At 72.2% G+C, this 55410-nt stretch carries 59 protein-coding genes (2 of these 59 only partly in view); 40 read left to right on the top strand and 19 right to left on the bottom strand.

The features are described from left to right. Positions 1–292, top strand: the 3' end of a protein-coding gene (locus BA062_RS19580) for a DNA translocase FtsK (RefSeq protein WP_110338765.1). It extends 2213 nt beyond the left edge of the window; 292 of the gene's 2505 nt are visible here — the last part of the coding sequence; its start codon lies off the left edge, out of view; its stop codon occupies positions 290–292. A 158-nt stretch (positions 293–450) separates the two neighbouring features. On the opposite strand, the gene BA062_RS19575 is transcribed toward BA062_RS19580, so the two are convergent. Together BA062_RS19575 and BA062_RS19570 are read right to left on the bottom strand one after the other, a co-directional pair. Beyond that, a complete protein-coding gene (locus tag BA062_RS19575) occupies positions 451–876 on the bottom strand; it encodes a phospholipase (RefSeq protein WP_110339074.1) in 426 nt (141 codons plus the stop codon). 121 nt (positions 877–997) lie between these two features. After that, positions 998–1513, bottom strand: a complete 516-nt coding sequence (locus BA062_RS19570) for an amino-acid N-acetyltransferase (RefSeq protein WP_110338763.1) — start codon at positions 1511–1513, stop codon at positions 998–1000. Positions 1514–1576: 63 nt separating this feature from the next. Between BA062_RS19570 and rimO the strand changes: the two genes are divergently transcribed. The 7 genes from rimO to BA062_RS19535 all read left to right on the top strand — a co-directional run bounded on the left by rimO (position 1577) and on the right by BA062_RS19535 (position 8252). Then, complete coding sequence (gene rimO, locus BA062_RS19565) at positions 1577–3010, top strand: 30S ribosomal protein S12 methylthiotransferase RimO (protein ID WP_110338761.1); 1434 nt, start codon at positions 1577–1579, stop codon at positions 3008–3010. Beyond that, entirely contained in the window at positions 3007–3642 is a 636-nt protein-coding gene (gene pgsA, locus BA062_RS19560; RefSeq protein WP_168214025.1) for a CDP-diacylglycerol--glycerol-3-phosphate 3-phosphatidyltransferase, read from the top strand. The genes rimO and pgsA overlap by 4 nt, the downstream gene beginning before the upstream one ends. After that, positions 3642–4103, top strand: a complete 462-nt coding sequence (locus tag BA062_RS19555; RefSeq protein ID WP_110338759.1) for a CinA family protein — start codon at positions 3642–3644, stop codon at positions 4101–4103. The genes pgsA and BA062_RS19555 overlap by 1 nt, the downstream gene beginning before the upstream one ends. Before the next feature lie 94 nt (positions 4104–4197). Continuing rightward, entirely contained in the window at positions 4198–4644 is a 447-nt protein-coding gene (locus BA062_RS19550) for a helix-turn-helix domain-containing protein (protein WP_110338757.1), read from the top strand. A 200-nt stretch (positions 4645–4844) separates the two neighbouring features. Then, a complete protein-coding gene (locus BA062_RS19545; RefSeq protein ID WP_110338755.1) occupies positions 4845–5693 on the top strand; it encodes a PspA/IM30 family protein in 849 nt (282 codons plus the stop codon). 22 nt (positions 5694–5715) lie between these two features. After that, the gene (pspM, locus tag BA062_RS19540; protein WP_110338753.1) at positions 5716–6705 is read left to right on the top strand and encodes a phage shock envelope stress response protein PspM; all 990 of its coding nucleotides are present in this window, start codon (positions 5716–5718) and stop codon (positions 6703–6705) included. Between the two features lie 203 nt (positions 6706–6908). After that, entirely contained in the window at positions 6909–8252 is a 1344-nt protein-coding gene (locus BA062_RS19535) for an allophanate hydrolase-related protein (protein ID WP_110338751.1), read from the top strand. Here the strand turns inward: BA062_RS19535 and BA062_RS19530 are convergent. From BA062_RS19530 to BA062_RS19515, 4 genes are all read right to left on the bottom strand, one after another. Continuing rightward, positions 8218–9276 (bottom strand): quinone-dependent dihydroorotate dehydrogenase, encoded by a 1059-nt coding sequence (locus tag BA062_RS19530; RefSeq protein WP_110338749.1) that lies wholly within the window; start codon positions 9274–9276, stop codon positions 8218–8220. The genes BA062_RS19535 and BA062_RS19530 overlap by 35 nt on opposite strands. A 332-nt stretch (positions 9277–9608) precedes the next feature. Continuing rightward, a complete protein-coding gene (gene add, locus BA062_RS19525; RefSeq protein WP_110338747.1) occupies positions 9609–10628 on the bottom strand; it encodes an adenosine deaminase in 1020 nt (339 codons plus the stop codon). A 131-nt stretch (positions 10629–10759) separates the two neighbouring features. Further along, positions 10760–11563: a DNA-formamidopyrimidine glycosylase family protein gene (locus tag BA062_RS19520; RefSeq protein WP_110338745.1), complete on the bottom strand. Its 804-nt coding sequence runs from the start codon at positions 11561–11563 to the stop codon at positions 10760–10762. 1 nt (position 11564) lies between these two features. Beyond that, entirely contained in the window at positions 11565–12464 is a 900-nt protein-coding gene (locus tag BA062_RS19515) for a ParA family protein (protein WP_110338743.1), read from the bottom strand. An 83-nt stretch (positions 12465–12547) separates the two neighbouring features. Here BA062_RS19515 and BA062_RS19510 point away from each other — a divergent pair, with 83 nt between their 5' ends. The 3 genes from BA062_RS19510 to BA062_RS19500 all read left to right on the top strand — a co-directional run bounded on the left by BA062_RS19510 (position 12548) and on the right by BA062_RS19500 (position 15194). Then, positions 12548–13309, top strand: coding sequence for a class I SAM-dependent methyltransferase (locus BA062_RS19510; RefSeq protein ID WP_110338741.1), 762 nt, complete (start codon positions 12548–12550; stop codon positions 13307–13309). Positions 13310–13338: 29 nt separating this feature from the next. Next, positions 13339–14580 carry a DNA polymerase IV gene (locus tag BA062_RS19505; protein WP_110338739.1) on the top strand — a complete coding sequence of 414 codons (1242 nt, stop codon included), beginning with the start codon at positions 13339–13341 and terminating at the stop codon, positions 14578–14580. Positions 14581–14789: 209 nt separating this feature from the next. After that, positions 14790–15194 carry a DUF3040 domain-containing protein gene (locus tag BA062_RS19500; protein ID WP_110338737.1) on the top strand — a complete coding sequence of 135 codons (405 nt, stop codon included), beginning with the start codon at positions 14790–14792 and terminating at the stop codon, positions 15192–15194. A gap of 157 nt (positions 15195–15351) precedes the next feature. On the opposite strand, the gene BA062_RS19495 is transcribed toward BA062_RS19500, so the two are convergent. The 3 genes from BA062_RS19495 to BA062_RS19485 form a co-directional block, all read right to left on the bottom strand. Continuing rightward, positions 15352–17838: a transglutaminase TgpA family protein gene (locus BA062_RS19495; RefSeq protein ID WP_110338735.1), complete on the bottom strand. Its 2487-nt coding sequence runs from the start codon at positions 17836–17838 to the stop codon at positions 15352–15354. Further along, complete coding sequence (locus BA062_RS19490) at positions 17835–19067, bottom strand: DUF58 domain-containing protein (RefSeq protein WP_245959918.1); 1233 nt, start codon at positions 19065–19067, stop codon at positions 17835–17837. The genes BA062_RS19495 and BA062_RS19490 overlap by 4 nt, the downstream gene beginning before the upstream one ends. A 114-nt stretch (positions 19068–19181) precedes the next feature. Then, positions 19182–20255, bottom strand: coding sequence for an AAA family ATPase (locus BA062_RS19485; RefSeq protein ID WP_168214024.1), 1074 nt, complete (start codon positions 20253–20255; stop codon positions 19182–19184). Positions 20256–20517: 262 nt separating this feature from the next. Between BA062_RS19485 and BA062_RS19480 the strand changes: the two genes are divergently transcribed. From BA062_RS19480 to BA062_RS19465, 4 genes are read left to right on the top strand one after another with little or no spacing between them, the layout of a single operon-like run. Beyond that, positions 20518–20883, top strand: coding sequence for a hypothetical protein (locus tag BA062_RS19480; RefSeq protein ID WP_110338731.1), 366 nt, complete (start codon positions 20518–20520; stop codon positions 20881–20883). After that, positions 20873–21436 (top strand): DUF3558 family protein, encoded by a 564-nt coding sequence (locus tag BA062_RS19475; protein ID WP_245959905.1) that lies wholly within the window; start codon positions 20873–20875, stop codon positions 21434–21436. The genes BA062_RS19480 and BA062_RS19475 overlap by 11 nt, the downstream gene beginning before the upstream one ends. Next, complete coding sequence (locus BA062_RS19470) at positions 21433–22035, top strand: PE-PGRS family protein (protein ID WP_110338729.1); 603 nt, start codon at positions 21433–21435, stop codon at positions 22033–22035. Before BA062_RS19475 ends, BA062_RS19470 begins: the two co-directional genes overlap by 4 nt. Next, the gene (locus BA062_RS19465) at positions 22032–22772 is read left to right on the top strand and encodes an ESX secretion-associated protein EspG (RefSeq protein ID WP_110338727.1); all 741 of its coding nucleotides are present in this window, start codon (positions 22032–22034) and stop codon (positions 22770–22772) included. The genes BA062_RS19470 and BA062_RS19465 overlap by 4 nt, the downstream gene beginning before the upstream one ends. A 31-nt stretch (positions 22773–22803) precedes the next feature. Here BA062_RS19465 and BA062_RS39890 read toward each other — a convergent pair whose 3' ends face one another. Next, positions 22804–22947, bottom strand: coding sequence for a hypothetical protein (locus BA062_RS39890; protein ID WP_168214023.1), 144 nt, complete (start codon positions 22945–22947; stop codon positions 22804–22806). A 306-nt stretch (positions 22948–23253) separates the two neighbouring features. On the opposite strand from BA062_RS39890, the gene mraZ reads away from it, so the two are divergent. From mraZ to BA062_RS19445, 4 genes are all read left to right on the top strand, one after another. Beyond that, complete coding sequence (gene mraZ, locus BA062_RS19460) at positions 23254–23685, top strand: division/cell wall cluster transcriptional repressor MraZ (RefSeq protein ID WP_110338725.1); 432 nt, start codon at positions 23254–23256, stop codon at positions 23683–23685. Positions 23686–23857: 172 nt separating this feature from the next. Beyond that, on the top strand, positions 23858–24814 hold the full coding sequence (gene rsmH / locus BA062_RS19455) for a 16S rRNA (cytosine(1402)-N(4))-methyltransferase RsmH (protein WP_110338724.1): 957 nt from the start codon (positions 23858–23860) through the stop codon (positions 24812–24814). Continuing rightward, entirely contained in the window at positions 24814–25563 is a 750-nt protein-coding gene (gene ftsL, locus BA062_RS19450) for a cell division protein FtsL (RefSeq protein ID WP_110338722.1), read from the top strand. Before rsmH ends, ftsL begins: the two co-directional genes overlap by 1 nt. Before the next feature lie 21 nt (positions 25564–25584). Continuing rightward, complete coding sequence (locus BA062_RS19445; protein WP_110338720.1) at positions 25585–27507, top strand: peptidoglycan D,D-transpeptidase FtsI family protein; 1923 nt, start codon at positions 25585–25587, stop codon at positions 27505–27507. Positions 27508–27563: 56 nt separating this feature from the next. Here BA062_RS19445 and BA062_RS19440 read toward each other — a convergent pair whose 3' ends face one another. Together BA062_RS19440 and BA062_RS19435 are read right to left on the bottom strand one after the other, a co-directional pair. Beyond that, a complete protein-coding gene (locus BA062_RS19440) occupies positions 27564–28379 on the bottom strand; it encodes an ABC transporter permease (protein ID WP_110338718.1) in 816 nt (271 codons plus the stop codon). Next, on the bottom strand, positions 28376–29359 hold the full coding sequence (locus tag BA062_RS19435; protein WP_110338716.1) for an ATP-binding cassette domain-containing protein: 984 nt from the start codon (positions 29357–29359) through the stop codon (positions 28376–28378). The genes BA062_RS19440 and BA062_RS19435 overlap by 4 nt, the downstream gene beginning before the upstream one ends. 90 nt (positions 29360–29449) lie before the next feature. Between BA062_RS19435 and BA062_RS19430 the strand changes: the two genes are divergently transcribed. After that, positions 29450–30178 carry a TetR/AcrR family transcriptional regulator gene (locus BA062_RS19430; protein WP_110338714.1) on the top strand — a complete coding sequence of 243 codons (729 nt, stop codon included), beginning with the start codon at positions 29450–29452 and terminating at the stop codon, positions 30176–30178. 76 nt (positions 30179–30254) lie between these two features. Here the strand turns inward: BA062_RS19430 and BA062_RS19425 are convergent, their stop codons facing one another. Next, entirely contained in the window at positions 30255–32051 is a 1797-nt protein-coding gene (locus tag BA062_RS19425; RefSeq protein WP_110338712.1) for an AMP-dependent synthetase/ligase, read from the bottom strand. Positions 32052–32159: 108 nt separating this feature from the next. Here BA062_RS19425 and BA062_RS19420 point away from each other — a divergent pair, with 108 nt between their 5' ends. The 7 genes from BA062_RS19420 to BA062_RS19390 are packed head-to-tail and all read left to right on the top strand — an operon-like array spanning position 32160 to position 37249. Then, positions 32160–32573 carry a polyketide cyclase / dehydrase and lipid transport gene (locus tag BA062_RS19420; protein ID WP_110338710.1) on the top strand — a complete coding sequence of 138 codons (414 nt, stop codon included), beginning with the start codon at positions 32160–32162 and terminating at the stop codon, positions 32571–32573. Between the two features lie 9 nt (positions 32574–32582). Beyond that, entirely contained in the window at positions 32583–33371 is a 789-nt protein-coding gene (locus BA062_RS19415; protein ID WP_110338708.1) for a metallophosphoesterase family protein, read from the top strand. A gap of 26 nt (positions 33372–33397) precedes the next feature. Continuing rightward, positions 33398–33838 carry an SRPBCC family protein gene (locus BA062_RS19410; RefSeq protein WP_110338706.1) on the top strand — a complete coding sequence of 147 codons (441 nt, stop codon included), beginning with the start codon at positions 33398–33400 and terminating at the stop codon, positions 33836–33838. Position 33839: 1 nt separating this feature from the next. Then, positions 33840–34982 carry an ArsA family ATPase gene (locus tag BA062_RS19405; protein ID WP_110338704.1) on the top strand — a complete coding sequence of 381 codons (1143 nt, stop codon included), beginning with the start codon at positions 33840–33842 and terminating at the stop codon, positions 34980–34982. Continuing rightward, positions 34979–35392, top strand: a complete 414-nt coding sequence (locus BA062_RS19400) for a hypothetical protein (protein ID WP_110338702.1) — start codon at positions 34979–34981, stop codon at positions 35390–35392. Before BA062_RS19405 ends, BA062_RS19400 begins: the two co-directional genes overlap by 4 nt. Before the next feature lie 9 nt (positions 35393–35401). Further along, positions 35402–36358 (top strand): ROK family glucokinase, encoded by a 957-nt coding sequence (locus tag BA062_RS19395; RefSeq protein WP_110338700.1) that lies wholly within the window; start codon positions 35402–35404, stop codon positions 36356–36358. Between the two features lie 9 nt (positions 36359–36367). Further along, positions 36368–37249, top strand: coding sequence for an NUDIX hydrolase (locus BA062_RS19390; RefSeq protein WP_110338698.1), 882 nt, complete (start codon positions 36368–36370; stop codon positions 37247–37249). Between the two features lie 50 nt (positions 37250–37299). Here the strand turns inward: BA062_RS19390 and BA062_RS19385 are convergent, their stop codons facing one another. Together BA062_RS19385 and BA062_RS19380 are read right to left on the bottom strand one after the other, a co-directional pair. Next, a complete protein-coding gene (locus tag BA062_RS19385) occupies positions 37300–37827 on the bottom strand; it encodes a hypothetical protein (RefSeq protein ID WP_110338696.1) in 528 nt (175 codons plus the stop codon). Continuing rightward, positions 37824–38585 carry an alpha/beta hydrolase gene (locus tag BA062_RS19380; protein WP_110338694.1) on the bottom strand — a complete coding sequence of 254 codons (762 nt, stop codon included), beginning with the start codon at positions 38583–38585 and terminating at the stop codon, positions 37824–37826. The genes BA062_RS19385 and BA062_RS19380 overlap by 4 nt, the downstream gene beginning before the upstream one ends. A 187-nt stretch (positions 38586–38772) precedes the next feature. Here BA062_RS19380 and BA062_RS19375 point away from each other — a divergent pair, with 187 nt between their 5' ends. Continuing rightward, the gene (locus BA062_RS19375; protein WP_110338692.1) at positions 38773–39534 is read left to right on the top strand and encodes a lysophospholipid acyltransferase family protein; all 762 of its coding nucleotides are present in this window, start codon (positions 38773–38775) and stop codon (positions 39532–39534) included. A 21-nt stretch (positions 39535–39555) separates the two neighbouring features. After that, positions 39556–40059 carry a polyadenylate-specific 3'-exoribonuclease AS gene (locus BA062_RS19370; RefSeq protein WP_110338690.1) on the top strand — a complete coding sequence of 168 codons (504 nt, stop codon included), beginning with the start codon at positions 39556–39558 and terminating at the stop codon, positions 40057–40059. A 61-nt stretch (positions 40060–40120) separates the two neighbouring features. Here BA062_RS19370 and BA062_RS19365 read toward each other — a convergent pair whose 3' ends face one another. Then, positions 40121–41212, bottom strand: a complete 1092-nt coding sequence (locus tag BA062_RS19365; protein ID WP_110338688.1) for a 3-deoxy-7-phosphoheptulonate synthase — start codon at positions 41210–41212, stop codon at positions 40121–40123. A gap of 255 nt (positions 41213–41467) precedes the next feature. On the opposite strand from BA062_RS19365, the gene BA062_RS19360 reads away from it, so the two are divergent. The 5 genes from BA062_RS19360 to tesB all read left to right on the top strand — a co-directional run bounded on the left by BA062_RS19360 (position 41468) and on the right by tesB (position 46279). Next, complete coding sequence (locus BA062_RS19360) at positions 41468–42493, top strand: 6-phosphofructokinase (RefSeq protein ID WP_110338686.1); 1026 nt, start codon at positions 41468–41470, stop codon at positions 42491–42493. A gap of 105 nt (positions 42494–42598) precedes the next feature. Next, positions 42599–43162 (top strand): TetR/AcrR family transcriptional regulator, encoded by a 564-nt coding sequence (locus BA062_RS19355; protein WP_110338684.1) that lies wholly within the window; start codon positions 42599–42601, stop codon positions 43160–43162. Positions 43163–43179: 17 nt separating this feature from the next. Beyond that, complete coding sequence (locus BA062_RS19350) at positions 43180–43845, top strand: DUF2461 domain-containing protein (protein WP_110338682.1); 666 nt, start codon at positions 43180–43182, stop codon at positions 43843–43845. Between the two features lie 66 nt (positions 43846–43911). Further along, positions 43912–45336, top strand: coding sequence for a pyruvate kinase (gene pyk, locus BA062_RS19345; protein ID WP_110338680.1), 1425 nt, complete (start codon positions 43912–43914; stop codon positions 45334–45336). A 37-nt stretch (positions 45337–45373) separates the two neighbouring features. Next, positions 45374–46279 (top strand): acyl-CoA thioesterase II, encoded by a 906-nt coding sequence (gene tesB, locus BA062_RS19340; RefSeq protein ID WP_110338678.1) that lies wholly within the window; start codon positions 45374–45376, stop codon positions 46277–46279. 6 nt (positions 46280–46285) lie between these two features. Here the strand turns inward: tesB and BA062_RS19335 are convergent, their stop codons facing one another. Continuing rightward, positions 46286–46642: a hypothetical protein gene (locus tag BA062_RS19335; RefSeq protein ID WP_245959904.1), complete on the bottom strand. Its 357-nt coding sequence runs from the start codon at positions 46640–46642 to the stop codon at positions 46286–46288. 189 nt (positions 46643–46831) lie between these two features. On the opposite strand from BA062_RS19335, the gene BA062_RS19330 reads away from it, so the two are divergent. The 4 genes from BA062_RS19330 to BA062_RS19315 all read left to right on the top strand — a co-directional run bounded on the left by BA062_RS19330 (position 46832) and on the right by BA062_RS19315 (position 51370). Then, on the top strand, positions 46832–47683 hold the full coding sequence (locus BA062_RS19330; RefSeq protein ID WP_110338674.1) for a helix-turn-helix domain-containing protein: 852 nt from the start codon (positions 46832–46834) through the stop codon (positions 47681–47683). A 31-nt stretch (positions 47684–47714) separates the two neighbouring features. After that, positions 47715–47924 carry a DUF397 domain-containing protein gene (locus BA062_RS19325; RefSeq protein ID WP_110338673.1) on the top strand — a complete coding sequence of 70 codons (210 nt, stop codon included), beginning with the start codon at positions 47715–47717 and terminating at the stop codon, positions 47922–47924. Between the two features lie 172 nt (positions 47925–48096). Then, positions 48097–48303, top strand: a complete 207-nt coding sequence (locus BA062_RS19320; RefSeq protein ID WP_245959903.1) for a hypothetical protein — start codon at positions 48097–48099, stop codon at positions 48301–48303. 61 nt (positions 48304–48364) lie between these two features. Further along, the gene (locus BA062_RS19315; RefSeq protein ID WP_110338672.1) at positions 48365–51370 is read left to right on the top strand and encodes a helix-turn-helix transcriptional regulator; all 3006 of its coding nucleotides are present in this window, start codon (positions 48365–48367) and stop codon (positions 51368–51370) included. A gap of 122 nt (positions 51371–51492) precedes the next feature. On the opposite strand, the gene BA062_RS19310 is transcribed toward BA062_RS19315, so the two are convergent. Together BA062_RS19310 and BA062_RS19305 are read right to left on the bottom strand one after the other, a co-directional pair. Then, positions 51493–53094: a succinic semialdehyde dehydrogenase gene (locus BA062_RS19310; protein WP_110338671.1), complete on the bottom strand. Its 1602-nt coding sequence runs from the start codon at positions 53092–53094 to the stop codon at positions 51493–51495. Positions 53095–53173: 79 nt separating this feature from the next. Beyond that, positions 53174–53776, bottom strand: a complete 603-nt coding sequence (locus BA062_RS19305; protein ID WP_110338670.1) for a TetR/AcrR family transcriptional regulator — start codon at positions 53774–53776, stop codon at positions 53174–53176. 132 nt (positions 53777–53908) lie between these two features. On the opposite strand from BA062_RS19305, the gene BA062_RS19300 reads away from it, so the two are divergent. Together BA062_RS19300 and BA062_RS19295 are read left to right on the top strand one after the other, a co-directional pair. After that, complete coding sequence (locus BA062_RS19300) at positions 53909–55030, top strand: acyl-CoA dehydrogenase family protein (protein WP_425452932.1); 1122 nt, start codon at positions 53909–53911, stop codon at positions 55028–55030. A gap of 12 nt (positions 55031–55042) precedes the next feature. Beyond that, positions 55043–55410, top strand: partial view of a CaiB/BaiF CoA transferase family protein gene (locus tag BA062_RS19295; RefSeq protein WP_110338668.1) — the start only. The gene runs 775 nt beyond the window's last position; the window shows 368 of its 1143 coding nt (coding positions 1–368); its start codon is at positions 55043–55045; its stop codon lies beyond the right edge, outside the window.

The raw sequence follows: 55410 nt of genomic DNA, 5'->3' as shown, positions 1-55410 counted from the left end.
GAAGAAGGAGATCGACGCCGACATCGGTGACGACCTCGACGTACTCCTGCAGGCCGCCGAGCTGGTGGTCACCTCGCAGTTCGGGTCCACCTCGATGCTGCAGCGCAAGCTGCGCGTCGGTTTCGCCAAGGCGGGCAGGCTCATGGACCTGCTGGAGACCAGGGGAGTGGTGGGCCCCTCGGAGGGCTCGAAGGCGCGTGACGTGCTCGTCAAGCCCGAGGACCTGCCCGGCACGCTCGCCCTCATCCGCGGCGGCGACCCCGGCGCGGGCGACGACGAGGACCTGGACTAGCCGGAGCACCCTGCTGCGAGGAGCAGCACCCCGCTGCGGTGAGGAGCCCTGGCCGCGGGGTTGGGCGACGCGGAGAATGCAAGGCCACCTGACTGCAGTGAAGGCCACCTTCACTGCGTTGAACGCAGGCATGGTGGCCTTCACTGCGGACGGGGTGCTCAGCTGGCGCCGAACTGGCGGACCGCCTGGTAGTACGTCCAGGCGGCGCCGTCGCACTGCCAGCGGCCCGCGCAGACCGTCTTCATGTCGCTGTAGAAGTTGTCGTCGATCGCCTTGCGGTTGGCCTCGGTGAAGCGGCTCTGCTTCTTGTAGTTGCGGTAGCCGAAGTCGTGCCGGTGGCAGGCGGGGGTGAAGTCGTAGCCCAGCGGCCGGTCCGGCGACCACGAGCACGCGTCCGAGGACCAGTCGAGCACGTCGGCGTACGGCGCCGTGGCGCGTGTGGTGCCGAACTGCGACAGGGACAGCTCGAACAGGTACTCGTCGGTCACCTCCTGGACGTCGACGGCGGGAGCCGTCCCCGCGCCGACGAACAGGGCGGCGGCGACGGCGGTGGATCCGACGGCGCCACGGAGTGTGCGGCGCAGGACTGACGTGGCCAAGGCGGGGCTCCCTCGCTGATCAGGCACGAAACGGGCTTGATCAGCTTCGGGCGCCGTGGGTAACCGCCACCACCTCCGAAGGTGGGAACAGTGGGTGAATTACCGACTACGCACCGGTGGGCGCGGTCAGGTCCAGGAGCATGCGGGTGTTGCCGAGGGTGTTGGGCTTGACGAACGGCAGGTCGAGGAACTCCGCGACGCCGGTGTCGAGCGAGCGGCGCATCTCCTCGTACACCTCGCGCGGGACGGGCGTGCCGTGGATCTCCCTGAACCCGTGCCTGGCGAAGAACTCCGTCTCGAACGTCAGTACGAAGATCCGGGGAACGCCCAGGTCGCGGGCCAGCTCCACGAGCCTGCCGACGAGCAGGTGACCGATGCCCCTGCCCCGCATCGAGCGCTCCACGGCGACGGTGCGGATCTCGGCGAGGTCCTCCCACAGCACGTGCAGGGCACCGCAGCCGACGATCTCGCCCGCCAGCTCGGCGACCCAGAACTCCTGCATGTCCTCGTAGAGGGTCACGAGCTCCTTCTCGAGGAGCACCTTGCCCGCGTCGGAGTCGACCAGCGCCTTGATCTTGCGAACGTCCGCGACGCGCGCGCGGCGAATGAGCGGTGACTCCACCCTCCAGACGCTAGCGGGCGGGCTCCGCACCACCGACCAGGGTCTCCTCGTTACCCTGGTCGGGTGTCTTCCGCTGATTCCTCGCCTGGCCGCCGCGTCTCTCTGCTGACCCTCGGCTGCGCTCGCAACGAGGTCGATTCCGAGGAGCTCGCGGGCAGGCTCGCCGCGGGCGGCTGGGAGCTTTCCGCCGAGCCCGAGGCCAGCGACGTGGTCGTGGTCAACACGTGCGGCTTCGTGGAGGCGGCGAAGAAGGACTCGGTGGACACCCTGCTCGCGGCGGCGGACACGGGCGCCAAGGTGGTGGCGGTCGGCTGCATGGCCGAACGCTACGGCCGCGAGCTGGCGGACAACCTGCCCGAGGCGGACGCGGTGCTCGGCTTCGACCACTACCCGCATCTGGCGGAGCGCCTCGCCGACATCGCCGAGGGCCGCTCGATCGCCTCGCACACGCCCGCCGACCGCAGGACGCTGCTGCCGATCAGCCCCGTCGAGCGCCCCGCCGCGGCCGAGCAGGTCGCCGTGCCCGGCCATGCCGGCTGGGGCCCGCGCGTGCTGCGCTCCCGGCTCGACGACTCGCCGGTGGCCGCGCTGAAGATCGCCTCCGGTTGCGACCGGCGCTGCTCGTTCTGCGCCATCCCGTCGTTCCGCGGCTCCTTCGTGTCCCGCCACCCCGACGAGATCGTTGCCGAGGCCGAGTGGCTCGCCACCCAGGGCGCGCGGGAGCTGTTCCTCGTCAGCGAGAACTCCACGTCCTACGGCAAGGACCTCGGCCGCGAGCTCGGCGGCACGCGTGCTCTGGAGGGCCTGCTGCCCCGGCTGGCCGCCGTCGAGGGCATCGACCGCGTGCGGGTGTCGTACCTGCAGCCCGCCGAGACCCGACCCGACCTGGTGAAGGTCATCGCGACCACGCCGGGTGTAGCCGACTACTTCGACCTGTCCTTCCAGCACTCCAGCGAGGCCGTGCTGCGCCGCATGCGGCGGTTCGGCTCCACCGACGCGTTCCTCGCGCTCGTGGACCAGATCCGCGAGTACGCGCCCGAGGCGGGCATCCGCACCAACGTGATCGTCGGCTTCCCCGGCGAGACCGAGGCCGACGTCGCCGAGCTGGAGCGCTTCCTCACCGGCGCGCGGCTCGACGCCGTGGGCGTGTTCGGCTACTCCGACGAGGACGGCACCGAGGCCGAGGGCTTCGACGGCAAGCTCGACGAGGCCACCATCGCCGAGCGCGTCGGCCGGGTGTCCGCGCTCGTCGAGGAGCTCACCGCCCAGCGTGCCGAGGACCGGATCGGCACGGTCGTCGAGGTGCTGGTCGAGTCCGTCGGAGACGAGGTCACCGGCCGCGCCGCGCACCAGGCGCCCGAGGTGGACGGCGAGTGCGTTGTGCTGGATGCGGACAGCTGCAAGGCGGGCGAGCTGCTGCGCTGCGAGGTGGTGGACAGCGCGGGCGTCGACCTGATCGTCCGCCCGCTCGAGCCGGTCGCGGACAGGGCGCCGTGAGTGCCGAGGCGGGCGGCGCCGACCGGGACACCGAGGTCGGCGGGGTCGCCGACGTCGCGTCCACCCCAGGGGTCGCGAACGTGCCGACGCTCAACGTCGCCAACCTGCTGACCCTCTCGCGGCTGGTCCTCGTCCCCCTGTTCGTCCTGGCGCTGTTCACGGCGGACGGCACCGACCCGGCGTGGCGCTATGTCGCCACGGGTGTGTTCGCCGTCGCCGCGCTCACCGACCGCGTGGACGGCTGGGTCGCGCGCAAGTACAGCCTGATCACCGACTTCGGCAAGATCGCGGACCCGATCGCCGACAAGGCGCTCATCGGTGCCGCGCTGGTGGGACTGAGCGTGCTCGGGGAGCTGCCGTGGTGGGTCACGATCGTCATCGCCGTCCGCGAGCTCGGCATCACGCTGCTGCGGTTCTGGGTCATCCGGCACGGCGTGATCCCGGCGAGCCGGGGCGGCAAGGCCAAGACGCTGGCCCAGAGCCTCGCGATCGGCGCCTACCTGCTGCCGCTCGGGGCGTGGGCGGACCCGGTGTGCTGGGCGCTCATGGGCGTCGCGCTGGTGCTCACGGTCGCCACCGGCCTCGACTACGTGGTCAGGGCGCTGCGGCTGCGGGCGGGGAGCTCGCGCTGATGGAGGCGCGAGAGCTGGTCGCCGCGCTGGTGCGGCGCGGGCAGACCGTCGCCACCGCCGAGTCACTGACGGCGGGGCTGGTGTGCGCCACGCTCACCGAGGTGCCGGGTTCGAGCGCGGCCGTGCGCGGCGGGCTGGTCGTCTACGCCACCGACCTCAAGCGGACACTCGCCGGGGTGGACGCGGACCTGCTGGCCGAGCACGGCGCCGTGCACCCGGAGGTCGCGGCCCAGCTCGCCCGCGGCGCGCGCGAACGGTGCGGTGCCGACTGGGGCCTGGGGCTCACCGGGGTCGCCGGGCCGGACCCGCAGGACGGCGTGGCGCCAGGAACCGTGCACCTCGCCGTGGCGGGCGAAGGGGTGCTCGGTGCGCGTACGCTGCGGATGTCCGGTGACCGAGGCGCCGTGCGGAGGGCGTCGGTGACCGCCGCGCTGAACCTGCTCGGGGAACAACTGGCGTGATCCACGCGTTCGCCCTTGGCGGACGCACGTGTCAACACCTGCGTTCTGTCGGCTGGTCTCGGTAACGTGGTCAGTAGCTGAAGGGAGGCGCGTGATGACCGTGCTGTTGCGCGAGGCGATCGGTGATCGGCTCCGTCATGCCCGCACCACCAAGCGCCGGACGCTGCGCGACATCTCCCGCGCCGCCAAGGTCAGCCTCGGTTACCTCTCCGAGGTCGAGCGGGGCCAGAAGGAAGCGTCGAGCGAGCTGCTCGCGTCCATCTGCGAGGCGCTGGACCTGCCGCTCGGTGAGCTGCTGCACAACGTGGCCGCGGACGTGTCCGCGCTGGACAAGGTCGACACGGCCGCCGTCGGCGAGCCGGTGGAGCCCGCCGAGCGCGCGGAGCGCCCCGGGGCCAAGGCCTCGGCCTCGGACAGCGGGTTCGAGGGCGGCCGGATCGTGGCGAACGTCGGCGGCAACGACCTCGCCGACCTGCGGCTCTCCCCGACGCTGCGGACCACGATCCACGCACCGAAGTCCAAGGCCGTCCTCGCCGCGTGACCTGCGGAACGGGCTGCCTCGGCACGGTGCTCCGGGTCGGGTCAGGGCCATCCCTGAATTCCCTCGGGGTCGCCTGGAACCACGGCCGTTGACCTGACACGATGGAACCCAACACCGGGGGTCGCACGTTGCCAGAACACGGCGAACGGTGACAGCACCGGATCAACAGCCCGTGGGACGTGAGAAGGCAGGCGGAGGAGATGGCCAACCCTTTCGTGAAGTTCTGGAAGTACCTCATGGCGGCGTTCTCGTCGAAGGTTGACGAGTACGCCGACCCGAAGGTGCAGATCCAGCAGGCCATCGAGGAGGCGCAGCGCAACCACCAGGCGCTCTCCCAGCAGGCGGCTTCGGTGATCGGCAACCAGCGGCAGCTGGAGATGAAGCTCAACCGGCAGCTCGGAGAGGTCGAGAAGCTGCAGGCCTCCACCCGCCAGGCGCTCGTGCTCGCCGACGAGGCGCGCGCGAAGGGCGACGAGCAGAAGGCGCAGGAGTTCGAGACCGCCGCCGAGGGCTTCGCCGCGCAGCTCGTCACCGCCGAGCAGAGCATCGAGGACCTCAAGACGCTGCACGACCAGTCGCTGCAGGCGGCGGCGCAGGCCAAGCAGGCCGTCGAGCGCAACGCCTCGATGCTGCAGCAGAAGCTGGCCGAGCGCACCAAGCTGCTCTCGCAGCTGGAGCAGGCGAAGATGCAGGAGCAGGTGTCGGCCTCGCTCACGCAGATGACCGAGCTGGCCGCCCCGGGCAACACGCCGTCGCTCGACGAGATCCGCGACAAGATCGAGAAGCGCTACACCACGGCACTCGGCTCGGCGGAGCTCGCGCAGAACTCCGTGCAGGGCCGCATGCTCGAGGTGCAGCACTCCACCACGCAGCTGGCCGGGCACAACCGCCTCGAGCAGATCCGCGCGTCGATGAAGGGCGAGTCGGTGGCACAGGTGACCGACGGCTCCGCGTCGTCCGGTTCGGCGGCACCGGCGTCCTCGGGCTCGGATGTCCAGAAGGAGATCCAGGCGCGGGTCGAGGCCGAGCGCCAGAAGAACCAGGCCTGAGCGGCAAGGCCGGGCTGGGATCATGGCCGCGGGATCGGGTAAATCGGGCAGGCGGGACTTCAGCCAGTTGAACGCCAAGCTGGAGAAGCACATCGAACGGCTGCCTGACTATGCCCAGAAGGCGCAGGAGAAGCTCCAGAAGTATCTGCCGCCGCAACAGGAGGGCAACCAGTCCCGCGATCAGTCCCGAGATGAGGAGCGCGAGCGCGCTCCCGAACAGCCGCCCAAGCCGGCGCGGTCGGCGAACGCGCCGCTGCTGCCTCGTGAGGTGGCGGCGATCGCCGACATGCGCGACAAGTGGACCCGCTGGAACGAGCCGTCCGCCAAGCTGGAACGCCGCAAGCGCAGGACCTCGAAGGCGCTCACGCTCTGGACGATCATCACGCTGCTGAGCGTGCTGTGGGCCGTGGGCGGCTTCTACGGGATCACCGGCGCGCAAGAGGGCTTCGTCGGTGCCTTCGGCGGGCTCACCAGTGCTGTCATCTTCGGGGTGCTGGCGGTGCGTTCCGGCACGAAGCTCCGCCAGCTCAACCGCACCGAGGTGCCCGCGGTGGCCTCCACGAAACCGCGTCGGCTGCCCTCGGCGAACTCCGCCGCCCGCAAGCCGATGGAACGCCTCGCGGAGAGCGAGGCGACACTCGCCGAACTGCTCGACCAGCTGTCCTCGCCCGCGCACGGCGCCCCGGCGTCGGTGCCCGAGCTGTCCGTCGAGGACGCGCGGAACACCGCCGCCGAGGCCTCCGCCACCCTGCGGGCGCTGGCAGGCCGGATCCAGTCGATCGAGCGCGCGAGGGCCTCGGCGCCCGCGAGTGAACGGCAGCCGCTGGACTCCGCCATCCGCACGCTGGCCGAACAGCTCGACGACGGCGTCGAGGGCTACGGCGGGCTCGTCGCCGCGGCAGGCCGCGCGGTCGCCGCCAGCAGCGGGGGCGTGCAACCGGCCAAGGAGGCGCTCACCGACGCCACCGACCGGCTTGCCGGGCTCGCGCTCGCGTTGCGCGAACTGTCCTGACGGCGACTTCCGCCCTCCCGGGAATCGCCGCCGGAATGGCGGAGGCGTAACCACGGGAAATGGTCGGGTAACGCCGCCGACACGATTCCGGAAACGCGCTTTCCTAGCCTCGACCCCGGAACCGCACGGAAAACGGCCCGGATTGGTTTCATCCGGTCGTGGGTAACCGTGGGTGCCCGGGCGTCGGCGGAAAGGACAGCGGCGTGAACCCATTTCTCACCGAAGAAGAGACCGTGTCGTTTCCGCCGGTCAGTTCCTATCAGCGGGCCATCGCGGCCTTCGAGGCGCTCGCCCGTTCCGGCGGTTGCCCGCCGTGGCTCGGCGTCCGTTCCCGCGAGGACGTGCTCATCGACGCGAAAGCGGTGGACGAACGCCTGCGCGCCGGTGAGTCGCCGCCGCTGGCCGGCCTGCTCGTCGGCATCGGTGCCGACCGCGTGCTCGCCCAGCGGCTCGCCCGCGCCGGTGCGGTGGTGCTCGGCAGCGCCGACCCGGCGGGAGTCGCCGCCGAGCCCGCACCCGACGTGCTGGACGCGGCCGTCTGCACCGGACTGCCGGCCGACTGCCGTGGCCTGGTGGCACTGAGGCCCACGCCGGGTCTCGTGCCGGGGCACCCCGGGCTGACCGTGCTGGCCCGTGACGTCGAGCGGGGCCAGCACGTGCTCGCGGCGCTGACCGGGCCGGACGAGAGCGACCCGGCGAGCCGGGAGTGGCCCGCCTCGGTGCGGCTGAGCGCGGGGGAGCACCCGCACATCGCGGTGCCCTCCGCCGCCGGCCTCGCCGCGCTGTCCACTGTGGACCGCTCCGCGTTCGCCGGCACCGTCGACACCCTGCGGGCCGCGGGAGCGGTCGTCGAGGAGATCCCGCTCACCGAGCGCGTGCGGGACTGGGCCGAGCGTCCCGCCACGACGCTGCGCGGCCACGACGCGCTGTGCCTGCCCGCCAGTGGGACCACGCCGTCACCCGCCGAGCTCACGAATGCCCTCGAGACGGCGGCCGTCGCGTTTCCCGACGGCCGCGGCCGCGGTGCCGTGGTGATCACCAGGGCGTTCGACGACCAGGTCGGCATCGACGTGGCCGGCCTGCTGTCCGGCATCCAGGCCGGCACGCCGTACCCCTCGACGGGGATCGAGCTGATCGTGTTCGGCGCCTACCTGCGCGGGCAGCCCCGCAACGGCGAGCTCACCGGCGTGGGCGCCCGGTTCACCGGGTTCGCCGAGACGGCGCCGCACTACCGCATGGTGGCGTTGCCGGGCACGCCGCCGCAGCCGGGCGTGCTGCGCGCGGACCGGGACGGCGCGGCCCTGCTCGCCGAGCGGTGGCTGATCTCGCCCGCCGGCCTGGGCACGTTCCTTGCCGGGCTGCCCGCCCCGCTGGCTCTGGGCAGCGTGGAACTCGAGGACGGCACGCACGCGGTGGCGGTACTGTGCGACGCGGTCGCCGCCGCGGAGGGCACCGACATCACCTCGTACGGCTGCTGGCGCGCCTATCTGCGGTACCTGAGCACCCAGCGGCCTACCGTGCCGGCTCCCCGGCCAGCGTCCGGTTGATCCGCCGGACCAGCCCGGGGCCGTGCAGCGCGAACGCGGTGTAGACCTGCACGAGGCTCGCGCCCGCGTCGAGCATGCGCAGCGCGTCGCCGGGCCCGGAGATCCCTCCGACGCCGATCACGGGCAGCCGGTCGCCCGCCTCCTCGTGCACGAACCGCACGACGTCCCTGGCCCGCTCCGCGAGCGGACGGCCCGACAGCCCGCCCGCCTCCTCGGCCACGCGCGCGTCGGCGGCGGCGAGCCCCTCGCGGCCGAGCGTGGTGTTGGTGGCGATGATCCCGGCCACGTCGTGTTCGAGGCACACCTCCAGCAGCTCGGCCAGTGCCTCGTCGGTGAGGTCGGGGGCGACCTTCACCAGCAGTGGGGCCGGGGTCGTGCCCGCCTCCTCGGCCAGCGTCACCGCCGTGCCTCGCAGCTCGGCGAGCAGTTCGGCGAGCGCCCTCCGGTCCTGCAGCTCCCGCAGCCCCGGTGTGTTGGGCGAGCTGACGTTGATGGCGACGTAGTCGGCGTAGGGGTGCAGCGCCCGCAGCGACGCCCGGTAGTCCTCGACGGCGTCCTCCAGCGGCGTCACCTTGGACTTGCCGATGCTGATACCCAGCGGGACCGGGGGCTTGCCGCTTTCGGCGAGGCGCAGGGAGAGTGCCTCGGCTCCCGCGTTGTTGAAGCCCATTCGGTTGATCACCGCGTCGCTGGCGGCGAGCGTGAACAGCCGGGGGCGCGGGTTGCCGGGCTGGGCGAGCCGCGTGACGGTGCCGACCTCGACGAAGCCGAACCCGAGCGCGGGCCAGGCGTGCAGCGCGCGGCCGTCCTTGTCCATCCCGGCCGCGAGACCGACCCGGTTGGGGAAGCGGATCCCGAACACGGTCACGGGATCGTCGACGGCGTACACCCGGCGGAGGGCGGCCAGCGCTGGCTTCGCGGCGCTGAGCCTGCCCAGCGCGCGCACCGTGCGCTCGTGCACGACCTCGGGGTCGGACTTGGCGAGCCGGTAGAGCGCCGGCCGCGCGATCTTGTCGAAGAGCACGCGACCATGCTGCCTGATCGCGCTGCGGGGCCGGACAGGCCCCGGAGAGTAAAGAAGCCCCCTGCGCGACTCCCGAACGTCGTCAGCCGTTCGGGCCCGGGTCGGACCGGAACCCGGAAGCGGCAGGGGGCCGGTGGCTGCCTGGTATTCACTGCCAGGCACACGTACTTTCGGGCGGGCACCGCGCTCGCGGTCAGCCTGCCCAGGTGGTCCGTGCGCTGCCCGTCAGCGGACAGCCACCTCACGAGTCCTGTAGCTATTCAACTTCGGACCACCTCCTTTCTCGTGTGCCACAACGCTAAGCGAGACAACCGTTGCCCGGCAACAGATTTTCACGTGTCGCACGCGACGCCGTCGATCTCGGCCAGCAACGCCTGCTTGCGGGTATCCTGGAGGAACGACACCCGCACGGCGTTGCGGGCCAGCTCGGCGAGCTCCGCCGTCCGCAGGCCCAGCGCCGAGGCCACCGCCAGGTACTCCCCGTTCAAGGTGGCGCCGAACATCGGCGGGTCGTCGGTGTTGAGCGTGACGAGCACGCCGTGGTCGAGCATGCGCCGCACCGGATGCGCCTCCACCGATTCGACCTGTCCCGTGCGGACGTTCGACGTGGGACAGACCTCGAGCGCGATGCCGTGCTCGGCGAGGTGGGCCAGCAGCCTCGGATCGGTCCCGCTGCTCGTGCCGTGGCCGATCCGTTCGGCGCCGAGATCGTGCACCGCCGACCAGACCGTGGCGGGTCCGCTCGTCTCGCCTGCGTGGGGAACGCTGTGCAGGCCGGCTTCCCGCGCCGCCGTGAAGAGCGGCGCGAACTGGGCGCGGCCCACGCCGATCTCGGGGCCGCCCAGCCCGAAGCCCACCAGCCCCTCGGGCCGTTCGCGCAGCGCGAACGTGAGCGTCTCCCGACCCGCTTTCGTCCCCTTCTCACCCGGAATGTCGAAGCACCACGCCAGTTCCACGCCGTGCTCGGCGAGCGCTGTCGCCCTGCCGGTGGCGAGCCCCTCCAGCAGCGCGTCACCGGGCAGGCCGTCGAGCAGGTGGTTGTAGGGCGTGACGGTGACCTCCGCGTAGCGGCAGTTCTGCGTGGCGAGGTCGCGGGCGAGCCCGGCCACGAGGTCGTGGACGTCCGCGCTGGACCGGATCATCGACTGCACGGCCCAGAACGCGGTGAGGAAGTGGTCGAAGTCGCGGAACGTGAAGAACCGCCGCAGCTCCTCGGTATCCGTCGGCACCCCGGCGGACGGATGACGGCGGGCGAGCCTGGTGACGGTCTCGACGCTCGCCGAGCCGACGAGGTGGACGTGCAGCTCGACCTTCGGCAGTGCCGCGACGAACGCGCGCAGGTTTTCGGGCATGACGAAACTCCCTGGAAAGAAAAGGAAAAAGTGCGACGACGTGGCGAACGGGCGCGGCGTCAGGGAGCGAGGTCGCCGCGCTGCCGGTCGAGGCCGTAGAGCGGCAGCTTGTAGGTCGGCACGACGCCAGGCTAACGCATGGGGGCGGGCCCGCGCTGGCAGTTCGGGCAGAACCACGTCGGCCTGCCCTGCACGCCCGCGCCCTGCGTGGCGACGCGGACCCTGCCACCGCAGCGGAAACAGCCCTGCCGGGTGCGCTCGTACACCCAGTTACGCCTGCCGCGCGCGGTCTCGCCGGTGGTGCTCTGGTCGTAGCGCCAGGCGTTGGCGTGCAACAGTTTCCGCGCCAGCGCCACCGTCTCGGCGGCGTCGACCTCGGAGGCGGGCGTCCACGGTGTGACGCCGAGCAGGAAGCAGATCTCGCACTTGTAGAGGTTGCCGACCCCGGCCATCACGCGCTGGTCGAGCAGCGCGAGCCCGAGCTCCAGCTCCGGCCGCGAAGCCAGTGCCCGCGCGGCGATCGCGGCGTGCTCGTCCGTCCACTCCGGATCGAGCAGGTCCGGTCCGAGATGCCCGACGAGCCGCCGTTCCTCCCCCGTGGGCAGCAGCGCGAGGTCGTGCACGCGGAAGCCGACCGCCTCGGTGGTCTCCGTGGTCAGCACCACGCGTGCGTGGTGAGCGGGCATGTTCCAGCGCGCGCCGCGCGCGAACACCCGCCACGAGCCATCCATCTTGAGGTGGCTGTGCAGGCTCAGGCCCCCGGAGAACCGGAGGAACAGGTGCTTGCCGACGGTCCGGACGCCGAGCACGTCACGCCCGGAGAGGTCGGTGGTCGCCAGCGCGGGATGCCGGAAGTCGGTGCGCGTGAGCCGCTGCCCGGCGAGTGCCCGTTCGAGCTTTTTCCCGGTGAGGAAGACGGTGTCGCCCTCGGGCATCTCAGCCGATCTCGCGCTCGGCGAGCTCGCGCAGCGCGGGGAACTGTGAGGTGGTCTCGTTCTGCGAGGTCTCCGCGGGGGCGGCCTCGGGCCCCTCGGCGTCCAGGCGGTGCCTGCCCGCACGGCTCGACCGCAGGATCTTGGCGAGCACCATGTTGAACGTCAGCGCGATCTCCTGCGCGCCGGGCGACTTCCACTCGTGGATCGGCACGCACGCGCCCTGCGCCTGCTGGATCGCCAGCCGGTCGGGGATCGCCGTCGGCATCACGAGCCTGCCGAACGACTCGCGCAGCTCCTGCACGCGGTACTGGTGCTCGTAGGAGCGCACCCGCAGGCGGTTCACCAGCACACCCGCCGGCCGCAGCCGGGGGTTGTGCTCCGCGCGGATCGTCTCGATCGCCTCCAGCGCCCGTTCCGCGCCCGAGACGGCGTACATCGTGGGCTCGGTGACCAGCAGCGCGCTGTCGGCGGCCATGAGCGCCGAGCGGGTCAGCCTGCCGAGCGAGGGCGGGCAGTCGAGGATCGCCAGCTCGTAAGGGTCGCCCTGCCGGGACGTGGTCAGCTCGTGCAGCGCCCGCGCGAGGTTGTCCATCCGGCGGCTGTCGGGGCCGGGTTCGTTGAGCAGCTCCAGGTCCTCGGAGCTGACGAGCACGTCGAGCTCGTCGCTCCAGCCGCTCGGCGCGAGCGCCTGTTCGATCACCGCGAGCCGGGGTGTCTCCAGCACGTCGGTGAGCGTCGCCTCGGTCATCGGCGGATCCAGTGTCGCGGTGGCGTTGCCCTGGGGGTCGAGGTCCGCCACGAGCGCCCTCGCGCCCCTGCGGAGCGCAGCCGAGGCAATACCCAGCGCAACCGTCGTCTTGCCGACGCCTCCCTTGAGGCTCAGTACGGCCACCGTGTGCACGCCTGCGAGCGTAGTCGTATCCGGAGCGCGATCGTGGCCGGTCGAGGTGAGTGCCCGCGAGCGGCCCAACTACGCTGCCGACCATGCGAACGGAGACGTCGGCCGGGCACACCTCAGCTGCGGTCCGGAAGGTGCTGGAGGCGGAGCTGCGCGCCGCGCGCGACCGGGGCTCGGCGCAGCCGCGCGTGATCGACGTGGGAGGGGGCAGCGGGGTCTGGGCTGTCCCGTTCGCGTCCGAGGGCTGCCTCGTGACCGTCGTGGAGCCCAACCCGAACGCGCTGGCCACGCTGGAGCGCCGGGCCGCCGAGGTGGGCGTGTCCGACCGGATCACGGTCGTGGCGGACGACTCGGACGCCCTCGGCGCCCGCGTGCCCGACGGTTCCGCCGACCTCGTGCTCGCGCACGGGCTGCTCGAGGTGGTCGACGACCCGGCGGCGACGATCGCGGCGCTCGCCGCCGTCGTCGCACCGGGCGGCGCCGTGTCGGTGCTGGTGGCCAACCGGCACGCCGCCGCGCTGCACCGTGCGCTGGCGGGCAGGCTCGCCGAGGCACGCAAGCTGCTGACCGACCCCGACGGCGTGCTCACCGACGACGCGGAGACCCTGCTGCGCCGGTTCGACGCCGCGGGGCTGGAGGCGCTGCTCGCGGGTGCCGGCCTCGAGGTCGCGCAGCTGCAGGGCGACGGCGTGGTGTCCGACGTCGTGCACAGCCTCGCCGCCGAGCCGGTGAACGCGGTCGCGTCGTGGGAGCAGGACGTGGCCGACTTCGAGGCGCTGGCCGCCGGCACGCCGCCGCTGCGCGACATCGCCAGCAGGCTGCACGCGCTGGCGCGGCGCCCGGCGTGATTGTCGGTGGGTCCGGCTAGCCTGCGCGCATGGGACGAAACGCGGCGCTGCCCGCGGGGTTCGAGCGGTTCCGCGCCACGGGGGAGACCACACCGGACGACACCGGTTGCGGTGTGCTGCACGTCGACATGGACGCCTTCTTCGCCGCCGTCGAGCTGCGGAGCAGGCCGGAGCTGGCCGACCGTCCGGTGATCGTCGCGGGCGCGGGCCCGCGCTCGGTGGTGCTGTCGGCGAACTACCCGGCGCGCCGCTACGGCGTGCGCTCCGCCATGCCGGTGGGCGCCGCGCGGCGCCTGTGCCCGCAGGCCGTGTGGATCCCGCCGAGCCGGGGCGCCTACAGCGAGGTGTCCCACGGCGTCATGGCGATCTTCCGCGAGCTGACGCCGCTCGTGGAGCCGCTGAGCCTGGACGAGGCGTTCCTGGACGTGAGCGGGGCGCTGCGACGGCTCGGGACCACCCCGGCGGGGATCGGGGCGCTCATCCGCGAGCGGGTGGCCGCCGAGCACGGGATCACGTGCTCGGTCGGGGTCGCGCGGGCGAAGTTCGTCGCCAAGCTCGCCTCCGGCATGGCCAAGCCCGACGGGATGCTCGTGGTGCCCGCGGCGCAGACCCTCGCCTTCCTGCACCCGCTGCCGGTGTCGGCGCTGTGGGGCGTGGGCAGGAAGACCGAGGAGAACCTGCGCAGGCACGGGCTCGACACGATCGCCGACGTCGCGAAGGCTCCGCTCGACCGGCTGCGGCGCAGCCTCGGCTCCGCGCTCGGCGAGCACCTCCACGCACTCGCCAACGGCCGGGACGACCGCGCCGTCGTGCCGGAGTCCGAGGAGAAGTCGATCGGTGCCGAGCACACCTTCGACACCGACCAGCACGACAGCGCGCTGCTGAACCGGGAGCTGCTGCGGCTCTCCGAGCGGGTCGCGGCCACGCTCAGGGCGAAAGGCGTGCGCGGGCGCACCGTGTCGATCAAGGTCCGATTTGCCGACTTCACGACGATCACCAGGGCGAGGACCCTGCTCGCGGCCACCGATGTCGCCCGCGAGATCCATGCCACGGCGGTCGCCCTGCTGGCCGAGGCGTCGTCGGGCGCGGCGGTGCGGCTGATCGGCGTGCGCGTCGAGGGGCTCGCCGCGGAGGGCGCGGGGGAGCAGCTCAGCTTCGAGGCGCCCGCGCCGCGCTGGCGGGAGGCGGAAATCGCCGCCGACGTCGCCCGGTCCAAGTTCGGCGCGGGGGCCATCCGGCCTGCGTCGCTCTTGTCACCCGAAGAGGGGTGACCTTCGTCGCCTTCACCCGGGTGGACGGCCTCAGCCGGGCGTTTGGTGCAAATCTCTCCATGCTTGATGCGAGATCGGGTAGTCGTCGGAGCGCGGGGCTCGTATCCTGGTGGGGACACCCCGAACGGGGGGTCGTTGGGTCCACGACGTTGCGAAGGTCCGGCGCCCACCAATGGGGTCGGAGACAACGCTGTGCCGGAGGAGGAAAGATGCCACTCTCCGAGCATGAGCAGCGGCTGCTCGATCAGATCGAGCGCGAGCTCTATGCCGAGGACCCCAAGTTCGCATCCACGGTACGTGGCGCCAAGATGCGTCGCCCCACGCGCCGCAGGCGCATCCAGGGCATCGCCCTGTTCGCGGTGGGCGTCGCACTGCTGGTGCTCGGCGTCGTGGTGCCCTTCCGGGTCGCCGAGATTCCGTTGATCAGCGTGCTCGGGTTCCTCGTGATGTTCTTTGGGGTTCTGCTTGCCGTCACTGCCATGCGAGCCCGGGGGGAGCCGGGTGAGAAGAACGCCAAGGGCGCGGGCGGCGGAGGTGGCGGCAAACAGACGCGCCGCAGCTCCTTCACACAGCGCATGGAAGAACGTTTCCGGCAGCGTTTCGAGGACCGTTAGCTCCGCTCACACAGCGTTGACGTAAGCAGGGTGCCGCACAGCGGCACCCTGCTTACGTGTGCGCGCACCCACTTGATCGCCTGTCGACGTGCCCCCAAGGCCACCTTTGTTGCGTTGAGCGCACCGAAGGTGGCCTTGGGGGCCGGTAGCCGAGCCGTCAGCGGGGGGTGCCGCGGCGGAAGAGGGAGCGGGGGAACAGCCGGCCGCGCCACGACATCGGCGCCGTGCGGCGCAGGCCCTCGCGCAGGCTCTGGAACGCGCGGGCGAACTCCGGGTCACTCTCACCCGCGGCCGGGCTGTACCACGACCGTTCCACGACGCCGACCACCGTGCGCAGGTCGTTCTTGCCCCGCTCGTCGAGGTGGTGCCGCTGAGCCACCTTCTGTGCCGCCAGGCGCACCGTGTCGCTTTTCGGGATCTCGATGCCCCGGTCGGTGCACTCGTCGAGCAGCTCGTCCCACGCCGCGCTCGCCGCGGTCGGCTCCCTGTCCTCGATCGTCCGCAGGCGCCGCCGTCGCCGCAGCTCCCGCAGCAACGACGGCGTGAGCCCCAGCCCTGCCAGCACGAGCAGCGCGAGCGCCGCCGCCCAGTGCCACTGCCACGCGAGCAGCAGCAGGGACAGCAGCCAGAACGCGCCCGCGACCGGAGCGAGCCAGCCCGGAACCGGCGGACCCGCCGGCCCGTGCCGGCCACCCGTCATCCGCCTGCCGAGCACCAGCACCGCGGCCGTCAGCAGCACCGCCAGCACCGCCGACACGAGCGCGCCCCAGCCCGACCACGACGGCGCCGCGTAGAACGGCTTCTCCGGCTGGCCCCCGTCGCCCTGTGCCTGCGACTCCGGCAGCTGGTTCTGCGGTGCCTGCTGGCTCGACGAGGCGGTCGGCACGTCGTCCTGCGCCGCCGAGGTCGGGTCGCTCTGGGTGTCGTCGGGCGCCAGGTACGGCGGGACGTAGCCGCGGCCGTCCGACAGCGGTGTCGGATCGAAGCTGACCCAGCCCCGGTCGCCGAAGTAGACCTCGACCCACGCGTGCGCGTCCTGAGACGTGATCGTGCGGCCTGCGTCCGTCGGGTAGCCGGTGGTGAAGCCGATCGCCACGCGCGAGGGGATCCCGATCGCCCGCAGCATCACGGCCATCGACGACGCGTACTGCTCGCAGAAGCCGCGCTTGCCGTTGAGCACGAAGTCGGCGAGCGCGTCGGGATCGCTCACCGGGGCGGTCTGCGTGTCGTAGACGAAGCCGTTCTCGGCGCTGAAGTAGCGCCAGATCGCCTCGGCCTTGTCGAAGTTGTTGGTGGCGTTGGCGGTGAGCTGCTGGGCGAGCTGGGTGACGCGCGGGTCGACCTCGTCCGCGGTGGTGTAGACCGGCGGCAGCTCCTCCGTCTTCGGGTCGGTGACCCGCAGCTCCGCCTTGGACGGCTCCTCGAGCGACGCGACCTCGACGTACGGCGCGGGCCGCTGCCTGCGCTCGCGGAAGATCGTGCCGCTCGTGCGGTCGTAGTACCAGCCCTCGGAGATGTTGCGCAGCGAGCGTGGCGCGCCGTAGGTCGGCAGCCACAGATCGAACCAGTTCACCGGCTCGATGCGGATCTCCCGGCTCTGCCCGGTGCCGTCGTCGCCGGGGGCCGCAGGCAGCGGGCCGTTCGCGGGCACCCCGGGCGGCATGGGGCCGTCGGGCAGGCCCCAGCCCTGCCCGGGCCGGTACGTGTCGAGCGTGAACGCGCGCAGCAGCCGCCGGTCCTCGCCGAGACCGCGCACACGGAACAGCTCCACGTTGGAGCCCTGGTCGAGCATTCCGCGCAGCGACGTGAACGGGTTGACGCCCAGCCCTCCGGGCACGTTCTGCCCGCCCGAGGAGGAGCCGGGCAGGCTGCCCTCGGTGCCGATGGCGGTGACGGTGGAGCCGGCCACGAGCCCCACGACGAGCGACGCGGCGACCACGGCCACCGGTGCCGACGCGGAACCGGGGGAGGCGCCGAGACCCGGCGTGGCGCGGTTGCGCCACGTGCGGTGGCGGTGGCTGCCGTCGGCGGCGAGCAGCGCGGCGAACGAGGCGGCGCCGAACGCGAACGTCCACCACGGCAGCAGCTCGCCGGCCAGCGCCGAGGGCACCGCGTAGACGCACAGCAGGATCAGCCCCGTCGCGGCCGGTGCCGAGGCCGACACCGCCAGCGTGTCGACCAGGATCGCCACGAGCCCGATCGCGATCGTCACCAGGCAGAGGATCGGCGTCGTCGCCTCCACGGGCGGCAGGCCGGTGCGGATCTGCTCGAACGCGGCCACCAGCACGTCGTTCAGCTCGACGAACGCCGCTGGGCCGGGGATGATCGCCAGCAGCCCGCTGCGGGTGAACACACCGGTCACGAGGAACAGCAGCACCAGCAGCTGCGCGATGCCGACGACCGGCGCCGGGGCGCGCAGCGTGCGCAGTGCCAGGCCCGTGCACCCGACGAGCAGCGTCACGACGATGAGGTAGCCAAGCCACGACAGGCCCTGGATCACGCCCGTGAGCGACGTCGCGGCGCTGACCGTGGCGAGCCCCGCCAGCGCGGGGGTGAGCACCGTGTGCGCCGACAGCGACTGCTGCGGCTCCGACGGCGGCGTGGGCGGCGGGGCGTGTGGCCGGGGCGGGGCGGTGGCCGTCATGCGTGGCCGCCGATCAGCGAGGCACCGGGGGAGACGGTGCGGCAGAGCTCCGACCACACCTGCGGCATGGAGGTGCCGGGTGTCGCGATCACCACGCCCCAGCCCGCGGCGCGTAGCAGCGCGGCCGACTCGTCCGTGGCCGCCGCCCGGTGGCCTGGTGCGCTCACCCCGCTCGTCCACGCGGGGGTGTCGAGCAGCACCGCGAGGCTGCGCGTGCCGCGCGGCCGGTACTTCGTGAGCTCGTGCACCGAGTCGTTGCTGATGGTGCCCAGCACGGCGATGAGCTCCTGTCCCTGCGCCGGGTCGAAGCCCGTGGTCAGGTCGCGCTCGTGCGCGGGCTGCAGTGCCGCGAGCGAGTCGAGCACGACGTTGTCGTAGTTCTGGCCACCGCCGCCGGGGGTGTCGGCGAGCACGCGGCCGTGCTCGCTCACCAGCCGCACGCGGTGCCCGGCGCGGCCGAGGTGCAGGCACACGCTCGCCGCGAACTCCACCGCCCACTCCAGGCTCGCCGTCGGCCCGGTGCCGTGGTGGGCTGCGGCCCGGTGGTCGAGCAGCACCGTCGTGCCGCCGCGCCAGGGCCGCTCCTCGACCCGCACCATCATCTCGTCGCGGCGGGCGGTCGAACGCCAGTGGACCTTGCGCAGGTCGTCGCCCTGCCGGTAGTGCCGCACGATCACGTCGGTCTCGCCCTGGCCCGCGTGCAGCCGGATGCTGCCGTCGTCGCCGGAGCCGATCCCCGCGCCGATCGGCAGGCCCCACAGTCGCACGACCCTGGGCACGACGATGAGCCGCGAGTGCGAGATCAGCTCACGCTCGAACTCGCAGAGCCCGAACGGGTCGGTGATCGTCGCGCGCAGCGGGCCGATCTGCTGAACGCCGCGCAGCGCGGGCTGCACCGGGTAGCGCAGCGCCACCGACCGGTGCTGGGGCAGGCGCTCCACCACGAACCGTGGCCGCGCGCCGAGCGCGTACGGGATGCCGTCCTCGAGCAGCACGTCGCCCGCGGGCAGGTGCCCGCTGCGCCAGATGTCAAGCTGCACCTCGCCGTGCCCGCCGACGGGGACGCGCTCGGGCAGCAGCGTGCGCGACGCGCCGATCCGCACCTTCGACGCGGAGGCCAGCAGAGCCACGAACAGGGGCAGTGCGATCACGAAGACAGCGACCCGCAGCAGGTCGCGCTCGTTGAGCACGGCCGAGCACACGGCGGCCGCGACCCCCGCGGCGAGCAGGCACCGGCCGCGGGTGGTGAGGCCGGCGAGCGTGCGCCAGGGAGCCTGCCGCCCCTGCTTGCGCGACCGCTGGGGATCGTCGGGAGATGACCTGGTCACGGTGGTCCGTCCGGGTCAGGGCTGGCGGTGGCCCAGCCCGTTGCCGCCGTGCGGGACGGGAACCCGGTGCAGTACGCCCCGGATCACGTCGGTCGCGGAGCGGCGTGCGGCGTGGGCCTCGGTGGTGAGCACGAGCCGGTGGGCGAGCACGGGGACGGCGACCGCGTGCAGGTCGTCCGGCACCACGTACTCACGGCCGGACAGCGCTGCCTGCGCGCGGGCGGCGCGCACCAGCTGCAGCGTCGCGCGCGGGGAGGCGCCGAGCCGCAGCTCCGGAACCTGGCGCGTCGCGGCGGCCAGCTCGACGGCGTACTGCCGCACCTCGGGCGCGATGTGCATGTTCCGCACCGTCTCGATGAGGCGGTGCACGGTCGCGCCGTCGGACACCGGCTCCAGCCCGTCGAGCGGGTTGTGTCCCGCATGCTCGTCGACCATCGCGAGCTCGGCCTTCGGGTCGGGGTAGCCGATCGAGACGCGCGCGGTGAACCGGTCGCGCTGCGCCTCGGGCAGGGCGTAGGTGCCCTCCATCTCGATCGGGTTCTGGGTGGCGATCACCATGAACGGCTCGTCGAGGTGGTAGGTCGTGGTGTCCACCGTGACCTGCCGCTCCTCCATGCACTCCAGCAGTGCCGACTGCGTCTTCGGCGAGGCGCGGTTGATCTCGTCGCCCACCACGATGTTGGCGAACACCGGGCCGGGGCGGAACTCGAAATCGGTGGACTGCCGGTTGTAGATCGAGACGCCGGTGATGTCGCTGGGCAGCAGGTCCGGGGTGAACTGGATGCGGCTCACCGTGCAGTCGATCGAGCGGGCCAGCGCCTTGGCGAGCGACGTCTTGCCGACGCCGGGCACGTCCTCGACGAGCAGGTGCCCCTCCGCGAGCAGCGTCACCAGCGCGATGCGCACGACCTCGGGCTTGCCGACGAGCACGCGTTCGACGTTGGCCGCGATGCGCCGCACCGTGTCGTGGAGCTCGTCGAGCCCGGCCGGGCCCTGCCCGTTGAGGTGTGAGCCCCCCGGGTAGTGCACGTGTTCGGTCTGCTCGCCGTTCAGCTCGGCGGTGGCGGCAGACTGTGCTCTCGACGTCACACGACCTCCTGGTGCCAATACCCTCGCGCGCGCCACGAACGTGTGGTCGTCATTCGTGGGATGGGCGTATGTCCTCGCCCTCGACAAGCGTCCCACGAAGTGTGTCAAACGCGGGCGAACTCCATGATTCAACCCTGCGGTCACGCATGGTCACCAGCGCCGTTGGCCCGATCAGGTGAGCGGGGAAGACGCGTCCCGATGACCCTCGGTTCTGACCTATGCTCCGAAACGGAATCAGGCGACTACGGAGAGGCGCGACGCGATGACCGACCTGGACATGGCGGCCCCGAGGGTGTCGCCGGTGCCGGCGGAGGCGTTCGCCGTGTCACCGGAACTGGCGGGCGACGCCTTCAAGCGGCTCAGCGAACTGCAGGACGTCGTGGGACAGCTGGTACGGCAGGCCAAGGTACTCGGCCGGTCGGTTCCGCTCGGCGCGGGGTACGCCGGTGAGGTCGGCGACTTCATGGCGCAGTACGGCCTCGGCGGGGAGGATTCCGCCGCCGACTCGCTGACCCGCTTCGGCAGGGAGCTCGAGGACCTCAAGGCCCAGATCACCGCGGCGCTCGAGCGCTACGAGACCGAGGACGAGGCCGCGGCCGACGGCGTGGACTGCGTGGGTGGCGGCTGACCGAATGCGCGTCCCCGGTTCCTTCTTCTCTCTTGTCCCCCTTCTTCTCCTCACGGCGGCGTGCGGCCGGGTCGAGGGCCTGCCCGCGCAGGCCGACGGTGTGTCCACGTCCCCGCCGACGTCCACGCCGTCGTCCACACAGCCCGCCGCGCTCGACCCGTGCGGCCTGCTGACCCCCGCGGAGCGCTCGACCGCGGGGCTGACGTCCACGGGCGAGCAGAAGTCCCTCGGCGGCGCACGGGCCTGTGACTACACCGAACCGGGCTCCTACGGCGTCACGATCACCATCGACGAGACCTCCGGCCTCGCGGACCTGCGGACCGAGGAGGAGGGCACGGCAGAGCAGGTGCGCATCGGCGCCCACGACGCGCTGCGCGTGGCCGACCACGACGCCGACGACGGCACGTGTGCCGTGCTGCTGGGCACCGGCGAGTCGGCGAGCGTGCACGTGGACGTCACCAACACGAACTTCACGGGCACCGCCCAGGCGTGCACCCGGGCCGACACCGTGGCCGGGCTGATCGAGCCGAAACTGCCGGGAGGGCTGTCATGAGTGACCGCGCGATACCGAGCACCGGCCGCCGCTACGAGTGGTACAGCCACGAGGCGCTCAAGGCCGAGGTCGAGTCGGGCAACGAACCCGCCGAGGCCGGGGAGATCGGCCGGGAGTGGGCCGAGCTGGCAGACGCGCTGCGGGAGGCCGGCGACGCGCTCACGGGGATGTCGGCGGGCAGCGAGGAGGCGTGGAGCGGCCCCGGTGGGGACGCGCTGCGCGCCGTGCTGCGCAAGGCGGCGGGCTGGTCGCAGGAGGCCGCGGCCGTGTCGGTGTCGCTGGGCGAGGCGGTGGGCAGCCAGGCCGAGACCGCCGCGCGGGCGCGCGCGGAGATGCCGGAACCGGTGCCGTACGACCCCGCGGGCATGATCCGCGACGCGGTCGCCGCCGGTGACCTCGCGGCGCTCGCCGGGCTCTCCGGCGCGCTGTCGGCCCGCCGCGAGGAGGCCGAGGCCGCGCGGCAGAAGGCGATCGACGTCCTCTACGCGCGCGACGCCGCGCTGCGGGCGGCCGTGCCGTCCTCGTCGTTCACCGCGCCGCCCTCGTTGACCAGGGGCGGGGGACACCGGGGGCAGCAGGGAAAGCCGGTCCCGATGTGATCCGCGTATCCGCGTCGGCGTTCGACATCCTCTGGTCCGATCTCGGCTACGGTGCCCCGCCCGCTCCACTGCTCGTGCCGAGCGTCGGCCGGACCGGCACCGAGCGCAGCGACATCCGCCGTGCCGTGCACGAGAACCTCGCCGAGCGCGGGCTGTTCTCCGGCGGCGAGCCCGACGAGGAGCTGCGCGACCGGCTCGGCCTGCTGGCGGGCGCGTCGGTGTACGTCGAATGCGAGGCGCTGCTGGACCTGGCCGAACCGGAACCGGTGCGGGCCGTCGCCGCCGTGCGAGGCAGGCGCGGCGTGCTCGCGGTGCAGCCGCGGCAGACCATCGGCCTGGCGGTCATCGGGGAAGGCGAGCTGTTCTCCGCCGCCGTCGGGGTCCTGCCCGAGCTGGAACCGGGGCCGGGCTACGGCGTGAGCCTGCCGGCGTCGGTGCTCGGCCCCGCCGCGCAGGACCCGGTGTACGGGAAGGCCGCGGGTTCGGCGGCCTACGAACAGCAACTGCGCGAGGTGCTCGCGATCCAGGCGCGGCCCGTGCTCGGCGCCGGCCAGTTCTCGGTGCGGGTACGCGAGGGGCATCGGCTGCGCAGGCTCGGCGGCGTGAGCTGGTTCGTCACCGACGTCGGCGCGTACCTCGGCACGGTCGCGCCGGGCCGGGGCGACGAGGACTGGATGAGCGTGGCGCCCGCTGACCGGGAGCGCCTCGCCGCGCGGCTCGCGGACCTGGTGGCGTAGCGGTCCGCTCACCGCCGGACCCGGTACCGCGCTACGCCAGGGCCTGCTGCGGGCCGGTCAGCAGCTGCTCGGCCAGGGGTCGCAGCTGGTCCAGTCCGGCCCGGCCCGTCGCCGGACGTCGCCGTGACGGCGGGCGGCGTGCCTCGCCGGGCGCGCGCCACCCACCTCCCTCCACCACTGCTCCCCACCGTCCCCACTTTCCGCCACCGGCGGGCTCTCGAGGGCCCTGATGGGGTCGCGGCACACGTGTTCCCTCACCCGCGGCGGCGATCTCGCCCCACCGCGCCCCACTCCGGCCCCACCGCAGTGACCTGCGTAAATGTCGCGTGAAAGTCCACGATCGAGCTGTTTCGGCGTTGACTGTGGTGAAAAGTGGGGTACGGTGGTGGCCAGTGGGGCGGAAGGGAAGCCTCGTGGCCGATCTCGGCGGAATCCGCGGGCACGTGGGTTCGGCGCTGGTCGGTAGGGGAGGTGGTGGCCGATGTTCCTCGGCACCCACACCCCGAAGCTGGACGACAAGGGGCGGCTCACGCTGCCCGCGAAGTTCCGTGACGCGCTGGCGGGTGGGCTGATGATCACCAAGGGACAGGATCACTGCCTGTACGTCTTCCCGCGTGCGGAGTTCGAGCAGATGGCCCGCAAGGTGGCCGAAGCGCCCTTCACCAACGAGTCGGTGCGTGCCTACCAGCGGTACCTGTTCGCGGGCACCGACGAGCAACGCCCTGACGGGCAGGGGCGCATCGCCATCGCGTCCGAGCTCCGGCGCTATGCCGGGCTCAACAAGGAATGCGTGGTGATCGGTGCGATCACCAGGCTGGAGATCTGGGACGCCCAAGCGTGGCAGGGCTACCTGGAGGAGCACGAGGACAGCTACGCCAAGGCGCAGGAGGAGATCCTGCCCGGCGTGTTCTGACGACGGCGGGCACGGGTTTCCCCGGCCGTGCCGGGTGGAACGAGGGAGTTCCGGCGCGGATGCCGTCAGGCTGCGGCCCTGATGCACCTTCCCCGGTATCAGGTCCGCAACCTGACGGCATCGGCACCGGACGAGCACAACGGGGCGGGTGAGGCGAAAGGGGGCGGGGCCCATGAACGACGGCACCGCGCACCTGCCCGTCCTGCTCGACCGCGTGCTCGAGCTGTTCGAGCCCGCGCTCGCCGGCCGCGAGGCCGTGCTCGTCGACACGACGCTCGGGCTCGGCGGGCACGCCGACGCGCTGCTGACCGCCCATCCGGCGCTGCGCCTGATCGGGCTGGACCGCGATCCCAACGCACTCGAGCGCTCCCGGGAGCGGCTCGCCGCGCACGGCGACCGCGTGGAGTTCGTCCACGCCGTCTACGACCGGCTGCCCGAGGTGCTCGAGGAACGCGGTCTGTCGCATGTGGACGGTGTACTGATGGACCTGGGGGTGTCCTCGATGCAGCTCGACCTCGCCGAGCGGGGGTTCGCGTACGCGCGCGACGCACCGCTCGACATGCGCATGGACCCGACGTCCGGGCGCACCGCGGCCGACGTGCTCAACACCTACCCGCTCGCCGACCTCACGCGGATCCTGCGCGACTACGGCGAGGAACGCTTCGCCCACCGCATCGCCAAGGCCGTGGTTGCGGAGCGCGAGAAGGAGCCCTTCGAGCGCAGCGAGCGGCTCGTCCGGCTGCTCTACGACACCGTGCCCGCGCCGAGCAGGCGCACCGGAGGACATCCCGCCAAGCGCACGTTCCAGGCGCTGCGCATCGAGGTCAACGGCGAGCTGGACACGCTGCGGGCCGCCGTGCCTTCGGCGATCGACGCGCTCGCGCCGGGCGGGCGGATCGTCGTCGAGTCCTACCACTCGCTGGAGGACCGCATCGTCAAGCGCGCGTTCGCGGAGAAGGCGTCCTCGCGTACGCCGGAGGGCCTGCCGGTGGAGCTGCCGGGCCACGGTCCCGAGCTGCGCCTGCTGACCCGCGGGGCCGAGAAGGCCGACGAACGGGAGATCGAACACAACGCGCGAGCGGCCTCGGTGCGGCTGCGCGCCGCCGAACGGATTGGAGCGGATGCCTGATGACCGCGCCGGCACGCACACGCACCCGGACACGCACCCAGTCCACGTCCCGTACCCGGCAGCGCCCGCGCGCCACCACGACGGCGGCCCCCGAGGCTCCCGAGACCGGGGGCGCGCCGAGGCGGCGCAGCTCGGCGGCCGAGCGCGCCTACGCGCGGCGCGCCCAGCGTGCGCAGGAGCTGCGGCGTGAGGCCGCCCCCGAGCAGGGCGTGCCGCGCTTGCGGCTGCGCCTGCGGTGGCCGCGTTCGCGCGCGTCGTTCGTGCTTCTGCTGATGGCGTTGATGGCGGCGGGCGTGGCGACCACGCTGGGTCTGTCCACACAGGCCATCGCCGATTCCTACCGGCTCGAGGAGCTGCGGCAGGGCAACGCCCATCTCGCCGAGTACTCCGAGCAGCTGCAGCGTGAGGTCGCGAGCGCGGAGTCTCCGTCGTCGCTCGCCGAGCGCGCCAAGGCGCTGGGCATGGTGCCCGGGGGCAACCCGGCGCGCATCGTGGTGAACGAGGACGGCTCGATCCGCGTCGTCGGCGAGCCGACCGAGGCCACCGCGCCGGCGCCGCCCCCGGAGCCCGAGCCCGACCCGGACCCCGCGGGCCCGCCGCCCGCTCAGCAGGGGCAGCAGGGCCAGCAGGGCCAGCCGCAGGGACAGCAGGGGCAGAACCCGGAGGAGAGCCGGGACCAGCAGGCAGGGGAGCGCCAGGATGCCGGCGGGCAGGCGGAGAACGCCGCGGCCGGCCAGGTGCAGGAGTAGAGCGACGACCGGAGGGGATTGATGCCAGGTCAGGCACGATCGCGAGGAGGAGCCGGCAGGGGCGGCACGCGCCGCACCTACTCGGCCAGGGCGCGCAGAGGGGGCGCGCCCGCGATCGACGGCGGTAACCGGGGTCGCTTCGTGGCCGGCCGGATCTTCCTGGTGGTCCTGCTCGTCGCGGCGGGGCTCAAGCTCGTGCAGGTGCAGGGTTTCCAGGCCGAGGCGCTGTCGGCGAAGGCGGAGCGGCAGCGCACGACCACGATCGACATCCCCGCCCACCGCGGCTCCATTGTGGACCGCAACGGGCAGGAGCTGGCGTTCAGCGTCGAAACGCGCATGCTGTGGGCGAACCTGCGGCTGATGCGCAAGACCTGGGACGAGTTCGCGCGCGAGAACCCCGAGTCGGGCGAGAATTACCGCACGCGGGTCGCCGAGATCGCGAAGTTCATCGCGGGCAAGCTGCCCGGCAAGACCACCGAGTCGGAGCTGCTGGCCGACTTCCACAAGGGCGCCAGCTTCACCTACCTCGTCGACGACGTCGAGCCCTCGATCGCCGACGAGATCAAGGCGAAGTACCCGGAGATCGGCTACGAGAAGCGGGCCAAGCGGGAGTACCCCGGCGGGGAGCTGGCCTCGAACATCGTGGGCTTCGCGAACTGGCGCACCGACGACCCGGACGTGTCCAAGCACAACATCCACGGCCTCTCCGGCCTGGAGAACATGCGCGACAGCGATCTCGCGGGCACGCCGGGACGGCAGATCGTCGACACGGCCCAGGGCAACGACAACGTCGTGATCCCCGGCACCGAACGGGACCTGCAGCCGGCTACGCCCGGCTCGGACCTGGAGCTGACGATCGACTCCGACCTGCAGTACGACCTGCAGAACAAGCTCGCGGAGTACGTGCGGGCCGCCGACGCGCAGGGCGGCAGCGCGGTGATCATGGACGCCAAGACCGGCGAGGTCTACGCGCTCGCCAACGACAAGACGCTCGACCCGAACGCGGGCTCACTCGACCCGGAGCTGATGAACAACACCGCGGTGACCACCCCGTACGAACCGGGGTCGGTGAACAAGATCGTCACCGCGGCGGCGGCCATCGAGCACGGCATCGTGAAGCCGGACTCGGTGCTGCAGGTGCCCGGCTCGATCGAGGTCGCCGACCACGTCGTGCACGACGCGTGGGACCACGGCACCCAGCCGTTCACGGCCACCGGCATCTTCGCGAAGTCGTCCAACGTCGGCACGCTGATGCTCGCCCAGAAGCTCGGTCCGGACCGGTACCTGGAGATGCTGCAGAAGTTCGGGCTCGGCAAGCGCACCGGCATCGGCCTGCCCGGTGAGAGCCCCGGCTACGTGCCGCCGCGCAGCCAGTGGTCCGGCACGACGTTCGGCAACCTGCCGATCGGGCAGGGCCTGTCGATGACCGTCGTGCAGATGGCGAGCATGTACCAGGCGATCGCGAACGGCGGCGTGCGCGTGGAACCGAGGATCGTCAGCGCGAAGATCACGCCCGACGGCAAGCGGGTGCCCGAGCCGAAGCCGAAGTCGTCGCGGGTGGTGAGCACCGAGACCGCGAATACGGTCAAGGACATGCTTCGCGCGACCACGCAGGACGGCGACACCTACCACCGGGGCACCGCGCCGCAGGCGGCGCTGGAGGGCTACCAGATCTCCGGCAAGACCGGCACGGGACAGCAGGTGGACCCCAACACGGGCGCCTACAGCGACCACCTCTACAACATCACCTTCGCGGGGATGCTGCCCGCCGACGACCCCCGGTTCGTGGTGGGCATCCGGCTCGACGCGCCCGACACGACGCTGCCGGAGGGCTCCTCGGCCGCGCCGCTGTTCCACGAGATCGCGTCGTACCTGGCGCAGCGCTACCAGCTGCCGCTGTCGGACAAGCAGGCTCCGGTCGTGCCGCTGATCCAGGCCGGCTGAGCGACGGGAAACGGCCCGGCATCCCCTGGGGAATGCCGGGCCGGTTCCGTGTCCGACTACAGGCCCGCGGTGCGGAAGCGGCGGATCGACAGCGGGACGAACACCGCCAGCAGCAGCACACACCAGCCGACGGTGGCGAGCACCGGGTTGGCGATGGGCCACGCCACGTCGCCCGCGGGCAGCCCGGGGTTGCCGAACAGCTCGCGGCAGGCCGCCGTCGCGGCGCTCACGGGGTTCCAGTCGGCGATCGCCTGCAGGATGGCCGGCATGCCGTCGGTGGGCACGAAGATGTTGGAGATCATCGTGACCGGCATGATCAGCGGCCCGATCCTCGCCGCGGTCTCCTCGTTCTTCGCCAGCGAGCCGAGGAACACGCCGAGCCACGAGACGGCGTACTGCAGCAACAGCAACAGCCCGAACCCGGCGAGCGTCGCCCCGATCCCGTTGTGGGCCCGCCAGCCGAACAGCAGGCCGCACGCCGCCATGATGACGAGGCTGCCCGCCGCGATCACGAGATCGGCGGCCGTCTGTCCGAACGGGACGGCGGAGCGGGCCATCGGCATCGAGCGGTAGCGGTCCATGACGCCCAGCCCGTTGTCCTTGGCGATGACCGTCAGCGCGCCCATCACGCCGAACACGGTGCTCATCACGAACAGGCCCGGCATGAGGTACTCGCGGTAGTTCCCGCCGCCGGGGATGGGGATGGCGCTGCCGAAGACGTAGCCGAACAGCACCACCGACACGAGCGGGAACGCGAACGTCGCGACGATCTGACCGGGCTGGTGCTTGAGCTTGAGCAGGTTGCGGCTCATGACGGCGAGCCCGTCGGAGAGCCCGGTGCGCAACGGGGACGCGGTCGCGGTCGCGGTCATCGGGCCGCCTCCTCGGTGGTCGTGGTGGTGGGTTTGCCGGTGAGGGTCAGGAAGACCTCGTCGAGCGTCGGCCTGCGGATGCCGACGTCCACCGCCTTCACCCCGGCCTGGTCGAGCTGGCGCACGATGTCGGGCAGCGCCAGCGAGTCGGCACCGACGGGCACGCTCAGCAGCCTGCGGTCGGCGTCGACGTCGGGCTCGGTGCCGGTGTCGGCGAGCACGGCGAGCGCCCGCGCGGCGTCGGGGATCTCGGCGGCATCGCCCACCGTCACGTCGATCCGGCCCCCGATCCGCGCCTTGAGCTCGTCAGGAGTCCCCGAGGCGATCACCTTGCCGGTGTCGATCACGGCGATGTTGTGGGCCAGCTGGTCGGCCTCGTCGAGGTACTGCGTGGTGAGCAGCACCGTGGTGCCCTGCCCGACGAGGTCGCGCACGGTGTCCCAGATCTCGTTGCGGCTGCGCGGGTCCAGGCCCGTCGTCGGCTCGTCGAGGAACAGCACGGTGGGGGAGACGATCAGGCTCGAGATGAGGTCGAGCCTGCGGCGCATCCCGCCCGAGTAGGTCTTGACCAGCCGGTCGGCCGCGTGGGCGAGGTCGAACCGCTCGAGCAGCTCGTCGGCCCGCTCCCTGGCGCGCTTGGTGCCGAGATGGAAGAGCCTGCCGAAGATGCGCAGGTTCTCGCGTCCCGTGAGCTGCTCGTCGAGCGCGGCGTGCTGTCCGGCAAGGCCTATCTCGCGCCGGACGGCGCCTGCCTCGCGCACCACGTCGTGGCCCGCGACGGTGGCCCGGCCCTCGTCCGGCCTGGTGAGCGTGGCGAAGACGCGGACCGACGTGCTCTTGCCCGCGCCGTTCGGGCCGAGCAGCCCGTAGACCTGCCCGGCCGGCACGGTCAGGTCGAGCCCGTCGAGCGCCTGCGTCTGCCCGAATCTCTTGCGTAGCCCTTCGGCGACGACGACCGCGTCGCCAGTGTGTTTCCCCATGAAGACCCCTGAAGTGAGTACGATGTACGCAGTACAAAGGTAGCCAACCGAGTACGACGTACGCAACTGAGTTTCGCTGGAGGAGAACGAGTGGCAGGCACGAGCGAGGCACGGCTGTCGGCGCTGGTCCGCGTGTGGGGCGACCAGCAGCGGCGCACCCGTGGCCCCGCGCCCGCCTACAGCCGGGAGCAGATCGCCGACGCGGCCATCGAGATCGCCGACGAGGAGGGACTCACCGCGGTCACCATGCGCAAGGTCGCCGCGCGCCTCGGCACCGGGGCCATGAGCCTGTACCGCTACGTCGCCAACAAGGAGGCTCTCGTCGAGCTGATGGCCGACCGGATCCTCGGCCGGGAGGAGTGGCCCGAGCTCAGCGGCGACTGGAAGCGCGACCTCGGCGACATCGCGTGCGGACAGCGGCAGGCGCTGCTCGCGCACCCGTGGCTGTCCCGTGTGTGGTCGGGCAGGCCGACGATGGGGCCGAACATGCTGCGGGGCTTCGAGCGCTCGATGTCCATCCTGGACGGTCTCGGTCTGGGCATCGACGACATGTTCGAGACCATCGCACTGGTCAACACCTGGGTCGACGGCTACGTGCAGAACGAGCTGGCGACCCGGGACTTCTTCGGCGACGCCGACGACGAGGAGGTGCAGCGTGCGATGGGACCCTACGTCGAGTCGATCATCGAGAGCGGCGAGTACCCGTACTTCGCCCGCGTGATCGCCGAGGCGAAGGCACCCCACGAGGACCCGGAAAGCCGTTTCGAACGCGCCCTTGCCCGCATCCTCGCCGGCATCGAGGCCACCCTCCCGGAGTGACGCCAACGGCCCCCAAGGCCACCTTTGTTGCGCTCAACGCAACAAAGGTGGCCTTGGGGGCCAATCAGCAGAAGGGTTACTTGGCGTAGAGGGAGTCGATCGCGGTGGCGTAGTTCTTGCTCACCACGTTGCGCTTGAGCTTGAGGCTCGGCGTGATCTCCCCGCCCTCCTCGGTGAAGTCGTTCGGCAGAATCGTGAACTTCTTGATCGACTCGGCGTGCGACACGAGCTTGTTCGCCTCGTCCACCGCCGCCTGCACGGCCGCCTTCAGGTCCGGGTCTTCGGCGAGGTCGGACACCGACGCGCCCTCGGGCTTGCCGTTCTGCGACTTCCAGGTCGGGAAGAACTCCTCGTCGATCGTCACCAGGACGCCGATGAACGGGCGCTGGTCACCGACCACCATCGCCTGGCTGATCAACGGGTTGGCCTTGAGCGTGTCCTCGAGCCCCGACGGCGCGACGTTCTTGCCGCCCGCCGTGACGATGATCTCCTTCTTGCGGCCGGTGATCTTGAGGAAGCCCTCGTCGTCGAGCTCGCCGAGGTCGCCGGTGTGGAACCAGCCGTCCTCCAGCGACTCGGCCGTGGCCTGCTCGTTGTTCCAGTAGGAGCCGAACACGACGTCGCCCTTGAGCAGCACCTCGCCGTCGTCGGCGATCCGCACCGAGGTGCCCGCCACCGGCCTGCCGACCGTGCCGACCTTGAACGCGTCCTCGGTGTTCACGTTGGCGGCCGCGCTGGTCTCGGTGAGGCCGTAGCCCTCGAACACCGGCACGCCGATGCCGCGGAAGAAGTGCGCGAGCCGCGCGCCCAGCGGGGCACCGCCGGAGACGGCGGCGATGCACCGGCCGCCCAGCGCCGCGCGCAGCTTGGTGTAGACCAGCTTGTCGAACACGGCGTGCTTGAGCTTCACCCCCAGCCCGGCACCGCCGGCGTCCCTGGCCTCGCTGTAGGCGACGGCCGTCGCCTCGGCCGCGTCGAAGATCTTGCCCTTGCCCTCGGAGTGCGCCTTGAGCTTCGCGCCGTTGTAGACCTTCTCGAACACGCGCGGCACGGCCACCACGAACGTCGGCCGGAACGTGCCCAGGTCGGCGACCAGGTCCTTGATGTCGGCGGTGTGCCCGAGCGTGGCGCGGGAGGTGAACGCCGTCAGCGCGATGGCGCGCGCCAGGATGTGGGCCAGCGGCAGGAACAGCAGCAGCGAGTTGCCCGCGCCCATCAGCTGCGGGAACGCGGCGATGTCGGCGCGGACCTCGGCCAGCAGGTTGCGGTGGGTCAGCGTCACGCCCTTGGGCCTGCCCGTGGTGCCGGAGGTGTACACGATGGTGGCGATGTCGTCGGCGCGAACGGAGCGGCGGCGCGTGTGCACGTCGTCGTCGGACACGTCGGCGCCGAGCGCGCCCAGCTCCTCGACGGCCGGCTGGTCGCCCTCGATCTGCCACGCGTGGTCGAGTTCCGGCAGCCTGCCGCGCACCTCGCCCAGTGTCGTGCTGTGCTGGGCCGTCTCGACGAACACGCCCTTGGCGCCCGAGTCGGAGAGGATCCAGTGGACCTGCTCCGCGGAGGAGGTCTCGTAGATGGGCACCGTGACCCCGCCCGCGGCCCAGATCGCGAAGTCGATCAGGGTCCACTCGTAGCGGGTCTTCGACATCAGGCCCACACGGTCGCCCTGCTTGATCCCCGCCTTGATCAGGCCCTTGGCGACGGCGAGCGCCTCGGCGGCGAACTCGCGCGCGGTGACGTCGTGCCACGAGCCGTCGACCTGTCGCCGAAAACTCACGGTGTCGCCGAACCGCTCCGCGTTGGCCCACACGACGTCCGAAGCGTTCTCGTCGTCGGCGACGGTCCGGCTGGCGGGGGCGCTGTACTCGCGCACGTGAACCTCCGTGTCCCACTGTGTTACTCGCCGGTCAACTTAGCCGCAATATGTCCGTTTGACCAAGGGCGGGTCCCGGTGATCGGATGAGCATGTCATTCTGCACCCGTGTTGGCTTCCGAGAACGCGCCCGCGCTGGACATCGTCGACGAGACGTTCCTCGCGGTGCCCCCGAGCACGGTCGCCGCGGCCTTCGCCGACCCCCGTTCGTGGTCGAAATACTGGCCCGACCTGGTGCTTGAAGTTTACACCGATCGCGGCGACGAGGGCTTGCGCTGGACCGTGCGCGGCGCACTGGTCGGCACGATGGAGGTGTGGCTGGAGCCCGTGCTGGACGGCACGCTGCTGCACTACTTCCTGAGGGCGACCCCGGCGGGTTCCGCCCCGCCGCGCCCGGCCCGGCTGCGCCGCGAGTTCGACCGCAGGGCACGGGCCGCGAAGGCGATCGCGCTGGAGCTCAAGCAGGTCCTCGAGGACGGCCGCGAGCCGGGCGTGCCGCCCCAGGTTCCCGCCGCTCGGTAGGCTGGGGACGTGCGGGTTCATGTCGTTTCCGACGTGCACGGCAACGCGGAGGCGCTCGCCCGCGCCGGTGACGGCGCCGACGCGCTCGTCGTGCTCGGCGACCTGATCGACTTCGTCGACTACCACGAGCACGGCAAGGGAATCCTCGGCGCGCTCTTCGGCGCCGACAACGTGCGCACGTTCGCCAGGCTGCGGCGCGAGGGCACCCGGGACGAGACGGTCGCGTTCTCCCGGTCGCTGTGGGCCAGCCTCGACGACCCCGCGAGCGCGGTGGACGAGGCGATCCGCGAGCAGTACGCCGAGCTGTTCGCCGCGATGACCGCTCCCACCTACGCGGTGCCGGGCAACGTCGACGCGCCCGCCCTGTGGCCCGAGTTCGCCGGGCCGGGGATCCACCTCACGGACGGCGAGGTCGTGGAGATCGGCGGCCTGCGCTTCGGCTTCATCGGCGGCGCGCTGCTGCCCGACGGTGTCGTGCCCCGCCGCAACGGGATCTGGCGGCCTTACCTGCGCACGCGGGAGGAGTTCGACAAGGCCGCCGCCGAGCTGCGCGGCATCGACGTGCTGTGCAGCCACATCCCGCCCGCGCTGCCGGAGCTGACCTACGACGTCGTCGCCCGCCGCGCCGAACTCGGTTCCGACGCGCTGCTCGGGCTGATCACGGCGGAGCAGCCGAGGTGGTCGCTGTTCGGGCACGTCCACCAGCCGCTGGCGCCCAGGTCACGGGCCGGGCGCACGGAATGCCGCAACGTCGGCCATTTCAAGCACACGGCGCGCCCGTACGTGCTGCGCTGGTAGGCGGCGGTACCGCTACGCTGACGCGCATGGCCGAGCAGTCCACGCAGTCCATCGAGGTCGACGCCGCGCCAGCGGAGATCATGGCGGTCATCGCCGACCTTCCCGCGTACCCGGAGTGGGCCAAGGCCGTCCGCGAGACCGAGGTGCTCGCCACCGACGACGAGGGCCGGGCCAAGCAGGTCAAGTTCACGCTCGACTCCGGCCCGGTGAAGGACGTCTACACGCTGGAGTACGAGTGGGCGGCCGACGGCCTCTCGGTGAGCTGGCACCTGGTGAAGGGGCAGATGCAGAAGGCCCAGAACGGGCGCTACCTGCTGGAGCCCCACGGCGAGCGCACCAAGGTCACCTACACGCTGTCCGTCGAGCTGGTGCTGCCCATGATCGGCCTGCTGCGCCGCAAGGCCGAGAAGATGATCATGGACACCGCGCTCAAGGAGCTCAAGCGGCGCGTCGAGGGCAAGGGGTAGCGTGCGGGTCCTGCTGTTCACGGGCAAGGGGGGCGTCGGCAAGACGACCCTCGCGGCGGCGACCGCCGCCGCGCTGGCGGGCCGGGGCAGCAAGACGCTCGTCGTCTCCACCGATCCCGCGCACTCGCTCGGCGACGCCTTCGGCGGCCCGCTGTCCGGCGAGCCGGCCGAGGTGGACACCTGCCTGCACGCCGCGCAGATCGACTCGCGATCCCTCGTCGACGGCACGTGGCAGACGCTGCGGGCACAGCTGCGCTCCGCGCTCGTGACCGGCGCCGGGCTCGACAGCCTCGACGCCGAGGAGCTGGCCGTGCTGCCCGGCGTCGACGAGCTGCTCGCGCTCACCGAGGTGCGGCGGCTCGCCGAGACGGGGCCGTGGGAGGCCGTGATCGTCGACTGCGGCCCGACGGCGGAGACGCTGCGGCTGCTCACGCTGCCCGAGGCGGTCTCCGGGTACCTCACGCGGATGTACGGCTGGAAGACGCGGCTGTCCGGGCTCGCACGCTCCGTCGAACGGCTCGCCACCCACCTGGAGTCGCTGCGCGGGCTGCTCACCGATCCCGCCACGACCAGCGTGCGGCTCGTGCTCACGCCCGAGCGCGTGGTGGTGGCCGAGACCCGCAGAACGCTCACCTCGCTCGCACTGCGCGGCATCCGCGTCGACGGCCTGATCGCCAACCGGCTGATGCCCGCCCCGGGGCTGTGGCGTGGCGGGGCGGCCTCGTGGCTGCGCACGCGCAGGGCCCAGCAGGAGGAGGTGCTCGCCGAACTGGCCCGCTCCGCGCTCGGCGAGGGCATGCTGCGCTCGGTGGAGCACCGCGCCGCCGAGCCGGTGGGCCTGGCGGCACTGCGCGAGATCGCCCACGAGCTCTACGGCGACGCCACCCCGCTCGCCGGCGCGGGGGAGAGCCTCGCGCCGCTGCTGACGGTGTCCGAAACGGACAGCGGGTACTCGCTGCGGGTGGCGCTGCCGCTCACCAGGGACACCGTCGTCGACCTGGCCCGGATCGACGACGAGCTGGCCATCACCGTGGACGGCTTCCGGCGGCTCGTCGCACTGCCCGAGGCGCTGCGGCCGTGCCGCATCGCCGACGCCGAGTCCGACTCCCGAGGGCTGCTGGTGCACCTGGAAGGACCCGCATGACGGGCAACGACGAAGGCGCCCGCCTCGCCGAGGAGATCCGGCTGCTCGTGGACCTGGTCATCGACCGGGCGGCCCCGTGGCTGGAGAGCGTGATCGCCGCCGGGCACGGCGACCCCGGACAGGGCGAGGAGGGCGAGCATCCCGGCAGGCAGGGCGGCTGCACGTGGTGCCCGCTGTGCGCGGTCGTGGCCGTCGTGCGCGGTGAGCGGCCCGAACTGGCCGCCCGCGTGCTGGAGCAGGCCGCGCAGCTCGTGGCGCTGCTGCGGGCCGTGCTCGCGGATCGCTGGCAGCCGCAGGAGGGCGTGCACATGCCGGGCTTCCAGCCCGAGCCCAGGCCGGAGCCGCCCGGTGACGGCGCGGTCCGCGTCCAGCGTGTGGCCGTGCGCCAGCGCGAGCAGTGGGAGCAGTAGGAGTTCCGGATGCTGGCGATCGGCGTCGACGTCGGCGGCACGAGCGTGCGGGCCGGGGTCGTGGACGAGCAGGGTGCGCTGCTGGACACCGCGCGGACGGGTACGCCCAGCGGTGAGGTGGCGCTGGAGGACGCCGTCACCTCGGTGATCGAGGAACTCCGCAACCGGCACGAGGTGGGCGCCGTCGGGCTCGCCGTCGCGGCGTTCGTGCGGCCGGACCGGCGCGGCGTGCTGTTCGCGCCGCACCTCGCCTGGCGCGCGGCCCCCGTCGGCGACCGCATCGCCAAGCGGGTCGGCCTGCCCGTGACCCTCGAACACGACGCCAATGCGGCGACGCTCGGCGAGCATCGCTTCGGCGCCGCGCGGGGCGCGCGCGTGGTGACGCTCGTGGCGCTCGGCACCGGGATCGGCGCGGGGCTGCTGCTCGACGGCCGGATCTTCCGGGGCGCCCACGGCGTCGCGCCCGAACTGGGGCACCTGTGCGTGGTGCCGGGCGGCAGGCCGTGCTCGTGCGGCAAGTACGGCTGCTGGGAGCGTTACTGCAGCGGCACCGCGCTGGCGGCGACCGCGATCGAGTTCCTCGCCCGCCACCCCGGCCGCTCCACCGTGCTGGCGCGGGAGATCGCCGGCGACCCCGGTTCGGTCACGGGCCGGAGGGTCGCCGGAGCCGCGCGCGACGGCGATCCGGTGGCGCAGCTCGCGATGGCCGAGCTCGCCCGCTGGCTGGGGGAGGGCCTGGCGCTGGTCGCCGACGTCTACGACCCCGAGGTGATCGTGATCGGCGGCGGGGTGTCGGAGTCGGCGCCGCTGTTTCTCGACGAGGCGCGGGAGCACTACGCGCACGCCGTGACGGGCGCCGGCCACCGCCCGCTCGCGCGGATCAGGACCGCTCAGCTCGGCGACGAGGCCGCGATCGTCGGGGCCGCGACCCTCGCGAGGGAGGAAAGCGCCGGCTCGTATGACTAGGCTGGCGGGATGCTGCTCGGTGACGGCGACGGGTTCGTCAGCTGCGTGTGCGGGGAGCGGCACTGGGGGCTGCACGGTGCCGCCGGGCTGCTGCTGACCGACCCGCGGCGTGGTGTGCTGCTCCAGCACCGCGCCGGGTGGACCCACCACGGCGAGACCTGGGCGCTGCCGGGAGGCGCTATCCGTTCCGACGAGACGCCCGCGCAAGCGGCGACCAGGGAGACCGAGGAGGAGACCGCCGTGCCCGCGGGCTCGGTGCGCGTGCTGTCCGCGCGGGCCGAGGACCACGGCACCTGGCGCTACACGACGGTGCTCGCCACGGCGGACGGCTCGGTCCGCCCCCGGGTCGCCAACGCCGAGAGCACCGCGCTGGACTGGGTCGATCCCGCCGAGGTGGAGAAGTATCCGCTGCACCGCAACTTCGCCGCCGCGTGGCCGAGCCTGCGTGCCCAGCTGGACCGCGAGCTGGTGCTCGTGGTCGACGCGGCCAACGTGGTGGGCGCCCGCCCCGACGGCTGGTGGCGTGACCGGGCCGCCGCGGCGGGCCGGCTGCGCGACCGGCTGGCGCTGCTGGGCAGCGCCGGTGTCGAGGCCACCGATCTCGATCTGGACCACGACGGCCTGTGGGTCTGGTGGCCGAGGATCGTGCTGGTCGTGGAGGGCCAGGCGAGGGAAACGGCCGCAGTGGACGCGGTGGAGGTCGTGCCCGCCGAGCACGACGGCGACAGCGCGATCGTGGCGACCACGGCCGCGCTGATGCGGCAGCGGCCCCGTGACCACGTCCTGGTGGTGACCGCCGACCGGCTGCTGAGGGACCGGGTGCGCGCGGAGGGTGCCGGGGTGATCGGCCCCTCGGCGCTGTGGGCTCTGCTCGACACCTGCGCGGTGTAGCGCTGCGGAGCGACCTGCGCCCTCTGTCGAGCGTCGTGGATTCGCGACTGCTAGACCTGTGCGCCGTTGGACGGGTCGGCCCCGTCGGGCGGGCCCTGCTTCACGCGCAGCAGCAGCAACGCGATGCCGGTGGCCAGTGCGAGCATGCCGAGCGGCGTGCCCAGCGTGCTCGTCAGCCCGATGAGCCGGGGAGCGATGAGCAGCAGCAGGCCCACCACGAAGAACAGCAGCACCACGAACGCGCCCTTGCGCGGCCTCGGCAGCGGCGGCGGCTCCGGCGGGACGTAGTGCTCGTCGTCGCCGGCCGGGTCAGGGCCCAGCATGGTCTCGTCCCAGTCGGAGCCGCTGTCACGCCAGCCCGTGCCCGCGGGCGCCGGATCCTCCGTGGCGGGACGGCGTGGCTCGGGCTCCGGCTTCGGCTCCGCCGGGGGATCGGCCCCCTGCCGCGAGTCCCTGCGTTCGGGCTCGGGGTCGCTCACGGCCTCCGCGCCGAAGCCCTCGGCGCGCAGGTCCGCGATGATCTCCTCGAAGGTCGCGTCCACGTCCTCCGGGCCATCGGAGCCACCAGCTCTGTTCACCGGGCACCCACCTGCCTGACCGTCCGTACGAACTCGGCGCTGCGTTCGAAGATCAACGGCGCGTCGTTGTCGAGCGTCGCCACGTGGTAGCTGTCGCGCAGCAGCACCTCCTCGAACTCGGTGCTGCGCACCCCCTCGGCGATGACCTTCGAGTTCACCGGCTCCACGATGTGGTCAACGACCGAGTGCAGGAGGAGAAGCGGCTGGGTCACCCTGGGCAGATCCTGCCGCACGATCTTCCACAGCCGGCTCAGGCTCTCCGTGGCCTTCACCGGCGTGCGCGCGTACGCCAGCTCGGTGACGCCCGGTTTGGCGATGTCCCCGCCGAGGCCCTTCACCGACGGCAGCACACGCGCCAGCAACGGCAGCAGCTTCGCGTCCGTGCGCAACGTCAGCACGGAGGGGTTCACGAGCACGAGCCCGGCCACCGCGTCGCCGCGCTGCTGGGCCAGCCGCAGCGCGAGCGTGCCGCCCATCGACAGGCCGAACACGAACACCGACTCGCAGATCGCCGTCAGCTCGGTGAGCTCGGTGTCGACGCAGCCGTACCAGTCTGGCCAGCGGGTGCGGTTGCACTCCTGCCACGTGGTCCCGTGCCCGGGCAGACGGGGGCAGCGGACGGTGAAGCCCTGCTGCGCGAGGTACTCGCCCCAGGGGCGCAGGCTCGCCGGGGAGCCGGTGAAACCGTGGCACAGAAGCACGCCGACCTCGGTCGAGTCGGTGTGCGAGAACGGCTCCGCGCCGGCGAGCACAGGCATGCCCGATCGCCCTCCCGTCGAGCTTCGTGGTCCCATGTTCGCACGCGCGGCGGCCGCTGTGGGGCACTGGCCTCGCTGTGAGATCGGTCGCGGGGATCGAGCAAGCGGGTGTCCGCTGTTGTGCCTCGCCAGCGCGGGTTCGTAGGCTGCAAACCGGCCGGGGTTTCGTGGAGGAGGACTTGACGCGGTGCTGTATCGCCTCATGAAGTACGTGCTGCTCGGGCCGCTGCTGCGGCTCTTCTGGCCGACCAAGGTCACCGGCCTGGAGAACATCCCGGAGAGCGGCGGCGCGATACTGGCGAGCAACCACCTCGCGGTCGCCGACTCCTTCTTCATGCCGCTCTATGTGTCCCGCCGCGTCACGTTCCCCGCCAAGCAGGAGTACTTCACCGAGCCCGGGATCAAGGGCAGGCTCAAGAAGTGGTTCTTCACGGGTGTCGGCCAGTTCCCGATCGACCGCTCCGGCGGCTCGGCGGCGCAGGCCGCGCTCGACACGGCGATCCGGCTGTTGCGGGAAGGCCGCCTGCTGGGCATCTACCCTGAGGGCACGCGGTCCCCGGACGCCAGGCTCTACAAGGGCAAGACGGGCGTCGCGCGCATCGCGCTGGAGGCGCGGGTGCCGGTGATCCCGGTCGCGATGGTCGGCACCGAGTCCGTGAACCCCATCGGCTCCAAGATGTGGCGGCCGCGCAGGCTGGAGATCCGGTTCGGCAAGCCGCTGGACTTCTCCCGCTACGAGGGCCTTTCCGGCGACCGCTTCATCGAGCGCTCGATCACCGACGAGATCATGTACGCGCTCATGGAGCTGTCCGGCCAGGAGTACGTGGACATCTACGCCGCGAAGGCCAAGGAGCTGCTCGCCGCCGAGGCCGCCGGGGTGCGGCCCGCGGTCCCGCTGCAGCCCGACGCCCGCGACGCCGCCCGGCTCCCGCGGAGCAAGGCGGGCTGAGCGGTCGAGTACCGTGCTGCGGTGCGATTCTTCTACGACACCGAGTTCATCGAGGACGGCGTGACGATCGACCTGGTGTCGATCGGTGTCGTGGACACCTCCGGCCGTGAGTTCTACGCCGTGTCCACCGAGTTCGACCCCGCCAAGGCGGGTCCGTGGGTGCGCGAGAACGTGCTCGACAAGCTGCCCTCGCCTGCGGATCCCGCGTGGCGCAGCCGGGAACGCATCCGGGCCGACCTGCTGGAGTTCCTCGGCAGCCCGCCCGGCGGCATCGAGCTGTGGGCATGGTTCGCCGCGTACGACCACGTCGCGCTCGCCCAGCTGTGGGGGCCGATGCCCGCGCTGCCGCGGCAGCTGCCCCGGTTCACCCGCGACCTGCGGCAGCGCTGGGAGGACGTCGGCAAGCCGCGGCTGCCCTCGCCGCCCGCCGACGCGCACGACGCCCTCGCCGACGCGCGGCACAACCTCGAACGCTGGCGCGTGATCGAGGAGGTCCGCCGCCGCAAAGGTTTCCCCGCCGCGTAGCCGCCCCCAAGGCCACCTTTGTTGCGTTCAACGCAACAAAGGTGGCCTTGGGGGCCGTTTGTCAGCGGGCTCGGACGGCGGCGGCGAGGTCGTCGAGGAGGGTGGCCGTCGTGTCCCAGTCCACGCAGGCGTCGGTGATGCTCTGGCCGTAGGCCAGCTCGCCGGCCCTGCCGAGGGTGAGGTCCTGGCGCCCGCCCTCGAGGAAGCTCTCCAGCATCAGCCCGGTGATCCCGCGTTCCCCGGCGCCGATGCGGGCGGCCAGCTCGCTCACCACGCCGGCCTGCCGGTGGTGGTCCTTGCCGCTGTTGCCGTGGCTGGCGTCGACGAGCACCCGCTCGGGCAGCCCGGCCTTGCGCAGGCGGGCGAGCGTGTCGGCGACGGTCTCGGCGTCGTGGTTGGGGCCCGCGCTGCTGCCGCGCAGGATCACGTGACAGTCGGGGTTGCCCGCCGTGGTGAACAGCGCCGCCAGCCCGTCGGAGTTGATGCCGGGGAACACGTGGCTCGCCGCGGCCGCGCGCGTGGCGTCGACGGCGACCTGCACGTCGCCCTCGGTCGAGTTCTTGATCCCCACCGGCATCGACAGCGCGCTGCACAGCTGGCGGTGCACCTGGCTGGCCGCCGTCCGCGCGCCGATCGAGCCCCAGCTCACCGTGTCGGAGATGAACTGCGGCGTGATCGGGTCGAGGAACTCGCAGCCCACCGGCAGTCCGAGCGCGGAGACGTCGAGCAGCAGCTGCCGGGCCAGGCGCAGGCCCTTGTTCACCGCGAAGCTGCCGTCGAGGTCCGGATCGTTGATGAGGCCCTTCCAGCCCAGCGTGGTCCTCGGCTTCTCGAAGTACACCCGCATCACGATGTGCAGCTGGTCGCGGACCTTCTCGGCGTGCGCGGCGAGCCGGCGCGCGTAGTCGAGCGCGGCCTCGGGGTCGTGCACGGAACACGGGCCCGCCACGACGAGCAGCCGGTCGTCACGGCCGTCGAGGATGTCGACGGTGTCGGCGCGGCCCTGCGCGACGGTCTTGGCGACCGCCGCGTCCATCGGGTGCTCCTCGCGCAGCAGCGCGGGCGACAGCAGCGGGCTGACGTGCGTGGTCCGCTGCGCGTCCAGCTGCTGGAGCGGGTCGGTGGTGTCCGCGGGAGCTGCGGTGAGTGACATCGGGAGGCTTCCTTTCCGCAAGCCGTCCCGCGTCCCGAGCCGGCTTGGCGTCCGGCTCGAGGTGGTAGATGGTCAGCGCACGGCGTCGCCGACCGACCCACCGCGGGCCGGCCTGCTAAACCAGAAATAACGCTGCACGGCCGTGACTGTAACAGACGACCGACGCACCTGCACCGATCAAGAGGAGTGCCGCTAGGCTGGCGGCGCCAAGTGTGACGCAGAACAAACGCAGGACAAACGCGGAGGTTTGAACTGATGCGAGTCGGTGTGCTGACCGGCGGCGGGGACTGCCCCGGGCTCAACGCGGTCATCCGTGCGGTCGTGCTCAAGGGCATCGACGTGCACGGCTGGGAGTTCGTCGGCTTCCGCAACGGGTGGCGCGGACCGCTCACCGGGGAGGGCAGGCCGCTGGGCCGCGACGACGTCGAGGGCATCCTCACCCGCGGCGGCACGATCCTCGGCTCCTCGCGGACCAACCCGTACAAGGAGGAGAACGGCACCGAGCGCATCAAGGCGGTGCTCGCCGAGCAGGGCGTGGACGCGCTCGTCGCGATCGGCGGCGAGGACACGCTCGGCGTCGCGAAGCGACTCACCGACGAGGGCGTGAACGTCGTCGGTGTGCCCAAGACGATCGACAACGACCTCGGCGCCACCGACTACACCTTCGGCTTCGACACGGCCGTGCACATCGCCACCGAGGCGATCGACCGCCTGCACACCACCGCCGAGTCGCACCACCGCGCACTCGTCGTGGAGGTCATGGGCCGCCACGCCGGCTGGATCGCGCTGCACTCGGGTCTCGCCGGTGGCGCGAGCGTGATCCTGGTGCCGGAGCGGCCGTTCTCAGTCGAGCAGGTCGTGCAGTGGGTGGAGCGCCGGTTCGAGCGCGAGTACGCGCCGATCATCGTGGTCGCCGAGGGCGCGCTGCCCGAGGGTGGCGCCGAGGTGCTGCAGAGCGGTGAGAAGGACGCCTTCGGGCACGTTCGGCTCGGCGGCGTCGGCACGTGGCTCGCGGAGGAGATCGCCGAGCGCACCGGCAAGGAGTCGCGTGCCGTCGTGCTCGGGCACGTCCAGCGCGGCGGGACGCCGACGGCCTACGACCGCGTGCTCGCCACGCGCTTCGGCCTGCACGCGGTGGACGCGGTCGCCGATGGCGACTTCGGCGTGATGGTGGCCCTGCGCGGCACCGACATCGTGCGCGTCAAGCTCGCCGAGGCCACCGCCGAGCTCAAGACGGTGCCGCCGGAGCGCTACGCCGAGGCCGAGGTCTTCTTCGGCTGAGCGGACGCCTGCCGCTGACGGGGCCGCCCGCCCGTCAGCGGCCCGTTGTCCACATCGGACGGCCGCCCTGCCGTGGCGGCAGCGTGGCCCGGCTACGATCAGCGGATGCCACCCGGAACCCGCGCGGCGCTCGTCGACGCCGCCGCCCGGCTGCTCGACGAGGGCGGCCCCGAGGCCGTGACGCTCCGCGAGGTCGGCCGTCTGGCCGGGGTGTCCCACAACGCCCCGTACAAGCACTTCGCCGACAAGCGCGCGCTGCTGGGCGCCGTCGCCGCCCGCGAGCTGACCGGGCTGGCCGAGGCCTTCGAGCCCGGGCGCGGCGGCGACGCGGGGGAGGTCCTGCGCGCGGCGATGCACCACTACGCCGGCTGGGCCCTGGCGCATCCGGAGCGGTTCAAACTCGTCTTCGGCCGCTGGCCCGGCGACGACCTGCCGGAGCTGGGTGCCGCGGCGGAGACGGCCCAGGCTCGGCTCGTGGCGCTCGTCGCGGCGGCGCAGGAGTCCGGCGCGCTGCCGCCGGGCGAGCCCGAGCGGCTGGGCTCGCTGGTGCGCGCGCTCACCCACGGCGCGGTGGATCTGGCGCTGTCCGGGCACATCGCCGAGGGCGGCAAGGGCAACGCGGGGCCGGGGCAGCTCGTCGACGACCTCTTCCGGTACCTCGCGGGCTGAGTTCTAGGGTTGGCACCATGCGGTTCGGGGGTTTCGGCGAGTACGCCATCGACTTCTACGACGGCCTGATGGTCGACAACTCCAAGACGTACTGGGACGCGAATCTGGCGACGTACAAGTCCGACGTGCGCGCCCCGATGGAGGCGCTGCTCGCCGAGCTGGCGCCCGAGTTCGGCGCCGGGTTCGGCGAGGGCAAGGTGTTCCGGCCCTACCGCGACGTCCGGTTCGCCAGGGACAAGAGCCCGTACAAGACCCACTGCGGCGCGGTGATCGAGCAGGGCCGCGGCGGCGGGGCCTACTACGTCGAGGTGGGGCCCGACGGCCTTCGGGTGGGCGGCGGCTGTTTCCACCTCGCCTCCGACCAGCTCGCCCGGTTCCGGCAGGCGGTCGACACCGAGATCCACGGCGAGGAACTGGCCAGGATCCTCGCCAAGCTGCGCGGGGCGGGATGGGAGATCGCGGGCGACCGCATGAAGACCAAGCCGAGGGGCTTCGATGCCGGTCATCCCCGCCTTGACCTGCTGCGGCACCGCTCGCTGTACGCCGTGCGCGTGTGGGAGCCCGACGACACGCTGCACGAGCGCGCGTGCCTCGACCGGGTGCGCAAGGCGTGGCGGCAGCTGCGGGCGTTCAACGAGTGGGCGAGGGACAGGGTGGGGGCCAGCGAGCTGCCCCGCCGGTGAACCGTTCCTTAACGATCTCGGGATCGGTAAAGACGTACGAGCGGTGAGGGACTAGGCTTCCCGGGTGTGAGCCGACGAGCGAAGATCGTATGTACCCTCGGCCCGGCGACGGCGACGGCGGAGAAGGTCCGTGCGCTCGTCGAGGCGGGCATGGATGTCGCACGCATGAACTTCAGCCATGGCAGCCATGGCGACCACAAGGAGGTCTACGACCTCATCCGTGCCGCGGCGGCGGAGACCGGCCGTGCGGTGGGCATCCTCGCCGACCTGCAGGGCCCCAAGATCCGGCTCGGTACCTTCGCGGGCGGTCCGGTCGAGTGGCGGACCGGCGACAAGGTCCGCATCACCGTCGAGGACGTGGCCGGGACCCACGACCGCGTGTCGACGACTTACAAGGGCCTCGCCAGGGACGCCAGGCCGGGTGACCGGCTGCTGGTCGACGACGGCAAGGTCGGGCTGGTCGTGGACTCCGTCGAGGGCCCGGACGTGATCTGCGAGGTCACCGAGGGCGGCCAGGTCAGCAACAACAAGGGCGTGTCCCTGCCCGGCATGGACGTGTCGGTGCCCGCGCTGTCCGACAAGGACATCGAGGACCTCGAGTTCGCGCTCCAGCTCGGCGTCGACTTCGTCGCGCTGTCGTTCGTGCGCTCGCCCGCCGACATCGACCTCGTGCACCAGGTGATGGACCGCGTCGGCAAGGGCCGGGTCCCGGTGATCGCCAAGCTGGAGAAGCCCGAGGCCGTCTACAACCTCGAGGCGATCGTGCTGGCGTTCGACGGGCTGATGGTCGCGCGCGGCGACCTCGGCGTCGAGCTGCCGCTCGAGCAGGTGCCGCTGGTGCAGAAGCGCGCCATCCAGATCGCGCGGGAGAACGCCAAGCCGGTGATCGTCGCGACGCAGATGCTCGACTCGATGATCAACAACTCGCGGCCGACCCGTGCCGAGGCGTCGGACGTCGCCAACGCGGTGCTCGACGGCGCCGACGCGGTGATGCTCTCCGGTGAGACCAGCGTGGGGCGCTATCCGATCGAGACGGTCGAGACGATGAGCCGCATCGTCGAGGCCGTGGAGGCGGACCTGCCGTCCGTGCCGCCGCTGAGCCACGTGCCCCGCACCAAGCGCGGCGTGATCTCCTACGCCGCCCGCGACATCGGCGAGCGGCTCAACGCCAAGGCTCTGGTGGCGTTCACGCAGTCCGGCGACACCGTGCGCAGGCTCGCGCGGCTGCACACGCGGCTGCCCCTGCTGGCGTTCACCCCGCTGGAGAGCGTGCGCAGCCAGCTGGCGATGACGTGGGGCACCACGGCGCGGATCGTGCCGCACGCCGACTCGACGGACCGGATGATCCAGCAGGTCGACCACGCGATGCTGGAGACGGGCAGGTACCAGGCGGGCGACCTCGTGGTGATCGTCGCGGGCTCGCCGCCGGGGACCGTCGGTTCGACCAACCTGATCCGTGTGCACCGTCTCGGTGAGGACGACCACGCCTGAGGGGCGAGGTCGTCGCGGAGCGTGTTGAATTCCGGGCATGACTGAGCTGGCGAGGGCGGCCGCGTCGGGACTGGACGGAGACGCGGGGCATGGCGGGCAGCTGGTGCTCGACCGGCTGGTGGGCCTGCTGGACCTGGAGAAGATCGAGGAGAACATCTTCCGCGGCGTGAGCCCGCCGCACTCGCCCACACGCGTGTTCGGCGGGCAGGTCGCGGGCCAGGCGCTGGTCGCCGCGGGGCGCACGGTGCCGGAGGAGCGCAAGGTGCACTCGCTGCACGCGTACTTCATCCGGCCCGGCGATCCGAAGGTGCCGATCGTCTACGAGGTCGACCGTATCCGCGACGGCCGGTCGTTCACGACGCGCCGCGTGGTGGCGGTGCAGCACGGCAAGGCGATCTTCGCGCTGTCGGCGTCGTTCCAGCTCGAGGAGGAGGGCGTCGAGCACGGGGAGGAGATGCCCGACGTTCCGGATCCCGAGTCGCTGCCGACGCTGGTGGAACGGACCCGGGACTACGCGGGCAGGCTCGGCCTGCGAGCGCAGCCGAGGCCGATCGACCTCCGCTACGTCAACGACCCGCCGTGGGTCACCAGGGAGAGCGGTGAGCGGCCGGCCCGCAACCAGGTGTGGATGCGCGCCGACGGCACGCTGCCCGACAACCAGCTGCTGCACGTGTGCGTGCTGACCTACGCCTCCGACATGACGCTGTTGGACTCGGTGCTCGCCAGCCACGGCGTGTACTGGGACCTGGACCGGGTGCTCGGCGCGAGCCTCGACCACGCGCTGTGGTTCCACCGGCCGTTCCGGGCCGACGAGTGGTTCCTCTACGACAGTGCCTCGCCGACGGCCTCCGGTGCGCGGGGCCTCGCCACGGGCCGGTTCTTCTCCCGCGACGGCAAGCACCTCGCCACCGTCGTCCAAGAAGGACTCATCCGGATCGTGTGAGCGCGGTCAGCTCGCGACGTGCAGCGGCGGGCGCCCTCGCCGGTGGTGGCGGGCGGGGTCCGGCGCCTTGCTCGTCGCCTCCTCGATGTCGGGGCCGAGCGCGAGGTGGGCGGCGAGGTAGGCGCGGCACGGCAGGGTGCCGCGGCGGCGCGCGAGGAACCGGGACCGCCTGCCGTGGCAGACCGTGCAGTGCCCGGTGGCGTCGGGGCGGTGCTCGGAGAGTACGGACCGCAGCGCCGCGACGAGCAGCGCGTTCTGCTGCCGGGACGATCCGGTGCCCGCGCTCACGGAGCGGGTGATGTCGTCGAGCTTGCGGTGCACGCTCGCCTGTAGCGGGTTGACGATGGGGTCGCGCCCGGGCACGTGGGTCTCCTGCGTTTCATTGCATGGAACACTCTGACCATCAATGGCGGTAGCATACCGTGCGATCCTGCAATTTGCAGTCCATCGATCGGGCAGTGTTGCCCGCCCGCGCCGGAGTCAATGCGTCACCGGGCGTGGAAGCGGCTGGTTAGATGTCGATCGGGGACCGAGTGGACCGGAGGTGAAGCCATGACCCGAGGGCAGGGCCCGACCGTTCGCAGACGCAGGCTGGCGAGCGAGCTACGGCGGCTCCGGGAGGCGGCCGACCTGACGATCGACGAGGTGGGCGAGAAGCTCGAGTGCTCGGCCTCGAAGGTGAGCCGGATCGAGACCGGGCACGTCGGCGTCACGCCGCGCGACGCGCGCGACATGCTCGAGCTGTACGGGGTGCGCGGCGACGAGCAGGAGGCGCTGGTCCAGCTCGCGAGGGAAGCCCGCAAGCGCGGCTGGTGGCACGCCTACAACGAGGTGTTCACGGGTACCTTCGTCGGGCTCGAGGCCGACGCCAGCTCGCTGCGCGCCTTCCAGGCGCTGCTCGTTCCCGGCCTGCTGCAGACCAGGCGTTACGCGCACGCGGTGATCAGGGCCATGCGCCCGGACGCCGAGGAGACCGAGATCGACCGCAGGGTCGCCGCGAGGATGGAACGGCAGCAGCTGCTGCGGGACCCGCACCCGCCCGAGTACTGGGCCGTGATCGACGAGGCGGTGCTGCACCGCGAGGTCGGCGGCACCGAGGTGATGGCGGAGCAACTGGCCCGGCTCCTGGAGGTCGCGCAGCTGCCGCACGTCACCATTCAGGTGGTTCCTTTCAACGCCGGTGCCCACCCCGGAATGGAGGGTCCCTTTCTCATTCTCGGCTTTCCTGAGCAGGCCGATCACGATGTCGTGTACGTCGACAGCACGAGCACGGGGCTCTATCTCGAGCTCGAGGCCGACGTGCGCCGTTATGCCCTCATGTTCGATCATTTGCGAGCCGCCGCCCTCAAACCGGACGACTCGATCCAGGTGATCGCGGAAGCCGGACGGCGGTACGAAACCTGAGAGAGACCTTCACGAGCTAAGGAGTGGGGAAATGGGGACCAAGGTCGACATTCCCGGCCTGGAATGGCGGAAGAGCACGCACAGCGGTGGCGGCAACGACTGCGTCGAGGTCGCCTTCACACCCGACGGCACGGCACTGCGCGACTCGAAGAACCCCGCCGCGGGGCTGCTGACGCTGCACTCCGCAGGCTGGGACGCCCTGCTCAGCGCTGCGCGCTCCGGCGAGCTGAACCTGCGCTGACCCACAGTCTTCCGCCGTCCTCCGGCCCCTTACCCCGGCACCCGCGTCTCGCGGGCGGGTAAGGGGCCGCCGAGTCACCGGGGCTCCCCACTCGACGTGAACGCCCGATGCCGGTGCCCGCGCCTCAGTACGACTCTCGTCCTCACCACAGAGGAACGAGGAGTTGAGAGGGATGACGAGGATGCCGGGGGAGTGGGCGTGGGACGCCGTCAGGGCCGAGGTCGCCTACCGCCAGGAGGAGCTGCGCAAGGCGGGCCGCGGTGCGGCCGCGGCCCGCAGGCGCCGGTGGAGCAGGGCGGTACCGGAGGTCCGGGTTCCCGAACAGCGCGCCGGCGAGTACGACGCGGACAGTCCTAGGGTGCTGCGGCGCGCGAGCTGAGCCGGGGCGCGTCATGCTCTGCGCGAAAACCATGACTGGAATGTCGGTGGGGTACGGGACAATGCTTCTCGTGCCCCGCCTTGGTTCCGGAATTCCGCTCGTCGGCCGTGCCGACGAGCTGGCGCGCCTGCGCGCGGCGGTCGCGCGTGCCGGGCGGTCGGAGGCCTCGACGGTGCTGCTCGCCGGTGACGCGGGGGTCGGCAAGACCCGGCTGCTCACCGAGCTCTCCGCCGACGCGCGGGCGCAGGGTGCGCTGGTGCTGACCGGCCGGTGCCTCGACGTCAGGGAGGGCGGTTTGCCCTACCTCCCGTTCGCCGAGGCGCTGGCTCCGCTCGCGACCACCGGCGACGACGTGATCGCCGCCGCCGTGCGCGCGCGGCCCGCGCTCGCCCGCCTGCTGCCGCTCGTGGCGGAGGAGCCCGCGGCCGATCCCGACCTCGCGCAGCTGTCCGCGCCCGACGTCCACGTGCGGCCCCGGCTGCCTGCCGACCTCGACCTCGGACAGCTGCAGCTCTTCGACGCCGTGCTCGGCGTGCTCACCGAGATCGCCGGGCACCGCACCGTGGTGCTAGTGCTGGAGGATCTGCACTGGGCGGACGGCGCCACGCGCAACCTGCTGTCCTTCCTGGCGTCACGGCTGCGGTCGCAGCGCCTGCTCGTGATCGGCAGCTACCGCGAGGAGGACGTCTACCGCACGCACCCGCTGCGCGCGCTGCTCGTGGAGCTCGTGCGTCTGCCGGCCGTCGAACGCGTGGAGCTGCACCCCTTCGCCGAAGCCGAGGCGAGGGCGTTCGTCGAGGCGCTGGCCGAGGAGCCGCTCACGGCGGAGCAGGTGGCCGACCTGGTCGCCCGCTCGGAGGGCAACCCGTTCTTCGCCGAGGAACTGCTCGCCTCCTGCGCCAGTGGGGACGACGTGCCCGCGGGGCTCGCCGAGCTGCTGCTCGCGCGGCTGGAGCGGCTCGCCCCGGACACGCGCCGCGTGCTGCGCGCGATCGCCGTCGCCGGCGACGCGGTGTCCCATGCCGCGCTGGCCGAGGTGTCCGGCCTCGGGGAGCTGGAACTGGACGAGTCGCTGCGCGAGGCGGTGCAACACCACGTGCTGGTGATCGAGCGCGGCTTCTACCAGTTCCGGCACGCGCTGCTGCAGGAAGCCGTCTACGGTGACCTGCTGCCCGGCGAGCGGACCCGCATGCACGCCGCGTACGCGGCCAGGATCCGCGCGACCCCGCAGGGCAGGGGGCACGAGGCCAAGCTCGCCTACCACAGCATGCGCAGCAAGGACTTCCGCACCGCGCTGACCGCGCTGGTGCAGGCCGCCGACGAGGCGGAGCGGCTCGGCGCGCCCGGCACGGCGTTGCGGCACATCGAGCAGGCGCTGGACATCTGGGACGCCGTGCCGGAGGACGGCAGGCCGGAAGGCTACGACGAGCTGCGGCTGTTGCAGGAGGCCGCACACTACGCGGGCGTGTCCGGCGATCCGGAGCGCGCGATCGCGTTCGCGCGCTCGGCCGTGCAGGCGCTGCCGCCCGATCTCGACGGGGCTCGTGCGGCGATGGTGTGGCGCAGGCTCGCGGAGTCGCTGCTGAGCCTGGACAGCACGTTCGACGAGGCGCCGGGGGCGATCGAGCGGGCGTGGGAGCTGGTCGCCGACGGCGAGCCGAGCCGCGCGAGGGCGTGGGTGCTCGCCACGCGCGCGCAGATCCTGCGTGGCCAGCAGCGGCTCGACGAGGCGTGGTGGAGCGCCGAGACCGCCGTGTCCGACGCCCGTGCGGCAGGGGTCGGCGGCGCGGAGGCGTCGGCGCTCGTGACGCTCGGCGCGCTGGCCGACTCGGCGACGCGGGTGGAGGAGGCCCGGCAGCGGCTCGTGGAGGCCGTGCGCAAGGCCCGTGCGGCGGGGGCGCTGCACGTCGAACTGCGGGCGCTGTACTACCACGCCCTCAGCCACGACGACCAAGGCGAGATCCCGGCCGCGCTCGGCCTGTACCGGCAGGCGGTCGAGCGGGCCGAGGAGACGGGGCTGACGTGGAGCTCGTTCGGGATCGGCTCGCGGCTTCGCTCTGTCGCCCTGCGCTACACCAGCGGCGACTGGCCCGAGGACAGCGGCGAGCGGCCCAACTCCTCGGTGTCGAACACCGTCACCATGATCATGAACACGGCGTGGGTCCACCTGCTGGTGGCGAGGGGCCGCTTCGCCGAGGCCGAGCGGCTCGTGCCCGAGCTGCGGAGCCAGCGCCGCTCGGACCTCTGGATCGCGCTGGCCGCCAGCTCGGGCGGGATCGAGCTGGCGTACTGGCAGGGCGACCACGAGGAGGCCGTGCGCCGCTGCCGCGAAGGCATCGGCTGGCTGGAGGAGCTGGCGCCGAAGGCGATCGGCGGCATCCGCGTCGGCGCGCTCGGCATCGAGGCCGCCGCCGCGTGGGCGGCCGCGGCCCGGCTGCGGGCCGACGTCGCCGCGGCGGGCGCCGCCGTGTCGGCGGGGGAGGAACTGCTGGCCCACGTCCGCGACTGCGCCGAACACGGCCGCCCGCGTACGGGCACGCTCGGCCCGGAGGGGCAGGCGTGGCTCGCGAGGGCCGAGGCCGCGGCCAGTGGTCTGACCGGGCCCGCCGACCCGGCGCTGTGGGCCAAGGCGGCCGAGGCGTTCGGCTACGGCGCCGTGTACGAGCAGGCGATCTGCCGGCTGCACCACGCCGACGCCCTGCTGGCCGCCGGGGACACCGGGCGGCCCACGCACGAGCTGGGCGAGGCGCATGCGCTCGCCGAGCGGCTCAGCGCCGTGCCCTTGGGCGCAGCCGTGCGGGCGCTCGCGAAGCGAGGGCGGATCGCGCTGCCCGGCCTGGCTCCGCCGAGGGAGACCGTCGACCTGCTCACCGAACGGGAACGCTCGGTGCTCGAACGGGTCGCGCTCGGCCGCACCAACCGCCAGGTCGGCGAGGAGCTGTTCATCAGCGAGAAGACCGTGAGCGTGCACCTGTCGCGGGCGATGGCGAAGCTCGGGGCGAGCAGGCGAGCCGAAGCCGTCGCCATCGCCTACGACAAGGGCCTGCTCACCAAGGCCGCGCCGTAGCCGCAGGTAACCTTCCGCAGGGAGTCCACCCCGCCTGCCGCAGTGAAGGCCACCTTCACTGCGTCGAACGCAGTGAAGGTGGCCTTCACTGCGAACGTAGCGGTGCTCCCGTCACGCCCGGCTCAGCGGCCGGGCAGGTGCCGCAGCGCCTTCATGCCCGCCGTCATCGCCTTCGTCCACAGCGCCGGCGGCAGGCCGCGCGGCGGGCGCAGCCGCAGGCCCCGCTGCACGGCGATCGCCTGTGCCTCCGTGTACTTGAGCAGTCCCTCCGCGCCGTTGCGCCTGCCGACGCCGGAGTCCTTCATGCCGCCCATCGGCACGCCGACCGTTCCGAACGTGGCCGCGTAGCCCTCGTTGACGTTGACCGTGCCCGCCTTGAGCCGGGCGGCGACGTCCCAGCCTCGGCGCGCGTCTCGCGTCCACACGCTCGCGTTGAGCCCGAACGGCGTGTCGTTGGCGCGTTCCACCGCGTCGTCCACTTCGGAGTAACCGTAGACCGACACGACCGGGCCGAACGTCTCCTCGGCGAACAGCCTCGCGCGTTCGGTGACGCCGGTGAGGATCGTGGGCTCGTAGAACAGCGGCCCGAGGTCCGGCCGGGCCCGCCCACCGGTGACCACGGTGGCCCCCGTGGCCCTCGCGTCGTCCACATGCGACGACACGGCGGCCAGCTGCTCCCGCGACGTCAGGGAACCCATGCCCGCGCTGTAGTCCAGGGCCGCGCCGAGCCGCAGCGCCTCGGTGCGCGCCGCGAACTCCCTGACGAACTCCTCGCGAATGCTGTCGTGGACGTAGATCCGCTCCACCGAGACGCACAGCTGGCCGGCCGAGGCGAAGCACGCGGTGACCGCTCCGGCCGCGGCCTTGCGGACGTCGGCGTCGGGCAGCACGATCATCGGGTTCTTGCCGCCCAGCTCGAGTGAGTAGCTCGTGAGCCGCGTGGCGATGCGGCCCGCGAGGTCCTTGCCGGTGGGGGTGGAGCCGGTGAAGCAGACGTAGTCGGACTCCTCGACGATCGCGTCGCCGATCCGCGAACCCCGGCCGAGCACGATCTGCCAGGCGTCCACGGGCAGCCCGGCCCGCTCGGCGAGCTCGTGCAGCCACAGCGCGGACAGTGCCGTCTGGTTGTCCGGCTTCTGCACCACGGCGTTGCCCGCGACGAGCGCGGGCAGCACGTCCATCGCGGTGAGGGCGAGCGGGTAGTTCCACGGCGAGATGATGCCGACCACGCCCTTGGGGTGACGGACCTCTCCGGCCTTGGTCAGCACCGGCAGCGCGCCCGGCGCGCGCCTCGGGGCGAGCAGGCGCGGCGCGTGCCTGCCGTAGTGGTCGGCGACGAGCGCGGTGGCGCTCACCTCGTCGAAGGCGTCGAGCCGGGCCTTGCCCGCCTCGATCTGCACCAGGTCCAGCGCCTCGTCCTGGTGCCGGAGCACGAGCTCGTGCAGGCGGTGCAGCACGCGGGCGCGCTCGGCGACGGGCCGGGCGGCCCACGCGCGCTGGGCGCGCCGCGCCTGGGCGAACACGGCACGGGTGTCGGCGTCGGTGGCCTGGGGCAGCACGGCCGTGGTCCACCCGGTGAACGGGGCCTGCATCTCCACGGGCGGCGAGTCCGCACCACCGGCGACGCGGTCGACCAGCGCGGTGGCCCTGCCCGCGGGCGGGGCGCCCGTCACCCCGCCGATCGTGCCCGGCAGCTGTGCGCGTGCGGGAACGGTGCTCGTCATGGCGCCTCCGTGAGCGACGTTGTTACCGACGAGTAGAACATACCGCGAGTATGGCCGCCAGTGCCCGTGCTGGGAACCCTCAGCTCGCGAAGTGGGCCACGGCGATGCGCTTCCACTCGTCGAGCAGCTGCTTGCGCCGGTGCGGGTCGCCGCCGAGCTCGGCGTCCAGGGCGAGTCCGCGCGTGAGGTTCACGGTCAGCCAGTAGAGCGTCTCGACCTTCTCCCTCGGCAGGTTGCCGGACAGCGTCGCGATCTGCTCCAGCGTCGAGCGGCCGAGTGCGCGGTCGACCGGGCGCATGGCCGCGCGCAGCTCGGGGTCGGTGCGTGCCGCGATCCACAGCTCCATCGCGGCCGTGGCGAGCGTGCCGGAGTAGGAGTCCCACAGCAGGTCCACCGCGGCGGCGATCCGCTCCGGCCCCTCCGGCAGCCTGCCGATCTCGGGCTCGCGCTGCTCCTTGAGCCGATTGGTGAGGTGCTCCACCGCGGCGGCCATCAGCTCGGTCTTCGCGGCGAAGTGGTGCTGGAAGGCGCCCTTCGACACGCCGGCCCGCGCGCAGATCTCCTGCATGGATGTGCGCGGGTAGCCCAGTTCGACGAGGCAGTCGATCGTGGCGTCGAGCAGGGCCGTCCTCGTCTGCTCGCGCCGCTCGGCCTGCGTGCGGTGTCCCCGTGCCGTGGTCACGCCGCCCCCTTTACCTGTCCGCCGGGCGGATGTACATTCCGGTCAGAACTTACATTCCAACTGGATTGTTTTCCAGTCACCGGGGATCAGGAGGGCAGGCCCGTGCCGCTGAACATCCAGAGAAGCTCGTGGATGACCGAGGATCTCGACGATTTCCGGCAGCTCGCGAAGACCTTCTGCCAGAAGGAGCTCACGCCGAACCAGGAGCGCTGGATCGCGGCGAAGCAGGTCGACCGCGAACTGTGGACCAAGGCCGGTGAGGTCGGCCTGCTCGCACTGTCCATTCCGGAGGAGTACGGCGGTGGCGGCGGCACGTTCGCCCACGAGGCCGTGCTGTACGAGGAGCAGGCGCGCAGCGGCGACGGCGGCTGGGGCGTGTCCGTCCACAACGGAATCGTCGCGCACTATCTCCTCGCGTACGCCTCGGAGGAGAAGAAGAAGGAGTGGCTGCCGAAGTTCGCCAGTGGCGAGTACGTCGGCGCCGTCGGCATGACCGAGCCGGGCACCGGATCGGACCTGCAGGGCATCAAGACCCGCGCCGTGCGGCAGGGCGACGAGTACGTCATCAACGGCGCCAAGACGTTCATCACCAACGGCGCACACGCCGACCTCGTGGTGCTGGCCGTGAAGACCGACCCCGAGGCGGGTGCGAAGGGCGTCTCCCTGATCGCCGTGCCCACCGACACCGCCGGCTTCCGCCGCGGCCGCGTGCTCGACAAGGTGGGCCTGCGCGGGCAGGACACCGCCGAGCTGTTCTTCGACGACGTGCGCGTGCCCGCCGCGAACCTGCTCGGCGACGAGGAGGGCCAGGGCTTCATCCAGCTCATGCAGCAGCTGCCCCAGGAGCGGCTGATCATCGCGGTCACCGCGGTGGCAGGCATGGAGGCCGCCGTGGAGCAGACGCTGGCCTACACCAAGGAGCGCACGGCGTTCGGCAGGCCCGTCTTCGGCTTCCAGAACACGAAGTTCAAGCTCGCCGAGGCGGCCACCGAGGCCGCCGTGGCCAGGGCGTTCCTCGACCAGTGCATCGAGCGGCACCTCAAGGGCGAGCTGGACGTGCAGGGCGCGGCGATGGCGAAGCTGTGGACCACCGAGCGCGTCAACAAGGTCGTCGACGACTGCGTGCAGCTCTTCGGCGGCTACGGCTACATGATGGAGTACCCGATCGCGCGGGCCTGGGCCGATGTCCGCATCTCGCGGATCTTCGGCGGCACCAGCGAGATCATGAAGGACATCATCTCTCGCACGCTCTGAAAGGGAGTCCCGATGAAGGCTGGGCCGCTCAGTGGCCTCAAGGTGATCGAGCTCGCCGGGCTGGCCCCGGCGCCGTTCGCCTGCACGATCCTCGCCGACCTCGGCGCGGACGTGATCCGCGTCGACCGCGTCGTGCCGGGCGAGGACGTGCTCGGCCTGCCCTACGATCCGCTTCTGCGCGGGCGCAGGACGATCGGCGTGAACACCAAGACGCCGGAGGGTGTCGAGCTGGTGCTCAAGCTGGCCGAGAGGGCCGACGCGCTCGTGGAGGGCTACCGGCCCGGCGTGGCCGAGCGCATGGGACTCGGACCCACGGACCTGCACGCGCGCAACCCGAGGCTCGTCTACGGCCGGGTCACCGGCTGGGGCCAGGACGGGCC

This window comes from Prauserella flavalba (genome assembly GCF_003202235.1).
In the GTDB taxonomy this organism is placed as follows: domain Bacteria; phylum Actinomycetota; class Actinomycetes; order Mycobacteriales; family Pseudonocardiaceae; genus Prauserella_A; species Prauserella_A flavalba.
This window is presented reverse-complemented; position numbering and strand designations above follow the sequence as displayed.

Excerpts from the sequence above, each read along its gene's own strand:
- BA062_RS19360 (WP_110338686.1), top strand. The coding sequence starts at position 41,468 with ATGCGAGTCGGTGTGCTGACCGGCGGCGGGGACTGCCCCGGGCTCAAC.
- BA062_RS19300 (WP_425452932.1), top strand. The coding sequence starts at position 53,909 with ATGACCGAGGATCTCGACGATTTCCGGCAGCTCGCGAAGACCTTCTGC.
- BA062_RS19315 (WP_110338672.1), top strand. The coding sequence starts at position 48,365 with ATGCTTCTCGTGCCCCGCCTTGGTTCCGGAATTCCGCTCGTCGGCCGT.
- BA062_RS19445 (WP_110338720.1), top strand. The coding sequence starts at position 25,585 with ATGCCAGGTCAGGCACGATCGCGAGGAGGAGCCGGCAGGGGCGGCACG.
- BA062_RS19510 (WP_110338741.1), top strand. The coding sequence starts at position 12,548 with ATGCGAACGGAGACGTCGGCCGGGCACACCTCAGCTGCGGTCCGGAAG.
- BA062_RS19310 (WP_110338671.1), bottom strand. The coding sequence starts at position 53,094 with ATGACGAGCACCGTTCCCGCACGCGCACAGCTGCCGGGCACGATCGGC.
- BA062_RS19500 (WP_110338737.1), top strand. The coding sequence starts at position 14,790 with ATGCCACTCTCCGAGCATGAGCAGCGGCTGCTCGATCAGATCGAGCGC.
- pspM (WP_110338753.1), top strand. The coding sequence starts at position 5,716 with ATGGCCGCGGGATCGGGTAAATCGGGCAGGCGGGACTTCAGCCAGTTG.
- BA062_RS19495 (WP_110338735.1), bottom strand. The coding sequence starts at position 17,838 with ATGACGGCCACCGCCCCGCCCCGGCCACACGCCCCGCCGCCCACGCCG.
- tesB (WP_110338678.1), top strand. The coding sequence starts at position 45,374 with ATGACTGAGCTGGCGAGGGCGGCCGCGTCGGGACTGGACGGAGACGCG.
- add (WP_110338747.1), bottom strand. The coding sequence starts at position 10,628 with ATGCCCGAAAACCTGCGCGCGTTCGTCGCGGCACTGCCGAAGGTCGAG.
- BA062_RS19400 (WP_110338702.1), top strand. The coding sequence starts at position 34,979 with ATGACGGGCAACGACGAAGGCGCCCGCCTCGCCGAGGAGATCCGGCTG.
- BA062_RS19320 (WP_245959903.1), top strand. The coding sequence starts at position 48,097 with ATGACGAGGATGCCGGGGGAGTGGGCGTGGGACGCCGTCAGGGCCGAG.
- ftsL (WP_110338722.1), top strand. The coding sequence starts at position 24,814 with ATGACCGCGCCGGCACGCACACGCACCCGGACACGCACCCAGTCCACG.
- BA062_RS19350 (WP_110338682.1), top strand. The coding sequence starts at position 43,180 with ATGCGGTTCGGGGGTTTCGGCGAGTACGCCATCGACTTCTACGACGGC.
- BA062_RS19380 (WP_110338694.1), bottom strand. The coding sequence starts at position 38,585 with ATGCCTGTGCTCGCCGGCGCGGAGCCGTTCTCGCACACCGACTCGACC.
- BA062_RS19555 (WP_110338759.1), top strand. The coding sequence starts at position 3,642 with ATGGAGGCGCGAGAGCTGGTCGCCGCGCTGGTGCGGCGCGGGCAGACC.
- mraZ (WP_110338725.1), top strand. The coding sequence starts at position 23,254 with ATGTTCCTCGGCACCCACACCCCGAAGCTGGACGACAAGGGGCGGCTC.
- BA062_RS19365 (WP_110338688.1), bottom strand. The coding sequence starts at position 41,212 with ATGTCACTCACCGCAGCTCCCGCGGACACCACCGACCCGCTCCAGCAG.
- BA062_RS19395 (WP_110338700.1), top strand. The coding sequence starts at position 35,402 with ATGCTGGCGATCGGCGTCGACGTCGGCGGCACGAGCGTGCGGGCCGGG.
- BA062_RS19355 (WP_110338684.1), top strand. The coding sequence starts at position 42,599 with ATGCCACCCGGAACCCGCGCGGCGCTCGTCGACGCCGCCGCCCGGCTG.
- BA062_RS19470 (WP_110338729.1), top strand. The coding sequence starts at position 21,433 with ATGAGTGACCGCGCGATACCGAGCACCGGCCGCCGCTACGAGTGGTAC.
- rsmH (WP_110338724.1), top strand. The coding sequence starts at position 23,858 with ATGAACGACGGCACCGCGCACCTGCCCGTCCTGCTCGACCGCGTGCTC.
- BA062_RS19410 (WP_110338706.1), top strand. The coding sequence starts at position 33,398 with ATGGCCGAGCAGTCCACGCAGTCCATCGAGGTCGACGCCGCGCCAGCG.
- BA062_RS19325 (WP_110338673.1), top strand. The coding sequence starts at position 47,715 with ATGGGGACCAAGGTCGACATTCCCGGCCTGGAATGGCGGAAGAGCACG.
- BA062_RS19480 (WP_110338731.1), top strand. The coding sequence starts at position 20,518 with ATGACCGACCTGGACATGGCGGCCCCGAGGGTGTCGCCGGTGCCGGCG.
- BA062_RS19435 (WP_110338716.1), bottom strand. The coding sequence starts at position 29,359 with ATGGGGAAACACACTGGCGACGCGGTCGTCGTCGCCGAAGGGCTACGC.
- BA062_RS19390 (WP_110338698.1), top strand. The coding sequence starts at position 36,368 with ATGCTGCTCGGTGACGGCGACGGGTTCGTCAGCTGCGTGTGCGGGGAG.
- BA062_RS19440 (WP_110338718.1), bottom strand. The coding sequence starts at position 28,379 with ATGACCGCGACCGCGACCGCGTCCCCGTTGCGCACCGGGCTCTCCGAC.
- BA062_RS19550 (WP_110338757.1), top strand. The coding sequence starts at position 4,198 with ATGACCGTGCTGTTGCGCGAGGCGATCGGTGATCGGCTCCGTCATGCC.
- BA062_RS19505 (WP_110338739.1), top strand. The coding sequence starts at position 13,339 with ATGGGACGAAACGCGGCGCTGCCCGCGGGGTTCGAGCGGTTCCGCGCC.
- BA062_RS19520 (WP_110338745.1), bottom strand. The coding sequence starts at position 11,563 with ATGCCCGAGGGCGACACCGTCTTCCTCACCGGGAAAAAGCTCGAACGG.
- BA062_RS19330 (WP_110338674.1), top strand. The coding sequence starts at position 46,832 with ATGACCCGAGGGCAGGGCCCGACCGTTCGCAGACGCAGGCTGGCGAGC.
- BA062_RS19545 (WP_110338755.1), top strand. The coding sequence starts at position 4,845 with ATGGCCAACCCTTTCGTGAAGTTCTGGAAGTACCTCATGGCGGCGTTC.